Origin of the sequence: Aeromonas sp. MR7, from assembly GCF_963899385.1 — a bacterium.
Lineage (GTDB): Bacteria > Pseudomonadota > Gammaproteobacteria > Enterobacterales > Aeromonadaceae > Aeromonas > Aeromonas bestiarum.
The window spans coordinates 1-57,671 of sequence record NZ_CAWQXH010000010.1; the positions used below are offsets into that span (position 1 = coordinate 1).

Annotated in this window: 46 protein-coding genes (1 of these 46 running past the window's edge); 28 read left to right on the forward strand and 18 right to left on the reverse strand. The window is 59.2% G+C overall.

The features are described 5' to 3' along the window. Positions 1-305 precede the first annotated feature (305 nt). From AACW87_RS04690 to AACW87_RS04705, 4 genes are all read right to left on the reverse strand, one after another. The gene (locus AACW87_RS04690) at positions 306-785 is read right to left on the reverse strand and encodes a WbuC family cupin fold metalloprotein (RefSeq protein ID WP_241326699.1); all 480 of its coding nucleotides are present in this window, start codon (positions 783-785) and stop codon (positions 306-308) included. Positions 786-924: 139 nt separating this feature from the next. Further along, positions 925-2,196, reverse strand: coding sequence for a glucose-1-phosphate adenylyltransferase (gene glgC, locus AACW87_RS04695; protein ID WP_241326700.1), 1,272 nt, complete (start codon positions 2,194-2,196; stop codon positions 925-927). Positions 2,197-2,470: 274 nt separating this feature from the next. Beyond that, positions 2,471-3,610 (reverse strand): type IVa pilus ATPase TapW, encoded by a 1,140-nt coding sequence (tapW, locus tag AACW87_RS04700; RefSeq protein ID WP_043139208.1) that lies wholly within the window; start codon positions 3,608-3,610, stop codon positions 2,471-2,473. A 59-nt stretch (positions 3,611-3,669) separates the two neighbouring features. After that, entirely contained in the window at positions 3,670-4,026 is a 357-nt protein-coding gene (locus tag AACW87_RS04705; protein WP_042866201.1) for a DMT family protein, read from the reverse strand. Positions 4,027-4,139: 113 nt separating this feature from the next. Here AACW87_RS04705 and AACW87_RS04710 point away from each other — a divergent pair, with 113 nt between their 5' ends. From AACW87_RS04710 to AACW87_RS04720, 3 genes are all read left to right on the forward strand, one after another. Further along, positions 4,140-4,871 (forward strand): substrate-binding periplasmic protein, encoded by a 732-nt coding sequence (locus AACW87_RS04710; protein ID WP_241326701.1) that lies wholly within the window; start codon positions 4,140-4,142, stop codon positions 4,869-4,871. Between the two features lie 103 nt (positions 4,872-4,974). After that, the gene (btuC, locus tag AACW87_RS04715) at positions 4,975-5,982 is read left to right on the forward strand and encodes a vitamin B12 ABC transporter permease BtuC (protein ID WP_098983659.1); all 1,008 of its coding nucleotides are present in this window, start codon (positions 4,975-4,977) and stop codon (positions 5,980-5,982) included. A 59-nt stretch (positions 5,983-6,041) separates the two neighbouring features. After that, positions 6,042-6,851 carry an ATP-binding cassette domain-containing protein gene (locus AACW87_RS04720; protein ID WP_241326702.1) on the forward strand — a complete coding sequence of 270 codons (810 nt, stop codon included), beginning with the start codon at positions 6,042-6,044 and terminating at the stop codon, positions 6,849-6,851. A gap of 22 nt (positions 6,852-6,873) precedes the next feature. Here AACW87_RS04720 and aac(6') read toward each other — a convergent pair whose 3' ends face one another. Both aac(6') and AACW87_RS04730 read right to left on the reverse strand, forming a co-directional pair. Then, complete coding sequence (gene aac(6') / locus AACW87_RS04725; RefSeq protein ID WP_241326703.1) at positions 6,874-7,335, reverse strand: aminoglycoside 6'-N-acetyltransferase; 462 nt, start codon at positions 7,333-7,335, stop codon at positions 6,874-6,876. 10 nt (positions 7,336-7,345) lie between these two features. Then, positions 7,346-8,410: a 3-deoxy-7-phosphoheptulonate synthase gene (locus AACW87_RS04730; RefSeq protein ID WP_241326704.1), complete on the reverse strand. Its 1,065-nt coding sequence runs from the start codon at positions 8,408-8,410 to the stop codon at positions 7,346-7,348. Between the two features lie 153 nt (positions 8,411-8,563). Here AACW87_RS04730 and AACW87_RS04735 point away from each other — a divergent pair, with 153 nt between their 5' ends. Beyond that, positions 8,564-8,944 carry a diacylglycerol kinase gene (locus tag AACW87_RS04735; RefSeq protein ID WP_043139224.1) on the forward strand — a complete coding sequence of 127 codons (381 nt, stop codon included), beginning with the start codon at positions 8,564-8,566 and terminating at the stop codon, positions 8,942-8,944. A gap of 197 nt (positions 8,945-9,141) precedes the next feature. Here AACW87_RS04735 and serA read toward each other — a convergent pair whose 3' ends face one another. From serA to AACW87_RS04760, 5 genes are all read right to left on the reverse strand, one after another. Continuing rightward, positions 9,142-10,374 (reverse strand): phosphoglycerate dehydrogenase, encoded by a 1,233-nt coding sequence (serA, locus tag AACW87_RS04740; protein ID WP_241326705.1) that lies wholly within the window; start codon positions 10,372-10,374, stop codon positions 9,142-9,144. A 321-nt stretch (positions 10,375-10,695) separates the two neighbouring features. Then, on the reverse strand, positions 10,696-11,349 hold the full coding sequence (gene rpiA / locus AACW87_RS04745) for a ribose-5-phosphate isomerase RpiA (RefSeq protein ID WP_043139230.1): 654 nt from the start codon (positions 11,347-11,349) through the stop codon (positions 10,696-10,698). A gap of 240 nt (positions 11,350-11,589) precedes the next feature. Beyond that, positions 11,590-12,189 carry a 5-formyltetrahydrofolate cyclo-ligase gene (locus tag AACW87_RS04750; RefSeq protein WP_241326706.1) on the reverse strand — a complete coding sequence of 200 codons (600 nt, stop codon included), beginning with the start codon at positions 12,187-12,189 and terminating at the stop codon, positions 11,590-11,592. Between the two features lie 156 nt (positions 12,190-12,345). After that, entirely contained in the window at positions 12,346-13,680 is a 1,335-nt protein-coding gene (locus AACW87_RS04755) for a Na+/H+ antiporter NhaC family protein (protein WP_043556539.1), read from the reverse strand. A 417-nt stretch (positions 13,681-14,097) separates the two neighbouring features. Next, the gene (locus tag AACW87_RS04760; RefSeq protein ID WP_241326707.1) at positions 14,098-15,066 is read right to left on the reverse strand and encodes an alpha/beta hydrolase; all 969 of its coding nucleotides are present in this window, start codon (positions 15,064-15,066) and stop codon (positions 14,098-14,100) included. Positions 15,067-15,325: 259 nt separating this feature from the next. On the opposite strand from AACW87_RS04760, the gene dapB reads away from it, so the two are divergent. From dapB to AACW87_RS04785, 5 genes are all read left to right on the forward strand, one after another. Then, complete coding sequence (dapB, locus tag AACW87_RS04765) at positions 15,326-16,138, forward strand: 4-hydroxy-tetrahydrodipicolinate reductase (protein WP_043139237.1); 813 nt, start codon at positions 15,326-15,328, stop codon at positions 16,136-16,138. Between the two features lie 673 nt (positions 16,139-16,811). Beyond that, positions 16,812-17,948 carry a glutamine-hydrolyzing carbamoyl-phosphate synthase small subunit gene (carA, locus tag AACW87_RS04770; RefSeq protein ID WP_241326708.1) on the forward strand — a complete coding sequence of 379 codons (1,137 nt, stop codon included), beginning with the start codon at positions 16,812-16,814 and terminating at the stop codon, positions 17,946-17,948. A gap of 16 nt (positions 17,949-17,964) precedes the next feature. Then, a complete protein-coding gene (carB, locus tag AACW87_RS04775; protein ID WP_042866219.1) occupies positions 17,965-21,189 on the forward strand; it encodes a carbamoyl-phosphate synthase large subunit in 3,225 nt (1,074 codons plus the stop codon). A 552-nt stretch (positions 21,190-21,741) separates the two neighbouring features. Then, positions 21,742-23,400, forward strand: a complete 1,659-nt coding sequence (gene leuA / locus AACW87_RS04780) for a 2-isopropylmalate synthase (protein WP_241326709.1) — start codon at positions 21,742-21,744, stop codon at positions 23,398-23,400. A gap of 229 nt (positions 23,401-23,629) precedes the next feature. Beyond that, positions 23,630-24,817: a DUF1615 domain-containing protein gene (locus AACW87_RS04785; RefSeq protein WP_241326710.1), complete on the forward strand. Its 1,188-nt coding sequence runs from the start codon at positions 23,630-23,632 to the stop codon at positions 24,815-24,817. A gap of 56 nt (positions 24,818-24,873) precedes the next feature. On the opposite strand, the gene AACW87_RS04790 is transcribed toward AACW87_RS04785, so the two are convergent. From AACW87_RS04790 to AACW87_RS04805, 4 genes are all read right to left on the reverse strand, one after another. Beyond that, positions 24,874-27,405 (reverse strand): NACHT domain-containing protein, encoded by a 2,532-nt coding sequence (locus AACW87_RS04790; protein WP_241326711.1) that lies wholly within the window; start codon positions 27,403-27,405, stop codon positions 24,874-24,876. Positions 27,406-27,460: 55 nt separating this feature from the next. Then, positions 27,461-27,670 (reverse strand): hypothetical protein, encoded by a 210-nt coding sequence (locus AACW87_RS04795; protein WP_241326712.1) that lies wholly within the window; start codon positions 27,668-27,670, stop codon positions 27,461-27,463. Further along, positions 27,651-28,031 carry a phospholipase D family protein gene (locus AACW87_RS04800; RefSeq protein ID WP_241326713.1) on the reverse strand — a complete coding sequence of 127 codons (381 nt, stop codon included), beginning with the start codon at positions 28,029-28,031 and terminating at the stop codon, positions 27,651-27,653. The genes AACW87_RS04795 and AACW87_RS04800 overlap by 20 nt, the downstream gene beginning before the upstream one ends. 322 nt (positions 28,032-28,353) lie before the next feature. Next, positions 28,354-29,307, reverse strand: a complete 954-nt coding sequence (locus AACW87_RS04805) for a hypothetical protein (protein WP_445206846.1) — start codon at positions 29,305-29,307, stop codon at positions 28,354-28,356. A 338-nt stretch (positions 29,308-29,645) separates the two neighbouring features. Here AACW87_RS04805 and AACW87_RS04810 point away from each other — a divergent pair, with 338 nt between their 5' ends. The 7 genes from AACW87_RS04810 to AACW87_RS04840 all read left to right on the forward strand — a co-directional run bounded on the left by AACW87_RS04810 (position 29,646) and on the right by AACW87_RS04840 (position 36,936). Next, positions 29,646-31,229 carry a CHASE4 domain-containing protein gene (locus AACW87_RS04810; RefSeq protein ID WP_098983667.1) on the forward strand — a complete coding sequence of 528 codons (1,584 nt, stop codon included), beginning with the start codon at positions 29,646-29,648 and terminating at the stop codon, positions 31,227-31,229. A gap of 228 nt (positions 31,230-31,457) precedes the next feature. Next, the gene (locus AACW87_RS04815; protein WP_241326714.1) at positions 31,458-32,108 is read left to right on the forward strand and encodes a DedA family protein; all 651 of its coding nucleotides are present in this window, start codon (positions 31,458-31,460) and stop codon (positions 32,106-32,108) included. 111 nt (positions 32,109-32,219) lie between these two features. Next, positions 32,220-32,753, forward strand: a complete 534-nt coding sequence (speG, locus tag AACW87_RS04820) for a spermidine N1-acetyltransferase (RefSeq protein ID WP_241280947.1) — start codon at positions 32,220-32,222, stop codon at positions 32,751-32,753. A gap of 274 nt (positions 32,754-33,027) precedes the next feature. Continuing rightward, the gene (locus tag AACW87_RS04825) at positions 33,028-34,323 is read left to right on the forward strand and encodes a DEAD/DEAH box helicase (RefSeq protein ID WP_042866233.1); all 1,296 of its coding nucleotides are present in this window, start codon (positions 33,028-33,030) and stop codon (positions 34,321-34,323) included. A gap of 137 nt (positions 34,324-34,460) precedes the next feature. Continuing rightward, the gene (locus AACW87_RS04830) at positions 34,461-35,105 is read left to right on the forward strand and encodes a DUF2913 family protein (RefSeq protein ID WP_241280946.1); all 645 of its coding nucleotides are present in this window, start codon (positions 34,461-34,463) and stop codon (positions 35,103-35,105) included. A 305-nt stretch (positions 35,106-35,410) separates the two neighbouring features. Next, a complete protein-coding gene (locus AACW87_RS04835) occupies positions 35,411-36,451 on the forward strand; it encodes a M35 family metallo-endopeptidase (RefSeq protein WP_241280945.1) in 1,041 nt (346 codons plus the stop codon). Positions 36,452-36,501: 50 nt separating this feature from the next. After that, on the forward strand, positions 36,502-36,936 hold the full coding sequence (locus AACW87_RS04840; RefSeq protein WP_043139280.1) for a hypothetical protein: 435 nt from the start codon (positions 36,502-36,504) through the stop codon (positions 36,934-36,936). Here the strand turns inward: AACW87_RS04840 and AACW87_RS04845 are convergent. Beyond that, positions 36,914-37,918: a questin oxidase family protein gene (locus AACW87_RS04845; RefSeq protein WP_241280944.1), complete on the reverse strand. Its 1,005-nt coding sequence runs from the start codon at positions 37,916-37,918 to the stop codon at positions 36,914-36,916. The genes AACW87_RS04840 and AACW87_RS04845 overlap by 23 nt on opposite strands. A 66-nt stretch (positions 37,919-37,984) precedes the next feature. Here AACW87_RS04845 and soxR point away from each other — a divergent pair, with 66 nt between their 5' ends. From soxR to AACW87_RS04875, 6 genes are all read left to right on the forward strand, one after another. Further along, a complete protein-coding gene (gene soxR / locus AACW87_RS04850; protein WP_098983670.1) occupies positions 37,985-38,449 on the forward strand; it encodes a redox-sensitive transcriptional activator SoxR in 465 nt (154 codons plus the stop codon). Positions 38,450-38,528: 79 nt separating this feature from the next. Further along, positions 38,529-39,107 (forward strand): O-methyltransferase, encoded by a 579-nt coding sequence (locus AACW87_RS04855; protein WP_241326715.1) that lies wholly within the window; start codon positions 38,529-38,531, stop codon positions 39,105-39,107. Between the two features lie 11 nt (positions 39,108-39,118). After that, the gene (locus AACW87_RS04860; RefSeq protein WP_103472859.1) at positions 39,119-39,529 is read left to right on the forward strand and encodes a nuclear transport factor 2 family protein; all 411 of its coding nucleotides are present in this window, start codon (positions 39,119-39,121) and stop codon (positions 39,527-39,529) included. 291 nt (positions 39,530-39,820) lie between these two features. Beyond that, positions 39,821-40,594 (forward strand): amino acid ABC transporter substrate-binding protein, encoded by a 774-nt coding sequence (locus AACW87_RS04865; protein ID WP_241326716.1) that lies wholly within the window; start codon positions 39,821-39,823, stop codon positions 40,592-40,594. 58 nt (positions 40,595-40,652) lie between these two features. Beyond that, entirely contained in the window at positions 40,653-41,309 is a 657-nt protein-coding gene (locus AACW87_RS04870; protein ID WP_241326717.1) for an amino acid ABC transporter permease, read from the forward strand. After that, positions 41,306-42,067 (forward strand): amino acid ABC transporter ATP-binding protein, encoded by a 762-nt coding sequence (locus tag AACW87_RS04875; protein ID WP_241326718.1) that lies wholly within the window; start codon positions 41,306-41,308, stop codon positions 42,065-42,067. Before AACW87_RS04870 ends, AACW87_RS04875 begins: the two co-directional genes overlap by 4 nt. Before the next feature lie 88 nt (positions 42,068-42,155). Here AACW87_RS04875 and AACW87_RS04880 read toward each other — a convergent pair whose 3' ends face one another. Both AACW87_RS04880 and gltB read right to left on the reverse strand, forming a co-directional pair. Then, on the reverse strand, positions 42,156-43,571 hold the full coding sequence (locus tag AACW87_RS04880) for an FAD-dependent oxidoreductase (protein WP_241326719.1): 1,416 nt from the start codon (positions 43,569-43,571) through the stop codon (positions 42,156-42,158). Between the two features lie 12 nt (positions 43,572-43,583). Further along, positions 43,584-48,041, reverse strand: a complete 4,458-nt coding sequence (gene gltB / locus AACW87_RS04885) for a glutamate synthase large subunit (protein ID WP_241326720.1) — start codon at positions 48,039-48,041, stop codon at positions 43,584-43,586. Positions 48,042-48,641: 600 nt separating this feature from the next. Between gltB and AACW87_RS04890 the strand changes: the two genes are divergently transcribed. From AACW87_RS04890 to AACW87_RS04915, 6 genes are all read left to right on the forward strand, one after another. Continuing rightward, positions 48,642-49,577, forward strand: coding sequence for a TIGR01212 family radical SAM protein (locus AACW87_RS04890; RefSeq protein WP_241326721.1), 936 nt, complete (start codon positions 48,642-48,644; stop codon positions 49,575-49,577). A 388-nt stretch (positions 49,578-49,965) separates the two neighbouring features. Further along, positions 49,966-52,110, forward strand: coding sequence for a type I secretion system permease/ATPase (locus tag AACW87_RS04895; protein ID WP_241326722.1), 2,145 nt, complete (start codon positions 49,966-49,968; stop codon positions 52,108-52,110). Next, positions 52,103-53,521 (forward strand): HlyD family type I secretion periplasmic adaptor subunit, encoded by a 1,419-nt coding sequence (locus AACW87_RS04900; RefSeq protein WP_241326723.1) that lies wholly within the window; start codon positions 52,103-52,105, stop codon positions 53,519-53,521. Before AACW87_RS04895 ends, AACW87_RS04900 begins: the two co-directional genes overlap by 8 nt. A 35-nt stretch (positions 53,522-53,556) precedes the next feature. After that, on the forward strand, positions 53,557-54,885 hold the full coding sequence (locus AACW87_RS04905) for a TolC family outer membrane protein (RefSeq protein WP_241326724.1): 1,329 nt from the start codon (positions 53,557-53,559) through the stop codon (positions 54,883-54,885). 118 nt (positions 54,886-55,003) lie between these two features. Further along, positions 55,004-55,765 (forward strand): transglutaminase-like cysteine peptidase, encoded by a 762-nt coding sequence (locus tag AACW87_RS04910; RefSeq protein ID WP_241326725.1) that lies wholly within the window; start codon positions 55,004-55,006, stop codon positions 55,763-55,765. A gap of 3 nt (positions 55,766-55,768) precedes the next feature. Then, positions 55,769-57,671, forward strand: the 5' portion of a protein-coding gene (locus AACW87_RS04915) for a bifunctional diguanylate cyclase/phosphodiesterase (protein WP_241326726.1). 23 nt of this gene lie beyond the right edge of the window; 1,903 of the gene's 1,926 nt are visible here — the first part of the coding sequence; the start codon lies at positions 55,769-55,771; the stop codon falls past the right edge of the window.

A 57,671-nucleotide genomic window follows, 5' to 3' on the forward strand; every position in this document is an offset into this window, starting at 1 on the left:
TTCTTCCCCCCCTTCTTTTCTTCTTCTCTTTTCTCCTTTTTTTTTCTCCTTCTGCTTTCCCTTTTCCTTTCTTTCTTTTTTTTTTATTTCCTTTTTTTTTTTTTTTAAGTCACAGCGCCCACCACAACCTCCTCCATTCTCCTCTCGGGCGGCGGGTTAAGTGGTAAAAAAGAAAGAGAATGTTTTGGGAAAAAAGGGGCAACCCCGGCGGTTTCCTCCTTTTCATCGGAAAAAAAAAAAAGCCCCGCCACTGGCGGGTCTTTTTTATGGCTGGCAGCGATGGGGCTGCCTGGCGGAGGAGGGGCTCAGCGCCCCGGCCAGCGCTGACCCACCTCGGCGTGGCGATACCAGGCCATCAGGGCCTGCTGGCCCTCGATGTCATCCACGGCCGGTGACCAAGGGGCGAAGTCCTCTTCCCGAAAGGGGGCGTAGGGGCCGTGTTTCACCTCGAAGATGACGGCGCCGGGATCCAGAGATAGCACCGCATGCCAGGTGGCGACCGGGGTCTCCAGCACCGAGGTCTCTTCCCCTAGCAGGGCGCGGGCAATGACGGTGCCCTCGTCATCGAAGTTGAGCACCACGAAGCGCCCGCACAGGGCGGTGAGCAGCTCCCAGGTCTGCAGGTGGCGATGGGGGCGTATGTAGGTCTTTGGCTCCATGGCGATGGCGAGGCGCTGGATGGGGTCGGCCAGCTCGTCGTGCAGATTGTGGTTCATGCGCTGGCGCGGGGAGTGGGCGGCCTCGTCGGCGAGGCTGGCAAGACGGGCAACATCCAGTTTTTTCATATGCAGTTCCATGATGAGACGAAGGCAGGCTTGGGTCGGCAGAGTAGCATGCCCGCGTGCCTGCCAGGCAAGGGGCGAGCGGTAAGCAAATGTAAAAAGGGAGCCGGTCGGGCTCCCTTTTGGCATCCGAAGCTGGCGCTCACAGCTTGGCCAGCATCTCCTTGGTGACCAGCACTATGCCCTGCTCGGAGCGGTGGAAGCGGCGAGCGTCTTCGCAGGCGTTCTCCCCCACCACCAGGCCTTCCGGCAGTTTGCAGCCCTTGTCGACCACGACCCGGCGCAACCGGCAGCCGGCCCCTATCTCGACCCCGGGGAAGATCACCGCCTGATCCAGAGTACAGAAGGAGTCGACCCGCACATTGGTGAACAACACAGAGCTCACGATGAAGGAGCCGCTGACGATGGTGCCGCCGGAAAACATGGAGTTGATGGTCATGCCGTGCTGACTGTTTCTGTCCTGCACGAACTTGGCGGGGGGCGTCATGTTCTGGCTGGTCCAGATGGGCCACTCCTGATCATAGATGTCGAGTTCGGGCGTCACAGAGGCGAGATCCATGTTGGCTTCCCAGAACGAATCCACAGTCCCCACATCGCGCCAGTAAGGGCGCTTTTGCGGGCAGCAGCCGACGCAGGACATGCTGAACGGATGGGCGTAGGCGGTGCCCTCCTTGACCACTCGCGGGATCACGTCCATGCCAAAATCGTGGTGGGATTCCTGGTTGGCCAGATCCTCTTCCAGCAACTGGTAGAGATACTCGGCCTCGAAGATATAGACCCCCATGGAGGCCAGTGCCATATCGGCCTTGCCCGGCATGGCCGGCGGATTGGCCGGTTTTTCGACGAAGGCGTTGATCTTGCGATCATCATCCACCGCCATCACGCCAAAGGCGCTCGCTTCGGTACGTGGTACCTCGATGCAGGCCACCGTGACTTTGGCGCCCATGTTGACGTGGTCAAGCAGCATGGCGGCGTAATCCATCTTGTAGATGTGATCCCCCGCCAGCACCACCACATATTTGGGGCCGTGATCGCGAATGATATCCAGGTTCTGATAGACGGCATCGGCAGTGCCGCGATACCAGTTGACCTCGTCCACCCGTTGCTGGGCTGGCAGCAAGTCGATGAACTCGTTCATCTGGTAGCGAAGGAATGACCAGCCCGATTGCAGGTGGCGCAGCAGGCTGTGAGACTTGTATTGGGTGACCACGCCGACCCGGCGGATCCCCGAGTTGATGCAATTGGAGAGTACGAAGTCGATGATGCGGAACTTGCCGCCGAAATGCACTGCCGGTTTCGCCCTGTTGTCCGTCAACTGCTTGAGGCGACTGCCCCGCCCTCCTGCGAGAACCAAGGCCATGGTCTCGTTCAGCAACTGTCTGGATTTTGCTGTATTGGCAGGTTGTAACAACATTGAATACCCCTTTATTGATACATCCCCTTGATAGTGCCTCCTTTGAAGCTGGTTTGAAAGTGCTTTCAGTCACACTTCGCACAGGGTTTTTGGGCGAAGTGATGATTTTGTCATTTGTGGTGACAGAAACTGTCGCAGGCAGCGCGATAGTTCACCAGATGTCAGGTTGTCAACGGGTTGAGAGGGCGAAGATGATATTGAATAAACAGCACTTTTTTTAAACAGACACCCGCGGAAGCGGGTGTCTGTTTAACGGGGGAGGGGGTGACTCGCACTAGAAGAGTTCGTCTTTCTCATCCTTGGTGGGCTCCAGACTCCAACCCGTGGCATCGCTGCTGCTGGCTATCTGGCCCTTCTCCTTCCACAGCTTGATCTTGAGGCGCAGGTTGTTGGCCGAGTCGGCGTTTTTCACCGCCTCTTCCTCCTCGATCACTCCTTCCACCACCAGATCGAACAGGGCGCTGTCGAAGGTGACCATGCCGAGGGCCTTGGACTTCTCCATCACCTCCTTGAGGCCGCCAAACTCGCCGCGCTTGATCATGTCGCGGATGGTGTGGGTGCCCAGCATGATCTCCACCGCCGCCCGGCGGCCGCCGTCCGTGGTTTTGACCAGCCGCTGGGAGACAAAGGCCTTGAGGTTGTTGCCCAGATCGTTGAGCAGCTGCGGGCGGCGCTCCTCCGGGAAGAAGTTGATGATGCGATCCAGCGCCTGGTTGGCGTTGTTGGCGTGCAGGGTGGAGATGGCGAGGTGACCGGTTTCGGAGAAGGCCAGCGCATGCTCCATGGTTTCGCGGTCGCGAATTTCGCCGATGAGGATCACGTCCGGCGCCTGGCGCAGGGTATTCTTGAGCGCGGCGTGGAAGCTGCGGGTATCCACCCCCACCTCCCGCTGGTTGATGATGCTCTTGCGGTGGCGGTGAACGAACTCCACCGGATCCTCTATGGTGATGATGTGGCCGCCGCTGTTGCGGTTGCGATGGTCGATGAGAGCCGCCAGCGAGGTGGACTTGCCCGAGCCGGTACCCCCGACGAACAGCACCAGGCCGCGTTTCTCCATGATGGTGTCGAGCAGCACGGGGGGGAGTTTCAGATCCTCGAAGCGGGGGATCTCGGTCTTGATGTTGCGGGCCACCAGGGAGACTTCGTTGCGCTGCTTGAAGATGTTGATCCGAAAGCGCCCTATCTGGGGCAAGGAGATGGCGAGGTTCATCTCCAGCTCCCGTTCGAACTGCAGCTTCTGCTCGCCGTCCATGATGTCGGCGGCAATCTTCGCCACCTCGCCCGGCTCGAGCGGCGTCTCCAGCAGGGGACGCAATCCGCCATTGAACTTGGCGCAGGGGGGGGCGCCGGTCGACAGATAGAGGTCGGAGCCGTCCTGCTGGGCCAGGATCTGTAGCATGTCTCGCAATTCCATGGTTTTGCCTCGTCTATCAAGCAGATGCCATTACATTGAATGTCATAGAGTGTACAGCCTCAGGCGCCGGTAAGTTTCTCGCGAAACACAAAAAACACAGCGCCCATGATGCACAGGCCGGCCCAGAGGTAATCCCACTTCAGATCCTCTTTCAGATAGAAGACCGAGAAGGGGACGAACACGGTCAGGGTGATCACCTCCTGCAATATCTTGAGCTGACCGACCGAGAGTACCGTATGGCCGATGCGGTTGGCGGGCACCTGCAACAGGTATTCGAACAGAGCTATGCCCCAGCTCACCAGGGCGGCGATGATCCAGGGTTTGTGGTTCATGCTCTTGAGATGGGCATACCAGGCGAAGGTCATGAAGACGTTGCTGCACACCAACAGACCGATACTGGCAATGATAGGGTTCATTAGGTTCTCCTTTAAAATCAATCGCATTTTATCTCTGAACCACGGGTTTCCATAAGTGGGGCAGCAGGGTATTTTTAACCCATCAAGGATGGGGTAACACGAGGTTCAACGGGATGGGCAAGACAAGCTGGGGTGTGCTTGGTCTGCTGTTTGCCTGCCTGGCGCACGGGGCGCCGACCCTGACGGTGGCCACCGATGTCTGGCCACCCTTTCGGATCTCGCAACCGGACGGTCAGTTCCGGGGGCTGGACATGGACATTCTGCAACGGCTGCAACGCCGCAGTGGCATACCGTTCGAGGTGAAACGCGTGCCCTGGGGACGGGCGCTCAAGCAGATGCAGACCGGTCAGGTCGACCTCATGATAGGCCTGGCCATGACGCCGGAGCGGGCACAGTTCATCGATTATCTGCAACCGGCCTATTACCAGTGCCGGCCTGCGTTTTATGGCAAGGCTGCGGCGGTATCGACCCTGCGCACCTACGCCGATCTGCGGGAGCAGAAGGTGGGTTATGTGCTCAATTCCGTCTATTTTGAACCGTTTGATACCGACAACCGGCTCGACAAGCACGGCGTGCCCACCGAGGATCAACTGCTGCGCATGGTGCAGCGGGGCCACCTGCCGCTGATGATAGGCACAGACTGCCAGGTGGATTATGCCCTGAGCCTGCACAACGAGGCCGGCCTCATCAAGGCGGCCTACCAGCCGCCCCAGCCAGTGGTGCTCTATCTGGGCATGAGCAAGCACTCACCCCATCAGGCGCTCAGACAGCCGTTGGCGCTGGCGCTGCAGGAGCTGGTGGCCAGCGGCGAAATCCAGGCCCTGGCCAAGCCTTACCAGCCTTGACCTCGGGTGGTAACACGCTGTTATCATGCGTTTTTCATCCTTGTGCGCCGGGCTGGTCAATCCCGCATCGGCGCCGGGCCTTGTTCACGTTCGGGGATCCTCTGTGTATCTCTCTCTGCTCGCCCGCCAGCGCCGCTGGCAGCGGGGCTGGTTGCTCGGCCTGGCGCTGCTGACCCTCACGCTGTTTCTCTTCTCCCTCGCCTGGGGCGAATTCGTGCTGCTGCCCTGGCAACCCATGGGAGAGCTAGAGCAGCGCATCCTGCTGGAGCTGCGGCTGCCGCGCGCCCTGCTGGCCCTGCTGGCCGGGGCCGCGCTCGCCTGTGGCGGCGCCGTGCTGCAGGTGATGCTGCACAACCCTGTGGCCGAACCCGGCCTGCTCGGCGTCTCGAGCGGGGCGGGATTGGCTGCCATGGTGGCGATGGCGGTGGCCAAATCCCTCGGCGTCTATCTGCCGGGCTGGGGGCTGTCGCTGGCGGCTTTCGGTGGCGCCCTGCTGGTTACCATGCTGCTCATACGGCTGGCACGCCGGGCCCGGCTCGGCCATGCCCGCCTGCTGCTGTTCGGGGTGGCCATCGGCATCCTCACCAACGCGGCCATGACCTGGTTGATGTACTTTGCCGACGACGGCTCCCTGCGCGAATACATGTTCTGGATGATGGGCAGCCTCGCTTACGGCAGTCAGCAGCTCGGCTGGTGGTGGCTGGCGCTGCCGCTCACCCTGGGCTGGCTCTGCTGGCAGGGCAAGGCCTTGCAGCAACTGCTGCTGGGGGAGACCCAGGCCCGCCTGATGGGACTGGACGTGGACAGGATGCGGGTGCGGCTGGTGCTGGCGGTCTGTCTGCTCACCGGCCTGGCGGTATCCCTGTGCGGTGTCATCGGCTTCGTCGGGCTGGTGGTGCCCCATCTGCTGCGCTTGTGCGGCGGCAGCGATCAGCGCTTTTTGCTGCCCGCCTCGGCGCTGGGAGGCGGCGCCCTGCTGCTCGGTGCCGATCTGGTGGCGCGCTCGGCCTTGAGTGCAGGCGAGCTGCCCATCGGTGTCATCACCGCCTCCGTGGGGGCGCCGCTCTTCATTTACCTGCTGCTGAGACAAGATGCCCATGCCACCGCATAAATACCGGCCCGAATGCCGACGTGCACAAGCTGTCTACCCGCTGCTGAGGCAAGGTGCTTATGCTGCCCGCTGATCCCTCTGCGCTTGAACCGGCTCCCCTGATCGAGGCGCACGCCCTCGCCATCCCCGAGCGATTGGCCCCGCTCGATCTGTGCTGGCAGGGGGGCCAGCTGGTGGCCCTGCTCGGTCCCAACGGCAGCGGCAAATCCACCCTGCTCGGTGCCCTGGCCGGCATTCTGCCCGCAACGGGCAGGGTGCGGCTCTGCGGGGAGGCGGTCAGCGAGCTGAGCTGGCCCGAGCTGGCCCGGCGCCGCGCCATGCTGCCCCAGCGCCAGCCCCAGCTGTTTCATATTCCGGTGTTTCAGGTGCTGGCCATAGGGCTGGACGACGGGGTGGAGGCCGGCACGCAGCGCGATGTGAAGCAGGCCCAGAGCGAGGCCATCGACGCCCTGTGTGATGCACTGGAGCTGAGCACGCTGCTGGCGCGCGATTTCAGCAGGCTCTCCGGCGGGGAGCAGCAGCGGGTGCTGATTGCTCGCACCCTGCTGCAGCTGTGGCCCAGCCTCAATCCGGCAGGCCGGGTACTGCTGCTGGACGAGCCGCTGGCGGGGCTGGATCTGCACCATCAGCTGGCGCTGTTGCGGCTGCTGAAGACGCTGGCCCGGCAGGGACTGCTGGTGGTACTCGCCATCCACGACATCAACCTGGCCATCGACTGGGCGGATCGGATCCTCTGTCTGCAACAGGGGCGGGTGGTGAGCGAGGGGGGAACAGCGCTTATCGACGAAGCCTTGCTGGAGCGGGTGTTCCAGATAAAGACGGATCGTATCGAGGCGGCCGGCCGGGTCTGGTTTATGCCGAGCTTGTGAGAAACAGGAAAGGCCCCTGGCGTCAGCCAAGGGCCTTTTTGAAGAAAACCACCCGCTCGGTTTCGCTGAAACCCAGCTGCTGGTGCATCTGTTGTGAGGCGAGGTTCTCGATGGCGGTATCGGAGGCGAGCTCATGACAGCCATGCTCGATACCCCAGCGCTCCACATGGGAGATCAGGGCCCGGGCCACGCCCAGGCGGCGCTGCTGTGGTTGCACATAAATCCCCTCGAGATAGACCACGGGGCTGCTCTCGCAGCCGTTCACGTAATCCAGGCGCAGGGCTGCGTCGGCAAAGCCCACCGCTTGTCCATGCTCATCGAGGGCAAGGAAGGCACTCTGGCGTGCATTGGCCAGCATAGCGATACCATCCTGCAGGTGAGCCGAGGCGTCATGATTGGGCCACAACAGCTGGCGCAGGGCTGCCCATTGCGCCAGTCGTGCCTGGCTCAGCGGCACTATCTGAAAGACGGCGGTGTGAGCCATTGTCACCGATTCAGACCGCGCAGCGTTGCAGACGCGCCTGAGCGGCTTCTGCCAGCATGGCCAGCAGGGTCTCGGTGTCGTTCCAGGACAGGCAGGCATCCGTGATGCTCTGGCCGAAGGTGGCGGCGCAGCCGTTCTCCACGTCCTGACGTCCTTCCACCAGGAAGCTCTCGGCCATGATGCCGGCGATGCCGGTGCGGCCGCGGCGCAGCTGATCGCAGATGTCTTGTGCCACCAGCAGCTGACGACGGTGATCCTTCATGCTGTTGCCGTGGCTGAAGTCCACCACCAGCCGCTCGGGCAGACCCACGTCAGCCAGGGCCTCGCATGCCTCGTCGACACTGGCGGTGTCGTAGTTGGGTCTGTGGCCGCCACGCAGGATCACGTGGCCGTAGGGGTTGCCGGCGGTGCGGTAGATGGTCATCTTGCCGTCCTTGTCCGGGGAGTAGAAGATGTGGCTGTGACGGGCGGCGCGCACCGCATCGATGGCGATGCGGGTGTTGCCGTCGGTGCCGTTCTTGAAGCCGACGGGGCAGGAGAGGGCGGAGGCCATCTCGCGGTGCACCTGGGATTCGGTGGTGCGCGCCCCTATGGCGCCCCAGGTGATGAGGTCGCTGATGTACTGGCCGGTCACCATGTCGAGGAACTCGGTGGCGGTGGGCATGCCGATCTCGTTGATGTCGACCAGCAGCTTGCGGGCCAGTTTCAGCCCTTCGTTGACGTCGAAGCTGCCATCGAGGCGCGGATCATTGATGAGCCCCTTCCAGCCGACTATGGTGCGCGGCTTCTCGAAGTAGGTGCGCATGACGATGCAGAGGCTCTCTTTGTACTGCTCGCGCAGGACATTTAGGCGGCGGGCGTACTCGTGAGCGGCGGCCGGATCATGGATGGAGCAGGGACCGACGATGACCAGCAGGCGCTGATCCTCACCGGCCAGAATGGCTTCCACTTCGCGGCGGGCATCCAGCAGATTCTGGGCAATGGTGTCGTTGATAGGGAAGGCGTGCGCGAGCTCGCTCGGAGTGATCAGGGACTCCAGGCGACGGGTGCGCAATTCATCGGTGTGAATGGACATACGACTCAATTCTCGAGTGGGTGGCGTGGGCTGTTGCTCGACGGCGTGCCGAAAATGCAAGGGGATAAAATAAAGCAAAAACCCCCTGATTGAAACCTTGAGGGGCTCTGATAGGATGTGAGCCCCAAAACGATTCCAAATGAGGTAGATAGCGTGGCAAAGCCAGGGGCAACCGGGGTCACCCGCATCATCAACGCAACCGGTTACAGCATGAAGGGGCTCAAGTCAGCCTGGATCAACGAGGCGGCCTTCCGGCAGGAGCTGGTGCTGATCCTGTTGCTGATGCCGCTGGCCTTCTGGCTCGGGGATTCCCTCAATCAGATCCTGCTGCTCATCGTTATCAGCTGGCTGGTGGTGATCGTCGAGGTGCTCAACTCCGCCATCGAGGCCGTGGTGGACAGGGTGGGCTCGGAGCATCACGAGCTGTCGGGCCGCGCCAAGGATCTCGGCTCCGCCGCCGTCTTTATCGCGCTGGCCCTCAACGCCCTGGTGTGGGGCGCCCTGGTGGGACGCAATCTGCTGGGCTGGTGGTAGTGCTTTCGGTACCAAGAAAATCCCGGTGGGGCATAACCCTGCTGGGCTGGTGGTAGCACTTTCGGTACCAAGAAAAGCCCGGTGGGGCATAACCCAGCTGGGCTGGTGGTAGCTTGCGAGAGCAAGCTTCTTTATTGGCATAAAAAAGCCCGTCATCTGACGGGCTTTTTGTTGGCCGAGCGCCGGGGCTCAGGGCATCAGTGCAGGATCCGGGCACGTATGGTGCCGTTGATCTCCTTGAGCTTGGAGAGGGCCTTCTCGCTGTGCTCCGTCTCCACGTCGATCACCACGTAACCAATATGGCTGCTGGTCTGCAGATATTGACCGGCGATGTTGATCCCCTCTTCGGCGAAGATCTGGTTGATCTGGTTCATCACGCCCGGCTGGTTGCGGTGAATGTGCAGCAGGCGGCTGGAACCCTTGTGGCCCGGCAGTGAGACTTCCGGGAAGTTGACGGCGGAGAGGGTGGAGCCGTTGTCGGAATACTTGACCAGCTTGTTGGCCACTTCCAACCCTATGTTCTCCTGGGCTTCCTGGGTGGAGCCACCTATGTGCGGGGTCAGGAGCACGTTGTCCAGGCCGCGCAGCGGGGTCAGGAACTCCTCGTCGTTGGACTTGGGCTCGCTCGGGAAGACATCGATGGCGGCGCCCGAGAGGTGGCCGCTCTTGATGACGTCGGCCAGCGCATCTATGTCCACCACGGTACCGCGGGAGGCGTTGATGAAGATGGCGCCCGGCTTCATCATGCGCAGCTGCTCGGCACCGATCAGATCCTTGGTGGAGGCGGTTTCGGGGACGTGCAGGCTGATGATGTCAGACATGTTGAGCAGCTCGACCATGCTCGGCACCTGGATGGCGTTGCCGAGGGAGAGCTTGTTCTCGATGTCGTAGTAGTAGACCTTGAGGCCTATGCTCTCGGCTATGATGCCGAGCTGGGTGCCGATGTGGCCGTAGCCTATGATGCCAAGCTTTTTGCCACGGGCTTCGACCGAGCGGTTGGCCAGTTTTTCCCACACGCCGCGATGGCACTTGGCGTTCTTCTCCGGGATGCCGCGCAGCAGCAGCAGTATCTCGCCCAGTACCAGCTCGGCCACCGAGCGGGTGTTGGAGAAGGGGGCGTTGAACACAGGGATGCCACGCAGGTGGGCGGCATCGAGGTCGACCTGGTTGGTGCCGATGCAGAAGCAGCCGATGGCGACCAGCTTGCCGGCGGCATCCAGCACCTTCTCGGTGAGCTGGGTACGGGAGCGCAGGCCCACGAAATGCACGTCACGAATGCGTTCGATCAGATCCTCTTCCGACAGGGAGGTCTTGAGGTACTCCACGCTGGTGTAACCGGCGGCACGAAAGGTTTCCACCGTGTTGGGATGGACTCCCTCCAGCAGCAGCACCTTGATCTTATCCTTGTCCAGCGAAAACTTGGCAGTCATGACGATCCCTCTATGTATGCAAAGAATGAGTGCAGATATGGTGTGTGAAGAAAACCGTAAAGTAACAAAAACGGTTGGGAGAGGGAATATTTGTGACGAAAGTCAAATTCTTTGAAGTTTTCAACGATAGTTGTAAACCACAGTTTGCAACTCATTGAGGGATAAATGAAAACGGCGCCATCAGGCGCCGTCTTTCATTCAGGGGGCAATCTTGGGGCATAAGCCTGCGGTGGCTGCCGAACTGAGCTGCCCCCATCCAGCGGTGTTACTGGATAACCACGCCGACCATGATGCCGTTGAGCTGCTGCTTGGCAGACAACCTTATTGGGTGATGACACCATCCGGTGTGCCGATCAGCACAACGTCAGCACCGCGGTGGGCGAACAAGCCATTGGTGACCACGCCGACGATGGCGTTGAGCTGCACTTCCAGCCCTTTGGCATCCTCGATGGCCATCCCCTTGACGTCCAGTATGATGTTGCCGTTGTCGGTGACCACACCTTCACGCCAGACTGGATTGCCGCCCAGCTTCTTGATCTCGCGGGCCACGTATTCGCGGGCCATGGGGATCACTTCCACCGGCAGCGGGAACTGACCCAGCACGTCCACGGTTTTGGTGTTGTCTATGATGCAGATGAACTTGTCGGCCACGGCGGCGACTATCTTCTCGCGGGTCAGGGCGGCGCCACCGCCCTTGATCATGTCGCGGCTGGCGTTGATCTCGTCGGCACCATCCACATAGACGGAGAGGGCATCGATGTCGTTGAGGTCAAACACCTGGATGCCAAGGCCCTTGAGGCGCTCGGTGGAGGCCACTGAGCTGGATACGGCCCCCTTGATCTCGTCCTTCATGGTCGCCAGCGCGTCGATGAAGTGGTTGACGGTAGAGCCTGTGCCTACCCCGACTATGGTGCCGGGAACCACGTACTTGAGCGCAGCCCAACCGGCCGCTTTCTTCATTTCATCTTGAGTCATGATGGATCCTTTGGGAAAAAGCGGGCGCATTATATCCAAGCATCCCCCTCAGGGCGACCACAGCGCTCACGTTCCGGCCCAAAAATCCCCAAGATGTAAATCGTTTGCCTGTTTATTGAGCCCTGTCGCCCGGACGGGGCAGAGGTGTGTGAAAAAGTGGCGGTATCGCACGCAAAACGGAGCAGGCCAAGCCCAAGACAGAGAGGGGCAGGCAGTCAGTGCGGGCCGACTGCCTGATGGTCATGGAAATTGCCAGCAGCGGCTGGGGGTGATGATCTGCGGCAGCGGCACGTCCCACTCCTCCTGCGGCACCGCCTCCACCTGCTGGCAGTCGTGGGCGAGCCCCAGCGGTTTGGGGCCCAGCCTGTGTTCATGCCAGCAGGCGAGGGTGCGATCGTAATAGCCGCCGCCCATGCCGAGCCGGTTGCCCTCGGCATCGAACGCCACCAGCGGGGTGCAAATAAGGTCGAGCGTGCTGTGAGGCACCACCTGGGACATGTCCAGCTCAGGCTCGGCGATGCCGTAGCGATTGCGGGTCATGGGGCTGGTGGCGGTATAGCGCAAGAAGAGCAGATGACCCGGGGTGAAGGGGTGCAGCACCGGCAGGTAGACCTCCTTTTGCTGGGCCCAGAGCCAGTGGATGGCGGGCAGGGGATTGAGTTCGCCGTCGTTGGCCAGATAGAGGGCGATGCGTCTTGCCGCCAGTATCTCCGGATGTTGCTTGAACTGGGCAACCAGCTGCTGGGCGGCTTCCTGCTGCTCGGCTTGGCTCAGGCTCTTTCTGCGCTGGCGGATGAGCTGGCGCAGGGATTGTCTTTCAGGCTGGGTATCATCCGGCATGGGGGCTCCTCTGGTGTGCACCCGTGTGGTGCAGATGGGTTGCCGCAACGGGCTGGGGTTACCTTAACAAGGCTGGCGGGGGATGAACAGCGTGACCAGCCCTGCTTGAATGGGCCGCCGGACAGGACTCAATGCCCCGTCCGGCAGTGGATTGGGTTACTTGTCAGCAGTCTTGCCCATCTGATGCTTGACGAACACGGCCACCAGCGCCGCCAGCGCCAGGGCCATGGGATAGAAGCTCATGCTCACCACCGCCAGCGGGGAGAGGGCGAAGATGGAGCCCAGCAGCAGCGCCTGGGCGCCCCAGGGGATGAGGCCCTGCACCACGCAGGAGAAGATATCCAGCATGGAGGCGGCGCGGCGCGGGGTGACGCCGTGATGCTCCGCCAGCTCCCGTGCTACCTTGCTGGCGACGATAATGGCCACCGTATTGTTGGCGGTGCAGAGGTTGGTCAGCCCCACCACGCCGGCGATGCCGAGCTCGGCCGCCTTCTCGTTCTGTTCGCCATCGTGCTGGCGGGTGAAGCGGGCGATCAGGGCGCTGATCCGCTCGCTGATCCAGGCCAGCCCGCCCTGGCGTTCCATCAGGGCGCCGAGACCGCCGATCAGCATGGAGAGCAGGAAGATCTCCTGCATGCCGGTGAAGCCCTGATAGATGTCCTTGCTGAACTGGCCCAGCGGATAATCGCTGACCATGCCCACGGCGCCGGCGGCCAGTATGCCAATGCCCAGCACCATGAAGACGTTCATGCCGGACAGAGCCAGCACCAGGATCAGCAGGTAGGGCATCACCTTGAACAGATCCGCATGGGCTGTCGTGGCGGGGGCTTCCCCCACGGACCCCAGGGTCAGATAGAGCAGGATCACCCCGATGGCGGCAGGGGCGGCAATCTTGAAGTTCTCGCGAAACTTGTCCTTCATCTCGCAGCCCTGGCTGCGGGTCGCGGCGATGGTGGTGTCGGAGATGATGGAGAGGTTGTCGCCGAACATGGCGCCGGAGAGAATGGTGCCGGCCATCAGTACCGGATCTATGCCGGCGGCCTGGGCCACGCCAAGGGCCACGGGGGCCACGGCACCGATCGTGCCCATGGAGGTGCCCATGGCGGTGGCAATAAAGGCAGAAATGAGGAACAGCCCCGGCAACAGGAACCAGCCCGGGATCAGCGACAGGCCCATGGCGACTGTGGCATCCACCCCGCCGGTGGCCTTGGCCACGGTGGCAAAGGCGCCCGCCAGCAGGTAGATGAGGCACATGGCCATTATGTTGCTGTCACCGACCCCCTTGAAGAAGGTCTCCAGGTTCTTGTTGAACCCCTCTTTCCCCAGCATCAGCGCCAGCATGACGGCGGGCAGGGCGGCCACGGGGGCGGGCAGCTGATAGAAGGCGAACTCGACTCCCTGCAGGGTGAGCCAGGTGCCGGTACCGATAAAGAGAGCGAGAAAGACCAGAAGAGGCAGCAGGGCTCTGGCACTGGGTTGGGTCTGGATCATGTGTTCCTCTGTGGTTGAACATGACCTCCCTGTCGCAGCCAGCCCTGATATGGGGGTGAACCTGGCGGGCATCCTGCCGCTATGGGGCGCCTACAGTAGTGAGTCGGGGCCATTCGGTCAAGATAGACGTCCAGATGGATAGGTGTTTTTATCTTTCAATTCTGTATCTGTAAAAATATCAAAAGTATATTCGGAAAAATTAATAAACTCTGTTAATTGTTCCGTGTCGTGCCCTGGGTTTTCTGGGTGTTTTTCACAGACATGGAGTGTGGCTGACGGAGAATTTGGTGGTACTGAATATCCGGGCGCTTTGCGTGTGGGATTAAGGCATCAATGCCGCCATACCGAGCATGACGAAAGCCGTACTGGCATCCGCAGGTCACAAGGCGGTGTTGATATTCGGTCAGGGTGGCGCTGTTACTGCGTCATTTTCTCTACAGCCTTAACGGCTGTAGCCAGGGCGCGTTTATCGAGGGTCAGGAGAATGTGGCCTATATCTGGCACCAGGGTGAGGGGCCATTGAATGCCCAGCGCTCTTAACTCGGGTTCCAGTTGGTCGGTTTTAAATGCCTCATCATCGGTGCCCGCAATCACGGCGCAGGGGCGTTTTACATTGCGCAAATTCTGCTGGTAGTCGCGCTCTGGCTGGAAGTTCGAGGCGAGGTTGAATGAGTAGGAGGGGGTCAGAAGAGTTTTCGCTTCTTCATTGAGCGCAAAGTTAAGCACAGTCAGATGGTTCAGTGCAGAGACATGCAGCCCGTTGAGGATGCTCAATGCGATCAGGCGAGGAAGGCCGACGCGCACCCAACCCCCGCTGTTGGGCCTGTAGTTGGCGGCCGTGGGGCCAAGATAGGGGGAGAGGAGTAGATAATTATCGAACAGGGTTTGTCGCGAACTGCCGGCAACGCGCAGCACGAAGCCACCCCCTGACGAGAAGCCGATGAGAGTGGCTGGTTTGCTGGGGGCCACCGCCTTAATGAAATCTTCCAGGTCGTCTTCGAGCTGACCGATGTAGGCAATGGTGCCTTTGCTGCCAGATTCGCCATGGCCGCGAATATCGAGGGCGTAGGCATCGAATCCCGCTTGTGAGAAGGCATTTGCCATCTTGTGCATGCTCTGGCTGCTGGCAGAAGAGCCGTGAACCAGCACCACGCTGCCCCTGACCTTATCGCCCGTTGCACCATATTGCCGGTAGGCCAACTGCTTGCCGTCACGCGCCGGGTACCTTGAGAGGGGCGGCATGCCGCTCCAGTCATGCCCTTTGAAAGGGTTATTGATGCTGGCCATCGCTGGTGCAGGGCTCGGCCCGCCAAACCGCAGCGCAGCCACAAGCGCGATAAGGCCGAGCAACATAAGGCCCAGTACACACAGCAATCCCGCATCCATATGTTTATCTCCTGGTTTATCTCCTGGTGAAAAAAGGTGTCGACTGGGTCTTTTTGGTTGGCGGAAATCTATCATATGGCGCTGTATCTAGCAAACCCCAAACCGTCAGTCTGCGAGGAGAAGTGGCAAGCCTGTGCATCAGCCATTTTGAGCGGTTCACTGTCGAGCCCGAACCGAAGAGGGTGTCTCACGGCTTTTCAAAGGGGGCGCGGGCTGGTAAAACGGTCTCTTTCCATAATAAACAGATGAGAGGGTGGAGATGGACAATCCGATCCGTGTGGCCGTGATGGGCTGTAATGGTCGTATGGGCAAGGTGCTGCTGGAAGCCATCACCAACGCCGAGGGCGTGGTGGTCGGGGCGGCGCTGGAGCGGCCCGGCTCTGCCGTGATAGGCCTGGATGCCGGTGAGCTTAACGGGTTGGGCAAGCTTGGGGTGAGCATCAGCGACAGCCTGGACAAGGTGCGCGATGAGTTTGATCTCATCATCGACTTCACCCGTCCCGAGGTGACCCTGGCCAACCTGGCGTTTGCGCTGGCTCATCAGAAGCAGATGGTGATCGGTACCACCGGCTTTGACGATGCAGGCAAGGCCGCCCTGAAAGAGGCTGGCAAGCAGATCGGCATCGTCTTCGCCTCCAACTACTCGGTCGGCGTCAACCTAGTGTTCAAGCTGCTGGAGCAGGCCGCCAAGGTGATGGGGGATTACACCGACATCGAGATCATCGAAGGGCATCATCGCCACAAGGTGGATGCACCGTCCGGCACTGCGCTCTCCATGGGGGAAGTGGTGGCCAGGACGCTCGGACGTGACCTGAAAGAGTGCGCCGTCTACGGCCGTGAGGGGATCACAGGTGAGCGGGATCGCAACACCATCGGCTTTGCCACCATTCGCGCCGGCGATCTGGTGGGGGAGCACACAGTCATGTTTGCCGACATCGGCGAGCGGGTGGAGATCAGCCACAAGGCCTCCAGCCGTCTCACCTTCGCCAATGGCGCCGTGCGGGCGGGCAAGTGGCTTGGCCGCCAGAGTGCCGGTCTCTACGACATGCAGGATGTGCTCGACCTCAAGTGAGCGGCCAAGGTGGCGGCAGGCGGGCCGCAATGAGCCCACTCCTGACAGTGTTGCCAAACCCCGGTTCGCCGGGGTTTTTCATATCTTTTTGTATAAATGGCACTTACACCCTGTTTTTTATGTGAAATGGCCTAAACCTCTTCTTTGTTCAATTCATCCCATCCACCCATGGCTCAAATGTCATCAAAGGGTAACGGGATTGAGCCTCAATGCCCCCTGCACCCGCATTTTTTTACATGACATGAAAAAGACTAAAAATTCAAAATGAGAAAAACGTTTTCTATTTTTAATCAGCACTCATCTGTCAATAAAATGCTCGTTTAAGCCTTTGTGAATTTTATTTGTAAATTTTAATTTGTTGTTTTTTAAGGTTTAAATGTCTATTTTTGTGAGTTGCGCGGCATGGGGCATCTCTTTTGTGTCGGGTTTTGGCTTTTCTTTTGACGGTGGGGGTTGCAAAGCGATTGAGTGCATAGATAATGGGTAATGTTGCTTTTTTATTGAATTTAGATGCATTTAAAACGAGAAAAGACGTTGAAATGCGATCGTTTTTAAGTAGAATGCGCCCAATTTGCCAGAAATCTGCCGGGTTTGAGCCCTGTTTCAAACAGCGTCCGGACCCGCAACACCCAGGTAAATTGCTGAATTTAAAGCTAAATAACTGGAGGTTGTCTTGAATCACACTGCATTGCTAGTGCTGGAAGATGGAACTGTGTTCAAAGGCGTGTCGATAGGCGCCGAGGGATGTTCCGTTGGTGAAGTGGTTTTCAATACGTCGATGACGGGCTATCAGGAAATCCTCACCGATCCCTCTTATTCCCGTCAGATAGTCACCCTCACTTACCCTCATATAGGCAACACCGGCACCAACAGCGAAGATGAAGAGTCCAGTCAAATCCACGCTCAGGGATTGATCATCCGGGACCTTCCGATACTTGCCTCCAATTTCCGCAATCAGCAATCCCTCTCCGATTACCTCAAGTCTCACAACATAGTTGGCATCGCCGACATCGACACCCGCAAACTGACCCGCATCCTGCGCGAGAAAGGCGCTCAGGCCGGTTGCATCCTGGCGGGCAAGCAAGTCGATGAGGCATATGCCCTCGAGCAGGCGCGCGCCTTCCCCGGTTTGAAGGGAATGGACTTGGCCAAAGAGGTCACGGTTGGCGAGGCGTACAACTGGACCGAAGGCAGCTGGCAGCTCGGCAAGGGGCATGTCACCCCGGCGGCAGATGAACTCAAATACCACGTGGTGGCCTACGACTTTGGCGTCAAGCGCAACATTCTGCGCATGCTGGTGGACCGTGGCTGCCGCCTGACAGTGGTGCCGGCCAAGACTCCGGCCGCCGAGGTGCTGGCGATGAATCCCGATGGCATCTTCCTCTCCAACGGCCCGGGTGACCCCGAGCCCTGCGACTACGCCATCGAGGCCATCAAGGCCTTCCTCAATACCAACACCCCTGTGTTCGGTATCTGCCTGGGTCACCAGCTGCTGGGTCTGGCCTCGGGTGCCAAGACGATGAAGATGAAGTTCGGCCACCACGGTGCCAACCACCCGGTGAAGAGTCTCGATGACAATACCGTCATGATCACCGCCCAGAACCACGGTTTCGCGGTCGATGAGCACAACCTGCCGGCTTGCCTGCGCGCCACCCACGTCTCCCTGTTTGACGGTTCTCTGCAAGGCATCCACCGCACCGACCGTCCGGCCTTCAGCTTCCAGGGTCACCCCGAGGCGAGCCCGGGCCCGCACGACTGTGCCGGTCTGTTCGACCACTTTATTGAATTGATCAAGCAGTATCGCGCTTAAGAGGAAAAGAGAAGCCATGCCAAAACGTAACGACCTACAGAGCATCCTGATCCTCGGCGCCGGCCCCATCGTCATCGGTCAGGCCTGCGAATTTGACTACTCCGGCGCCCAGGCCTGCAAGGCCCTGCGCGAGGAGGGATACCGCGTCATCCTGGTGAACTCCAACCCGGCCACCATAATGACGGACCCCGAGATGGCCGATGCCACCTACATAGAGCCCATCACATGGGAAGTGGTGCGCGAGATCATCAAGAAGGAGCGCCCGGATGCGGTGCTGCCCACCATGGGCGGCCAGACTGCGCTGAACTGTGCGCTGGATCTGGAAAAACACGGCGTGCTGGCCGAGTTCGGGGTCGAGATGATAGGCGCCACCGCCGACGCCATCGACAAGGCCGAAGATCGCCGCCGCTTCGACATCGCCATGAAGAGCATCGGCCTGGAGTGCCCGCGCGCCGGCATCGCCCACAACATGGAAGAGGCGTGGGGCGTGCAGCAGATGGTCGGTTTCCCCTGCATCATACGTCCCTCCTTTACCATGGGTGGCTCGGGCGGCGGCATCGCCTACAACACCGAAGAGTTCGTCGAGATCTGCGAGCGTGGTCTGGATCTCTCGCCGACCAAGGAGCTGCTCATCGATGAGTCGCTGATCGGCTGGAAAGAGTACGAGATGGAAGTGGTGCGGGATCGCAACGACAACTGCATCATCGTCTGCACCATCGAAAACTTCGACCCCATGGGCATACACACGGGTGACTCCATCACGGTCGCGCCAGCCCAGACGCTGACCGACAAGGAGTTCCAGATCATGCGCAACGCCTCCATGGCGATACTGCGCGAGATCGGGGTCGAAACCGGTGGCTCCAACGTCCAGTTCGGCATCAACCCGAAAGATGGCCGCATGGTCATCATAGAGATGAACCCGCGGGTGTCCCGCTCCTCCGCGCTGGCCTCCAAGGCGACCGGTTTCCCCATCGCCAAGATCGCCGCCAAGCTCGCCATCGGTTACACCCTGGACGAGCTGATGAATGACATCACAGGCGGTCGTACTCCGGCCTCCTTCGAGCCGGCCATCGACTACGTGGTCACCAAGGTGCCACGCTTCAACTTCGAAAAATTTGCCGGTGCCAACGACCGTCTCACCACCCAGATGAAGTCGGTCGGTGAAGTGATGGCGATTGGCCGCAACTTCCAGGAGTCCCTGCACAAGGCGCTGCGTAGCCTCGAGACCGGCAAGACCGGCTTCGACCCCATGGTTGACCTCAATGCCCCTGACTCCCTGACCCGCATCCGCCACGAGCTGCAAGACGCTGGCTGCGATCGGATCTGGTACATCGCCGATGCGTTTCGCGCCGGTCTCTCCATGGACGGCATCTTCAAGCTGACCAAGATTGACCCCTGGTTCCTGGTGCAGATAGAAGATCTCATCAAGCTGGAAGAGCAGGTGAAAGAGCGCGGCATGGCCGGTCTCGATGCCGACTTCCTGCGCGCCCTCAAGCGCAAAGGCTTCGCCGACGCACGCCTGGCCAAGATCCTCGGCGTGGCCGAGGGCGAGGTGCGCAAGTTGCGTGCCCGCCACAACATATTCCCAATCTACAAGCGGGTCGATACCTGCGCGGCCGAGTTCGCCACCAACACCGCCTACATGTATTCGAGCTATGACGAAGAGTGCGAGGCCAACCCGACTAATCGTGACAAGATCATGATCATCGGCGGTGGCCCGAACCGTATCGGCCAGGGCATCGAGTTTGACTACTGCTGCGTCCATGCGGCACTGGCCCTACGCGAAGACGGTTACGAGACCATCATGGTCAACTGCAACCCGGAAACCGTCTCCACCGATTACGACACCTCGGATCGCCTCTACTTCGAGCCGGTGACCCTGGAAGACGTGCTGGAAATCGTGCGCATCGAGAAACCCAAGGGCGTCATAGTGCAGTACGGCGGCCAGACCCCGCTCAAGCTTGCACGGGCATTGGAAGCGAACGGCGTGCCGATCATCGGTACCAGCCCGGATGCCATCGACCGCGCCGAAGACCGCGAGCGCTTCCAGTCCGCCGTCGAGCGTCTGGGCCTCAAGCAGCCGGAAAACGGCACAGTCACCGCGTTGGAGCAGGCAGTGCTGACCGCCGAGCGGATCACCTACCCGCTGGTGGTGCGCCCCTCCTACGTGCTGGGTGGCCGCGCCATGGAGATCGTCTATGACGAGACCGACCTGCGTCGCTACTTCGCCGAGGCGGTGAGCGTCTCCAACGAATCGCCGGTACTGCTTGACCGCTTCCTCGATGACGCTACCGAGCTGGACGTGGATGCCATCTGCGACGGCACCGATGTGGTCATCGGCGGCATCATGGAGCATATCGAGCAGGCCGGTATCCACTCCGGTGACTCCGGCTGCTCCCTGCCACCTTATACCTTGTCCAAGAAAATTCAGGACGAGATCCGCGAGCAGGTACGGAAATTGGCGCTGGAACTCGGTGTGGTCGGCCTGATGAACGTGCAGTTTGCGGTCAAGGGCGATGACATCTACCTCATCGAGGTGAACCCCCGTGCTGCCCGTACCGTGCCCTTCGTCTCCAAGGCGACCGGTGCGCCGCTGGCCAAGATTGCCGCCCGCGTCATGGCCGGTCAGAGCCTGAAAGATCAGGGCTTTACCACCGAAATCATCCCGCCTTACTACTCGGTGAAAGAGGTGGTACTGCCGTTCGCCAAGTTCCCGGGCGTGGATCCGCTGCTGGGGCCAGAGATGCGCTCTACCGGTGAAGTAATGGGGGTGGGCAGCAGCTTTGCCGAGGCCTATGCCAAGGCCCAGCTGGGTGCCAGCCATGCGGTGCCGAAAGAGGGTCGCGCGCTCTTGTCGGTGCGTCACAGCGACAAGGCGCTGGTGGTGGATTTGGCCGCCAAGCTGCTGGAGCTGGGCTACGAGTTGGATGCCACTCACGGCACCGCAGTGGCGCTGGGTGAAGCGAGCATCAACCCGCGCCTGGTCAACAAGGTGCACGAGGGTCGCCCGCACATCCTGGATCGCATCAAGAACGGCGAGTACACCTACATCGTCAACACCGCCGAAGGGCGAGTGGCGATTCAGGACTCCAAGCAGTTGCGCCGCGCCGCCTTGCAGCACAAGGTGGCTTATACCACCACCATGAATGAGGCGTTTGCCACCTGCATGGCCATCAGCATGGATGCCACCGCCAACGTCAACTCGGTGCAGGAGCTGCACCAGAAAGTGAAAAACCGCTAAGCATTGCGTAACAAGGGCAGGGGAGTCTTTCTTTCCTTCTTTGCACAATACTTGCGAACCCTGAAAAACCCCGCCAGCGATGGCGGGTTTTTTGTTTTTTGGCGGATCCGGCCAGCCTCTGTCATGGGAGTGAGGTGCGCAGGGGAGAGAGAATAGGGTCAGGATTGGGCGATATAATCCCTTTTAGTGGCGTAAAGGTGACAATGATTGCGCCTTGGTGGCTTTTATTCGCAATCTTTGCACTCACTCACCCGAGCCGCCTCTATATACTGGTTTCTCATCACATAAGGTCGTCTGCGCCCGCAACAGCGGGGTGCGAGGATCAGGGCCAGTTGCTTATCCGGCAGCGAAGGCCGTCCCCTTTTACCCAGAGGGGCCACAGGAAACCGGTTGTGGGGTTACCACCCGCGCAACCGTCAGGGCCAGCGTTACCGCGCCAGCCTGCTTCCCCCTCCTTACCCCGTCTGCTTGCCTGCCCAGTCGCGTCGTTGCTCATCTTCATAGCCCGCAACGGCGCCGCACCTCAAGGACATCAGCCAAGGGAATCTGAATATGAGCTTCGATCATCGCAAATACCGCCCCGCCCCCGTCATCGCATTGACGGATCGCCAATGGCCCAACCGGGTGCTGGAGCGCGCGCCGCTCTGGTGCGCCGTGGACTTGCGCGACGGCAACCAGGCGCTGGTCGAGCCTATGACGGTGGCCCAGAAGCTGCAGATGTGGGCACTGATGCTCCATGTCGGCTTCAAGCATATCGAGGTGGGCTTCCCGGCCGCCTCCCAGCCCGATTTTGACTTCGTGCGTGAGCTTATTGAGCGCAATCTCATTCCCGATGGCGTCACCATACAGGTGCTGGTGCAGGCCCGCGAAGATCTCATCATCCGCACCTTTGAATCCCTCAAGGGGGCCAAGCGCGCCATCGTTCACGTCTACAACTCGGTCAACCCGACCCAGCGCAACTATGTGTTCAACTCAGGGAAGGAGGGGGTCAAGGCCATCGCCGTGCAGGGGGCGCGCTGGGTACGCGAGCATGCGGCAAGGAACCCGGGCACAGAGTGGAGTTTCCAATATTCCCCCGAGAGCTTCAGCAGCACAGAGGTGGAGTTCGCGGTGGAGGTGTGTGACGCCGTGATCGACGAGTGGCGCCCCGCCGCCCGCCCCATGATCCTGAACCTCCCGGCCACGGTCGAGGTGAGCACCCCCAACGTGTTTGCGGATCAGGTGGAGTGGTTCTGCCGCCACCTCAAGGCGCGCCCCGAGGTGAGCATCTCCATTCACACCCACAACGACAGAGGCTGCGGTGTGGCTGCCGCCGAACTGGCTGTGCTGGCGGGGGCCGATCGCATCGAGGGCACCCTGCTTGGCAATGGCGAGCGCACCGGCAACATGGACATAGTCACCATGGCCATGAACCTCTACAGCCAGGGCATAGATCCCGAGCTGGACTTGTCGGACATGGATGCCATAGTCGCGACCGTGGGCGCCTGCACCCAGATAGCCCTGCACCCGCGTCACCCCTATGCCGGCGAGCTGGTCTACACGGCGTTTTCCGGCAGCCACCAAGACGCCATCCGCAAGTCCCTGGCGGCCGAGAAGCCCGACGCCTATTGGGATGTAGCCTACCTGCCCATAGATCCGGCCGATCTCGGTCGCAGCTACGAGGCGGTGATCCGTATCAACAGCCAGTCCGGCAAGGGGGGCGTCACCTATCTGCTGGAGCGCGATCTTGGCCTGCAACTGCCGCGCTGGCTGCAGATCGACTTCAGCCGTCGGGTCCAGGCCCAGGCCGAGGCGAGCAGCAGCGAGATAAACCCGGCGCAGATCCGCGCCCTGTTTGAGCAACATTATCTTGAGCCGGTGCACGGCTATCGCATCGGCCGCTTCCAGCTCGGTCACGACGGCCAGGAGAGCCTGCACCTCGAGCTGCAGACCCCAGATGGCTCGCTGCAATTGCGGGGCGAGGGGGAGGGGGCCATCACGGCGCTGGTCAACGGCTGGGAGCGCCAGACCGGCATGCACATAGACGTGCTCGACTACTCGGAGCATGCCCTGAGCGCGGGCACCGAGTCTCGCGCCGCCGCCTATGTGCTGCTGAGCGTCGATGGCCAGCGCATGTGCGGGGTCGCCATCGGTCGCGACGTGGTCAACGCCTCCTTGCAGGCGGTGATCAATGGCGCCGCCCAGATCCAGGCCCTGCGCCAAACGGCCTGATCCGCCCCCAGCTCATCGGCCGGGTACTGTCTTTGCCCCTGGCCATGACCCGATACATCTGCAAGGCCCCCGTCCAACCGGCGGGGCCTTGTCGTGTCAGCGGCTGCCGCTCGCGGGCTGGCCATGCTCATGCCTTCTGATCCCCCGATCAATCCTCTACAATGCCCTGGCTGCCGGGGCCGGACTTGTCTGGCCAAGCCAGCGGCGCCTCATCCATCGGGAAGCTTTCATGCATCATCTCATTCGTTATCGTCATCATGTCGCGCCTCTGCTGGCCGCCTTGCTGCTGGCTGCCTGTGCCAGCGAACCGGCCAGCCAGGGCGATACCCGCCAACCTGGCAGTGCGGCCATCACGGGGCCGGCCATCACCAAACCCGCGCCCCTGCCCAAGGCCCAGGTCCCCAGAGCCCCGGCCAGCATGCAGTCGCGCATAGTGCGGCTGTTGCCGGCCCGTACCGTGGATCGCAACGGCTGGGCGCAGGACATAGTCACGGCCCTCGCCAAACAGGAGCTGGCCGTGACCGACGAGAACGTCTGCTCCGTGTTGGCGGTGGCCGAGCAGGAGTCCACCTTTCAGGCAGACCCCGTGGTGCCTGGCCTTGGCAAGATCGCCTGGCAGGAGATCAACGCCCGCGCCGGCAAGCTGCTGATCCCCGAGTTCGTGGTGCGTACGGCGCTCAGCATCAATTCCCCCACCGGCAAGAGCTATGCCGAGCGCATCGACAAGTTGCGCACCGAGCGGGAGATGAGCGAGATCTTCGAGGACATGATAGGGGAGGTGCCCATGGGCAAGACCCTGTTTGGCAACATGAACCCGGTGCGTACCGGTGGCCCCATGCAGGTCAGCATCGCCTTCGCCGAGGCCAACGCCCGTGGCTACCCTTATCCCGTCAAGGATTCCATCCGCCACGAAGTCTTTAGCCGCCGTGGCGGCATCTGGTTTGGCACCCGTCATCTGCTCAACTACCCGGCCCAGTATCCGGATCACCTCTACCGTTACGCCGACTTCAACGCCGGCTGGTATGCCAGTCGCAACGCCGCATTCCAGGCGGCGGTCAGCCGCGTGAGCGGCAAGCCGCTGGCACTGGATGGGGATCTCATTCGCTACGACTCAGATCTGCCGGGCAAGACAGAGCTTGCTGTTCATGCCATCGCCGGCCGCCTCAGCATGAGCAAGCAGGCCATTCACCAGAGCCTGAAACTCGGCGACACCAGCGATTTTGCCCAAAGCGATCTCTACCACAGGGTCTTTACCCTGGCCGACAAGCAGGCCGGCAAGCGGCAACCCCGCGCCGTGCTGCCGGGCATCTCCCTGAAGAGCCCCAAGATCACCCGCAACCTCACCACCGCCTGGTTTGCCAAACGGGTGGATGGCAGGGCACAGCGCTGCATACGGCAGATGGCGACTATTCGCTGATAGTCAGAGACAACAAGGGCGGTCAATGGGCCGCCCTTGTTGTTATTCTTGAGCATCTATATATCTAGGGATTCATATATATATTGGGTTGAGTCTACGTCATTACTCATCTCATCAGAGAATGAAATTTCTAAGCGATTTAATAACTCAGCTGTTCTGTCATTTGTCATTGATGAATTATTGATCATCGACTTTAGTAATTTATAGGCTTTAAGAGTACATCCTTCACTGCATGAATAGTCTATTATCCATCCTATATCGTAAGCATGCTGTGAATATAAAATAAAGACGTCATTCCACCATGAATCTAAAAGCATATCTTTGAATTTTAGCTTGCGCATGTGAACAAGTTGCTCAGAAGCTAAAAACTCTTGGAATCTAAGATGACCAAAACTAAACCCCCCATCGTTGTTTAATAATAGTATTTCTGATGGAGATATTAGTTCTTTAACGATCTCCTCTGCATATTCAATTGAAGTTTCTTGAGATTCGGTAACTAGCTTACGATGAAAAAAAGCTATGATATTATCTTTTGATACCGAACGCTTTTTATTTTCGTGCATTTTGAAAGCCAAAAGTCTTGCTGCAGAAAGTAAGGTTTCTGGCTGGGTGGTCATTCTATTTATACCTTTAAATTTATCAAAATGGCCACTCAACAACTCAAATCTTTTCTTATATAATGATGCTTCACTCTTGGGGAGCGGGATCTTGTTTTCTTGTAAAACAGCCATGATTGTTGCTGATAATGGGTTGGTTACTATTTTATCCAATTCACTATTTTCGTTTAAATGATTAATGATTGAGACTGCTTTATCTGGTGAGTTTATGAACCATTTCTCAAAGAATGCCATTTTTTGTTCTTTATTAAATGGTAATAGTGAAATGCATGAAAAGCCAAGATCTGAAATTTCGGAAACGGTATATCGAGAAGATGTTATTATTTGGCATTTTGGGTGTTCGAGAGAGAAATCCTTTAATTTTGAAATAATCCAGCCATATTGAGATATAGCTTCATCAACACTATCCAAAATTATCTTATTTCTTTCGGTTGTTAAAATATGTTTTATCTGAGGTTCAGAGTATGTATTTAAACCTATTTTGTGGAGAAATCGTTTAATCCCTAGAATAATACTATTGCTGTCTTCTCCAATAGATAGTTCAGCAAGTTCATTTAGTGTCATGTATATGACGAGACCATCACTGGAGTGATTGTTGTATAGTTTTTTTGCATGGTATTGTAGATTTGTTGTTTTACCAGACCCAGCTTCACCTAAAACAACAATATTGATACCAGTGTCAAATGCATCGCTAATTGAAATGTTTAAAGTTGGGATTGGGGTTTCTTCATGGGAAAAAAATTTATTATATATGTCTAATATAATGTGACACTGCTCTATTTTTGATGAAAGGCTTAAGTAGTCCTTAATGTTAGCAGCGTTGATGCTAGTGTAGAGTTTCATTTTTTCTAGAATAGCATCTAGAGAACTAATTACCTTAACGCTATTTAATCTAATTTTGAAAGTTGATGGAATACTACTCTTCAACCCTCTTTTTATTGAATTCTCTTTAATTAACGAGTCTTTCTTATCTATCAAAGCATCTATAGATAATACTTCTCTTATAAAGAGATTTTTGTTTTCCATTATACTTAATTGTGTGAAGCCATGCTTGATGAAATTAAGGAATTCAATGCTGCCTGCAGTAGGATATATGTTAAAAAATGAACTGTTAGATACGACGTGATTTATTTCTATATCAATTTTTTTAATTTCATTAGCTATCTTTATTATTGAGTTTTCAAGTTCTAGATTGGAATCATAATTTTTCTCCAAATGCAAGAAGTCGATATCGTTGAATAAGCCTACATCTAAAACCTCACGTACTTTATAATGATTTTCTCTAATGATAGGGTATTCAACTAACTTTATATCAATATCGTTAGCGTAATGTTTGAACGTCTTAATAAAACCTGGTTTATTATTGTTTTTATTTCCTGCAACTAGGCTTGTTTCACAGTAAATGTCACAAAGCTGTCTTGTGTTGTGAAGGTTTAAAGCCTTCATTAATATCTTATTGGATAATTCTGAATTTATTACGTCACCGATGTATGTTGTATCACCCACAATTTCTCTCGCTAATGTAGGCATGTGCTTTGATAATAGAGATATGAGTTCATTTCCATCGATTATTTTGACACCATCCTTTATTATTTGTTGGTAAGCGCCTTGATGTGAATCGTAAGCTTTATCTGATATAGGATAAGGCGTAATAAATATTCTTTTTTTAAATAATGTTTTTTCTCCAGAGCTCGGATCAACAACCCCCTCATGTTTCATTTGAGATAGTTGATTAAGAAGTTGTTGAAAACTCTCAATAGATGAGTTTGGCGTTAATTTTTGTTTTTTTACTTGAATGCCAATATATTCGTTGTCACCTAGCTCGTCCTTTTTATAGATAATTATATCTCTACCTTTTTCAATACCTCCACCAGAAAACTCTACACGCGTGGAATAAATTTTTTGAAATAACGGTACAATTACCTTTTTACTAAGTTCGTTCTCTGCCATGGAGATTATTTTATCAATCATAAAGCTCTCTCTATTACTTATCTTGATAATAATGTGTATTTTACTACAGTTATTATCATAAGGCCGTGGCGCTTGGGATATCCGGGGCGACCCCAAAATAAGTTCCCTTTGGTATCACCTCGTTTGCTTGTTCGCAGCAGACAGTTGTGGTTGCTTCGCGTTCGTCACTGTCATTGGCAATCCTTTCCAACGTGATGCGTACCTCTTCACTGACCCTGATGATCCGCTGCGCTTCGTCGTAGGCATCACGATAGATGCTCGCCATCTTCTGAACGCTGGGTCAATACCCCCATCTCGTTGTTGTTCACCTGGCTGAATTCGTAGAGGTTCAGGCTGGTGACAATGCACATCTCTTCATTGAGATAGCATTTGGCATGTAGGTTCTTACAAAAGCTGGTGCGTATATAAGTGAGTTCCTTGAGCCAGCTGATCTCTTCCGGTTGCAGTTCGCTTTTGCCATAGACAATCCGCACATCGATCTTGAGGCGGTTCTTGTCGGTGAGCAGCTCCTTGATCCTGTCATTAAGCTTGAGAAAGGGGCTGATGAGGATCAGCCGTTCCTTGGCATCCTTTATCAGTTCTTCAAGAAAATAGTTGGTCGCACTGGTATTCAAAAACTTGGCCATAGCAAAAATCTCCATTCCTCTTGCGCACCTGAGTTTTGCGATGCCATTAACCGGATTGCAGGGCGAACTGGATTGGACATATGACAGGCTCCATATGAACAGTTCGGGGCCGAAAAAAGCTACTGTAGCGATTTAATCAGGACAAATGTGTGACCGTCTCCACTAACTGTGTGACTCATCAGTGTTTTTTAGCCGGTGGTGGCGCTGGCAGCTAGAGGGCGGTGGCTGGGGGTTAGGCGTTGCTGTCGGAGGGTCTTATGAGAAGAGAAGGCAAGAGGAATCCCGCAACAGAGGTTGGGCGGCTCTGTTCCGTGGGCGGAGCTTAGAAACTCATCGCCAGCCCGACGCCGTAGCCGCTGGTGTTGTGGCTGAACATATAGCGGGCCACCAGCCGGGTGCGGGTCACTATGATGTCGTACTTGCTGCTGTCGAGCTCGATCCCGAGCCCCAGCGAGTTGAGGGAGTTGAAACCGAGCAGGCCTCGTTGCTCGCCGAGGTATTCGGTGCGAGCCCCTTCCATCACGTAGCGCAGCGGCCGACTCAGCAGCGTGAGATCGCCGATGGGGGCACGGCGGCGCAGATAGAGGCCGAGGTTCTCCGCATTGGCCTGGCCGGTCACGCTGGCCGAGGTGCCGCCAAAGCTCTGCAGATGCTGGTAGGAGTAGCGCAGCTCGGCGTCTATATCCTGAGTCGGGGAGAAGAGTTCATAGTCGAGCATCAGGGCGCCGCCCAGGCCGTAGACATCGAGCCTGCCGCCATCGAGAAAGTCGAGGTTCTTGCCGGTGTACTGGCCCAGCAGCCAGTTGCCGATGCGCAGATCGCTGGCCACTGTGCCCAAGGTGACGTTGCCGAGGGGACGCAGCACCCAGTTGCCGCCGTGTCTGTCCCGGTGCAGTCCTATGTCCCAGCCAATCCCGCCGGTGGCCGTCAGACTGTTCCATTTGGTGGGAATGGTGCGGGTCTCGCTGCCGTTGCTCACCACGAACTGGGGATCGTAGCGGCTAAAGCCCAGGGTCCCCTCCAGATAGATGGGCACACTCTCGCTCATGGTGGCGCCGCCGCCGACCTGGGTCATGTTGAGCGCCGCCGCCTGGTTGGTGCCGCTGCCGATATTGATGTTGCTGGCGGTGATGTCGGGCACGACTGTGAAGGTCATCAGCGACACCACAGCGTTGGCGCGCTGCTGTACCAGCGAGTCGTCGTCGGCCATGGCATTGGTGCCGAGCAGCAGGCTGATCAGCAGGGGCAGGCTGGTGTGAGAGGTGTATGAGGGCATGCCGGGTTCCCGTGAAGCCTCGTTGGCTGAGGCACGATTACACTGTAGCGATTTTTTATCGGCTTGGCAGCCCGGATAATGAGCCGGATGGCACTCTTCTGGCGTACGCGATCCCCAGATCTGGGGCCGGCTTGCTGGCGATGCAACGGGCGGGGGCTGGCGGCGTTCTCTGCGCCTCTCCTGGTTGTGCCGCTTGTGTGCTCGCGGGGCGCGAGTGGATGCCACCGCTTGTCGATGCGGGCCACGGACGGCCGGGTCAGGTTTTTCGCACTGCGTCCGGGCGGATAATAAAAATCCATTAAACTCAATGGGTCACTTGTTCGGGAGTGTGAGTGGAGATGAAGATCAGCCGCAAGATTACGCTGACCATAGTGCTGACGCTGCTGCTGTTGCAGGGGGTTGGCTACGTCGGCCTGCATTATGTGGTGAGCAACAAGTTTGGCGAGCTGGAGCGCATGAGCGTGGAGCGCAACCGCGAGCGGGTCAGGGCCGTGGTGCAGGCCGAGCTGGGCCAGCTGACCATGCTGGGGCAGGATTGGTCCGAATGGGACGAGACCTATGCCTTCATGGCTCGTCGGGATCAGGCCTACCTGGATGCCAACTTCAACGTGCGCACCTTCGAGACCCTGGGGATCGATCTGCTGGCGCTCTACGACAGGGAGAAGCAGCCGCAGGTGGCCTTTGCCTACCAGGCCGGCAAGCTGGTCTCGCAAACGCCGGCCCAGCTGGGGGCCTTGACCGATTACCTGATGCGCTACGGCACCCTCAAGCCCAACGCCGGCATCTGGTTCGACGGCGAGCGCTATTACTTGATGGCCGCCACCCAGATCCTGAGCAGCGAGGGGGAGGGGCCGAGTCGCGGCACCCTGTTGCTGTTCAAGGCTTTTACCCCGAAATTCATCCGCCAGCTGCAAAAACGCACCGCCCTGTCGCTCACCTTCCTGAGCCCGGATCAGCTCGCCGCCAGCCTGGGGGCGCCGACCCTGACCCGACTCATGGCCAGCGACAGCCTGATCCTGCCGCAAGAGGATCGTCTGCTCACCCTGGCCCAGATCGATACCTTGCAGGAGACGTCACCCCTCATCTTTCGCTTCACCCTGCCACGGGATCTGATGCTGGAGGGCAAGGCCATCGAGCAGCGCATCTTCTGGTTGCTGAGTCTGGGCACCCTGCTGTTTGCCGCCCTGGTGTTGCTGATCCTCAACGGCTACATAGCCGCCCGCCTGCAGCGGCTGAGTGCCAATCTGCGTCTCATCGCTGACGATGGCGCCGTGCGTCGGCTGCTGGTGGAGGGCAAGGACGAGATCTCCCAGGTCGCCATCGACTGCAATCGCATGCTCGATCATCTGGACAGCCTGCGTCAGCAGCAGGCCGACAGCGGGACCCGGCAACAGTTGCAGCACGGGGCCCTGATCCACCTGGCCAAGAGCGATCTGCTGACCGGCGAGGATCCGGGGCAGGCCGCCCGTCATATCAACGAGGCGGTGTGCGCTGGCACCGGGGCCGCCCGCGCCAGCGTCTGGTTCTGCGCCGAGGACAAGCAATCCATGTTCTGCCAGGATCTCTTCTTCCTGCCCAAGCGCCATCATCAGCAGGGTTTTCACCTGCCATATGCCTTGATCCAGGGCCGCTACGAGGTCTCCAAGCCCGAGCATGCCCCCTGCCTCATCATCCGCGAGCGCTATGATCTGTCACGGTTTGGCGCCATGCTGGCCCAGCTCGGGCTCGATGCCCTCTCGGGCGCGATACTGATGGCACCCCTCAAGCAGGGGGATGAGCTGCTCGGTTTCATCATCGCCGAACGAGCCAGTCTGAAGGAGGAGTGGCACCCGGACGAGACGGCCTTCGTGCTCTCGGTATGCGATCTCTCCGCCCAGACCCTGCTCACCCTCACCAAATTGCAGCAACTCAAGCGCAACTGAGGGCCGCCTCGCCAGGTGCCCTCCCTTGCGCTCAAGGCGTAACTTTCGTCGCGCCAGAGCGATTATCTCCACTATCCGTGACCTGCATTAATTTCTTGTTCACTTGGCAGGGTGTATAACGGGCCTCCCTCATGGAGAGAAGGGGCATGGCGACAGGGAGGGTCTGCCGCACCGGTGGCCCTCGGGTCACCCACTATGGATGCTCACTATGTTGATGGGAGTCACCAGATGCAGGAGATGCTGCTTGCCATATGGCAACAGGACTTTAACCAATTGATCCAGATGCAGGCGGTGGGCCTGCTCGTCACCTGTCTGGTGGTGATCCTTTTTCTCGAATCGAGCTTCGTCTTTTTGCCCCTGCCCGGTGACAGTCTGGTGCTGCTGGCCGGTGGCCTGGTGGGAATGGGGGTGCTAGGCCCCGAAGTCACACTGATTTACATGCCGCTTGCTGCCGGGCTTGGCAGCCTGATCGCCTATCTGCAGGGCCATGCGCTGCACGGCACCGCCTTCATGGGCCATGTGGAGCGGATGATCCCGGACGGCAGCCTGCCACGGGCCTCGCGTCTGCTGCACAGCTACGGCTTCTGGGCCATGTTCTCCTCCCGCTTCGTGCCCTTCGTCAGGGTACTGACGCCCATGCTGATGGGGGTCTCGCGCCTGCATCTGCCGCGGGTGATGATGGCAAGCTTTGCCAGCGCCTTCCTCTGGGCCCTGCTGCTGAGTCTGGTGGGCAAGTTCGTGATGGCGGCCCCCGTGTTTGCCCAGTATCACGAGCTGATGACCAAGTGTCTGCTGGTGACCTCCCTCGGCCTGTTCGTCATCGCCATGGCGGCCATCGCCATCCGGCTGCTCAAGCGCCCGACCAACCGCATCCGCTGATCGGCTGCAGGCGGTCATCGCCCCGCGTATTTCTTGTGAATATACACCTGACCCAGGCGCGACCCCGAGCGGGCCGCCAGGGTCGCCCCTCAACCTTCAAGCAGGTACCTTATGTCATGTCATGACACCCTGAGCCTTCGTCCCCTCGAGCGAGAGGATCTGAAATTTGTGCATCAGCTCAACAACAACGCCAGCATAATGCGCTACTGGTTCGAGGAGCCTTACGAGGCTTACATGGAGCTGGCCCAGCTCTATGACAAGCACATCCACGATCAGCACGAGCGCCGCTTCATCCTGGAGGTGGCCGGCACCCAGGTCGGGCTGGTGGAGCTGGTGGACATTCGCAGCATTCATCGCCGCGCCGAATTCCAGATCATCATAGCCCCCGCCTATCAGGGGTTGGGGTATGCCAGGACGGCGACCCTGAAGGGGATGAAGTACGCCTTCAACGTGCTGAACCTGCACAAGTTGTACCTCATCGTCGATCGGGACAACGCCAAGGCGATCCATGTCTATCAGGGGTTGGGGTTCGAGCCGGAGGGGGAGCTGAAAGAGGAGTTCTTCATCGATGGCAAATATCGCACCGCCATTCGCATGTGCCTGTTTCAGCGTGATTTCAAGGCAGATGATGTAAACCGGAACTAAGGTTGCCTGACGCCTGAGTGCCCAGGGGGGAGGGCGGCGCCGGCCTGTGTCAGCCTGGCCTCTCCCCCGGTCGGCGCGTTTTGGCCGCAGGATAAAAACTCAGGTCATTTGAGGCAGAATTTGTGATGCCTATCTGTTACACTTCGCGCCCGCCATTTTCCGGCTCACTTTCTGACTTGATGTCGGACGCAGCCACCGGTGGTATCAACCTCCGCCTCGCCTACGCCGAGCCGCAAGCCAAATACAGCCCAGCTGGAACACAGGAACCCAATTTATGAGATTTGAATCGTTCGATTTTGCCCCCGAGATTTTGCGTGCCGTCTCAGATTGCGGTTATCAGGAGATGACCCCTGTGCAGCGCCAGGCGATCCCGACCATACGTCGCGGTCTCGATGTGCTGGCCAGTGCCCAGACCGGGACCGGCAAGACTGCCGCCTTCGCCCTGCCGATACTGCAGCGCCTGGTGGACAAGCCGGCCGAGCTGCAACCGTCCAACGCCCGTGTGCTGATCCTGACCCCGACCCGCGAGCTGGCGGCCCAGGTGGCGAGCAACATCAATGACTTCGCCAAGTACCTGGATGTTACCGTGCTGACGCTCGTTGGCGGCGGCAAGCAGGATGTGCAGGCCAAGAAGCTGAAAGCGGGTGCTCACATCATAGTGGCGACCCCGGGTCGTCTGCTGGAGCACCTGACCGCCTGCAACCTCAGCCTCTCCGGTGTCGAGTGTCTGGTGCTGGACGAAGCGGATCGCATCCTCGACATGGGCTTTAGCGCCGATGTGCAGCAGATCCTGCAAGCGGTCAACAAGGAGCGCCAGAACCTGCTGTTCTCCGCCACTTTCTCCGACGGGGTGAAGAAGCTGGCCAACGTCATGCTGGACAAGCCGCAGATCATCAGCGTCAACAAGCAGAACTCCACCGCCGATACCGTCACCCACACCGTCTATCCGGTGGAGCAGAAGCGCAAGCGCGAGCTGCTCTCCGAGCTCATCGGCAAGCAGAACTGGCCGCAGGTGCTGGTGTTTGCCAGTACCCGTGAAAGCTGTGACGAGCTGGTAGCCGAGCTGAACCTGGATGGCATCAAGTCCGCCGTGGTGCATGGCGACAAGGCCCAGGGCAGCCGTCGCCGCGCCCTGCGCGAATTCACCGAAGGCAAGGTGCGGGTGCTGGTCGCCACCGAAGTGGCCGCCCGTGGTCTGGACATCCCGGATCTGCAGTACGTGGTCAACTATGATCTGCCGTTCTTGGCCGAAGACTACGTGCACCGCATCGGTCGTACCGGCCGCGCCGGCAAGAGCGGCATGGCCATCTCCTTCGTCAGCCGCGAGGAAGAGCGCACCCTGCTCGAGATCGAGGCGCTGATCGGCCAGAAGATCCGCCGCGTCATGGTGCCGGGCTACCAGGTGGGCAACCGTGACGAGCTGATCAAGCAGTTGCAGGAGCGTCGTCGCTTCGGCAAGCGTCCCCAGCGCGATGACAACGCCGCCGCCCAGGCCATGGCCGAGGCCAAGCTGCAAGGCCAGCGTCTCAAGCGTCTGGCGGCAATGAAGAAGCCGCGTCAGCCGAAGTAAGCGCGCCCAACCCCGCCCCGGCCTTCCCCTTGTCAGGGCAGGCCGGGAGGGGGGATTTAGTACATAAAGGCGCCAGTGGCGCCTTTATGCTGTTGATGACCCGGCCTCTGGCCCGCCCGTCTCTCTGAGGACTCGTGATGACACCTCCCAACTACAATCAGGCCCTGCTCGACATGGCCACCCAGAGCCTTGCCGAGCTGGCGCGTACCGCCGAGCAGAAGACGGGCAAGCGCACCCCGGCCCAGGAGAGCCATTTTCTCTGTACCTGGATGGCGGACTCCCTCAAGGAGAAGCGCTTCTCCCGGCTGGTGATGGAGGATCTGAAAGGCTGGATCCAGCAGGGCCGCACCCTGGGAGCCGGCGCCGACCTCAAGGGCTTGCTGGAGCGCATCGCCTTCCAGTACGCCCGCGTGCAGGCCGACTCCCAGCAGCTCGGCACCAGGCTGGCCGCCATGCTGGCCGAGCTGGAAAGCGCGGGTTGGTTAGTGTTTACCGACAGCGAGGTGAGCGCCAAGCTGCGCCTGCAGGGGCAGGGCCAATCCAGCCTGGTGATCTCCAGCCGCGAATACGGCGAGCACCTGGTCCAGGGGGAGCTTGTCAAGCCGCTGACCCTCTATGCGCGCTGTGACGAAACCCAGCTGGCCGAGGCGGCCTTTCGCCATGGTCTGCTGCTGAGCCAGGGCAACAAGAAGACCACGCTGGTCAAACACCACAAGGCGTATTGTCTGGTGCCGGCCAACCTGCAGCCCGCGCTGGCGCTGCTGGCCGAGGCGAAAGCCTGACGGCGAGCCTTTTCCTCTGTCCTTCCCAAACCCCGGCCTGGCGCCGGGGTTTTTTATGCGCGGCGAGCGGCGATGGGAACGCCGGGGAGGCGAGGAGAGCCAGGGGCAAGTGGGATGGCGAGCCCCGTTTTTGTCGCGGATGGTTTGTCGCATAGAGCTATTTCCTCCTCTTTCCCCCTCTGATGGGGGGCGTCCCCCATATGGTGGGATGGTGGCGGAAAATTTCTGCTCTAGGGTGGGTTGGCCCCAAAGAGGGCCTTAAGGAAGCAAACCGCCTGATGGCGATACTCAATGAATGAGGAAACATGATGAAAGCGACTCCCATTGCCCTGCTGCTGGCCGGTGTGCTGGCCTCTCCGCTCTGCGCCGCAGGGCTCGATGCCCAACTTACCCTGGTGGATGGCAGCACAGACGATGTGCGCGTCAACCTGACGCTGACCAACACGGGCGACAAGCCGATCCGCCTGCTCAAGTGGCAACTGCCGGGCAGCGAAGATGCCCCCCTGTTCCTGGTGGAACGGGATGGTCAGCCGGTCAGCTACGAGGGGGCCCTGATCAAGCGGGCGGCGCCGACCGACAAGGACTTCCAGCTGCTCAAGGCCGGCCAGAGCCTGACGGTGCAGGCGGAGGTGTCGGGTCTCTATGACATGAGCGCCCAGGGTCAATACAGCATCCGTTATCAGCTGCCGACCCTGCCGCAGGAGGCGAAGGCCGCCAAGGCCAAACAGGCCCAGGCGAGCGAGTCCAACGCCATCACCCTGTGGGTGGAGGGGGTGAACGATGAGCGAGTTCAGGCCAAGGTGGCCGCCGCCGACCCTCAGGCCGTCACCGCCTCGGTCAGCTTCAGCGGCCGCTGCAGCAACACCCAGAAGAGCGATATTCTGGCCGCGCTCGATGCCGCCAGCGGCATCAGCAACAACTCCAGCAGCTATCTGGCGGTGGACAAGCCCGATGGCCAGCGTTATCGCAGCTGGTTTGGCGCCTATGACGCCTCCCGCTGGGATCAGGCCGAGGGGCACTTCAGCAAGATCAAGGATGCCATCGACAACAAGCCGCTCACCTTCGACTGCGGCTGCAAGCAGAGCTACTTTGCCTACGTCTACCCGGATCAGCCCTACAAGGTCTATCTGTGCAAGAGCTTCTGGACCGCGCCCGTCACCGGGACCGACTCCCGTGCCGGCACCATAGTCCATGAGCTGAGCCACTTCACCGTGGTGGCAGGCACCGATGATCTGGGTTACGGTCAGGCCAATGCCCGCAATCTGGCGAAGACGGAGCCGGTCAAGGCGCTCAACAACGCCGACAACCATGAATACTTCGCCGAAAATACCCCGAGCGAAAATTGATCCGCTGACAGGGGCCGCCAGGCCCCTTTTTTGATGTTGAAGGAGGCGCCATGATGACACTCTTGCTCACGACCCTCGCACTCGCCCCCCTGCAGTGCGAGCTGTCGGTCAAGGCACAAAGCCGGGTGGACGAGCCCTTGCCCCTGGTGATGACCTTGACCAACAAGGGGGAGGGGCCGCTCGAGGTGCTGAGCTGGTTCACCCCGTTCGAGGGCTGGTTTGCCGATGCCATCGAACTCACCCTGGATAACCAGCCGCTGGCCTACAAGGGGCCGCTCGCCAAGCGTGGTGCTCCCGCGGCCGAGGATTTCTTCATACTGGGACCGGGCCAGCAGAGCCAGGCGGATGCGGATCTGACCCAGGTCTACGATTTGTCGCGCCCAGGCCTCTATCACCTCAGTTATCGCGCCCAGCCCTTGACCCTGACCCAGGGGGTTGCCCCGCGTTGCCCCGCCATCAGCTTCAATCGCCTGGCTGCGCCCTAGGCGGGCTGACTCGCGCCTTGCCGCTGCTCGCATCCAGCAGCCCTACAGCGCGCGCCGCCACCGCCAGATAACGAGGCGATGCGTCCCGCTCCCGCCAGCAGCAGTGCACCAGCTTGATCACATGATCGTCCAGGCTGGCCAGCGCCAGTGGCAACACCCTCTGCCAATCCAGCCCTGTGGCGTCCGGCCAGCGCTGGGAACGCAACGCGGGCGCCCCGACCGTGATATAAGCCGCCGCCACCGCCTGCCACATCAGGGTTTGCCACGGCGCTTGCCACTCGCCGGGCAACTGCTGCGCGACCAAGGCGGCGGCTCGGCTGCCGGTCACCATGTGCAACACGGTGAAATTGCCGGTCTGCCAATAGAGCTGCAGGGCGATCTCGGCCAGCTGGGTGAATACTGCCGATGACTCGGCGAGTGAGCATGGCAGTGTGCCCGGCCAGCGCGGCGCCTCTGCCACCTGCTGCAATCGCTCCGTGATCCACTCGCCCTGCCAGCTCGCACCCTCCCACTGTGCGGAAAGCCCGGCCAGCAGGCTGGCGACATCCCGGCTGGGGGCGGCCTCTCCGGCAGGCAGTATCAGGGGGCGGCACTGCCAGGCGGCCAGCGCCGCGGCCTGCTCCCCCAGATGGCCATTTTCCAGGGCGCAGGCGAAGCGGATCAGGGGGTGAAAGGCCCCTCCCGCCGGTGAGAGTCGGCGTGCCAGCAGTGTCTCAAAGGTGGGCTGCCAGCCTTGGGTAGCGAGCCGGTTTGCCAGCTGCTGACGCAGCCGAACGAAGCTGATTTCATCCTCCCCCTGACTTGGTTCCCCGCTCGGCAGCGCATGGGTTGCCTGCCAGTGATCGAAGAAATGCTGCAGCTGGCGGGGGCTGGCTCCCATCTCGTGCAGGGCATGCAGCGCCATCGGGCAGTGGTTGGTGGTGCCCCGGCCATTGAGGGCAAAAGCACGGTTGGCATCGAGCAGGCGATGAAGATGATGCATAATCGTTTGACTCCTTTCATTAAGGGAGACAGGATTGTGCAAGTTAAAGCTAACTTGAGGTCAAGGATGGATACGGATCGCAAGTGGTTAGCCATAGGCCAGATAGCCAGGCGCTCCGGCGTCAACGCCAGTGCCTTGCGTTTTTACGAGCAGAAGGGGCTGCTTCGCAGCGTGCGCAGCCATGGAGGTCAGCGCCTCTATCCGCAGGATGCGCTGCGCCGGATCGCCTTCATCCGGGTGGCGCAGGGGATGGGGTTGAGCCTTGGCGACATTGCCGATGCCCTCGCCGGTTTGCCCGATGGCCGCACACCGGATCGTCGCGACTGGGAGCAGATTGCCAGCCAGTGGCAGGGGCTGCTCGATCAGCGCATCGAGGCTCTGCTGCAGCTCAAGGGCAAGCTCACCTCCTGCATCGGCTGCGGTTGCCTGTCGCTCGAGCACTGCGCCCTTTACAACCCGGATGATCAGGCTGCAAGACAGGGCGCCGGCCCCCGCTATCTGCTGGGGGATGCGCCGCCGTCCGACGAGTGATCAGCAACATGATGAACATGAGTGTCGACCCAGCCATGCCATGCACAGGGCCGACTCGTTTAACCTTCAAGGAGGAGACATGGCACTGGAACAGCTTAAACGGGAATTGGAGCAGTTTGGCGAATACAACGACAGCCAGCAGCAGACCCGTGGCAGCAAGATGCTCAACATCACCCGCGATACCGGCGAGCTGCTGGCGGTGCTGGTGCAGACCAGGGGGGCAGACGCCGTGCTGGAGATAGGCACCTCCAACGGTTACTCCACCCTCTGGCTGGCCGAGGCGGTACGCAGGCTAGATGGCCGGGTCACCACCATAGAACTGGATGAGGGCAAACGGGTTATGGCCGCGGCCAACTTCCAGCGCGCCGGCCTAGGCCCCTGGATCAGCCAGCTGGCGGGCGAGGCGGGGGCCCTGCTGGCCGAGCTGCCGACGGAAGGTTATCAGCTGATCTTCCTGGATTCAGATCGTCAGCACTATCGGACCTGGTGGCCGCAGATCCGGCGCCTGCTGGCCCCTCGCGGCCTGCTGGTGGTGGACAACGCCATCTCCCATCGGGACGAGATGGTCGAGTGGATGAGTGAGGTGCAGCGCGATCCGGCCTTCCAGAGCACGCTGGTGCCGGTGGGCAAGGGGGAGTGGCTGGTGGTGCGTCTGTAGGGAGAGTGAGCATGGAATTCAAGACCATGGAACCAAGAGCTGTGGTAGAGGCCTATTGGCAGGCCATGCAGAGCAACGATTTTGCCAAGGCGGCCAGGTGGCTGTGCGAGGATTATGTCTGTGACTGGCCGCAGTCGGGCGAGCGGATCGCGGGGCGCTGCAACTTCATCGAGATCAACCGCCGCTATCCGGCTGCGGGCCCCTGGAATTTTGAGGTGGTCCGGCTGCTGGAGCAGGGGCGGGAGGTGGTGACAGAGGTGTTGATCACCGATGGCCAGGTGCAGGCCCGCGCCATCACCTTTCACACTGTGCGCGGGGACGCCATCCTGCACCAGACCGAGTTCTGGCCCGATCTCTACGAGGCCCCCCACTGGCGTCGACCCTGGGTGACCCCGATCCCCCGGGAGTCGCAACTCGCCTGATCCCGGCCCCCAGGGTGAGCCATGTCACCCTGGGGGAATGCTTATGTTGTTTACCTTATCCTCGTTATCCATTATTTCGCTAAATATCCCCACATTTCATTGTTTGGCAATGGAATGGCCCGCGTTATGTTTTGTCCATGCCGATAGTCAGCCGGATTAATCTGTGATGTTGCAGCGAATGATATCAATCGGCCCGCTACGAATTCAGGTTCGGAAAATAATAATTGCATGGCGCCAATACATTTTATTTGGCAAGCGTTCTGGGTATTTATAAATATAACGAGGTGATTCATGAAAAAAATACGTTCCCTGTTTTTGCTGGCGGCGCTTCCGCTGGCTCTGATGACATCGGCCGAGGCCCAATCCAGCCTCGCCGCCATTCAGAGTGCCGGGGTGATCAAGATAGGCACTGAAGGGGCCTATCCCCCGTTTACCTACCACGACAAGAGCGGCAAGCTGGTGGGTTTTGACGTTGAGATTGGCGAGCTGATCGCTCGCGGTCTCGGGGTGAAACCCGAGTTCGTCGAAGGCAAGTGGGATGGGCTCATCGCCGGGGTGGATGCCAAGCGCTACGATCTGGTGCTCAACGAAGTGGCCATCACCCCTGAGCGGCTGAAGAAGTACGACTTTTCAGACCCCTACATCACCTCCAAGGCGGTGGTGGTTGTACACAGCGACAACGGCACCATCAAGAGCTTCGCGGATCTGAAGGGCAAGAAGTCCTCTCAGTCCCTGACCAGCAACTTTGCCCAGCTGGCCAAAAAATCGGGGGCCGAGGTGGTGGCCACCGAGGGCTTCAACCAGTCCCTTGAGCTGGTGCTGACCGGGCGGGTGGATGCCACCATCAACGACAGCCTCTCCTACCTGGACTTCAAGAAGCAGAAGCCGGATGCCAAGTTGAAGGTGGCGGCGACCGAGCCGAAGGGGGATCAATCGGCCGCCCTGCTCGCCAAGGGACAACCGGAATTGCTAGCCGCCATCAATCAGACGCTGCGCACCGCCAAGCAAGACGGTGCCTATCAGAAGATATCGCTGAAATATTTTGGCACTGACGTCTCGAATTAATAATTCGGCCGAATAATAACAATAAAGGGGAATTAACGTGCCAGCCTGGTTGCAGTTAATGATCGACTCTTTTTGGCCCCTGCTCAGTGCGGGGCTTATTTTTACGGTGCCCTTGACCCTGATCACCTTCGTGCTCGGCATATTGCTCGGTTTTCTGGTGGCGCTGGCGCGATTGTATGGCCCGGCACCGCTGGTGGCACTGGTTCGCTTATATGTCTGGCTTATTCGGGGCACGCCGCTGCTGGTGCAGCTCTTTCTCATCTTCTACGGCTTGCCGAGCGCAGGCATAGTGCTGGATGCCTTTACCGCCGCCGTCATCGGTTTCACCCTCAACATCGGCGCCTACAGCTCGGAGATCATCCGCGCCACCCTGGCGGCGATCCCGAAAGGGCAGTGGGAGGCGGCCTATTCCATCGGCATGAACTGGCCCCAGGTGATGTGGCGGGTGATCCTGCCACAGGCGGCGCGTATCGCTGTGCCACCTCTCTCCAACACCTTCATCTCCCTGGTCAAGGACTCCTCGCTGGCGGCGGCGGTGACCGTGCCGGAGCTGTTTCAGGCGGCCCAGCGACTCGCTTCCGTCACCTATGAGCCGCTCATCCTCTACATAGAGACGGCCATCATCTACCTGATGTTCAGCTCTGTGCTCTCCGCCCTGCAAGACAGGCTGGAGCGCAAGTTGACCCACAAAGAGACCCGGGAGCTTGTCCTATGATCCGGTTGAGCGGCATCGAGAAGCAGTTTGGTGCTCAGAAGGTGCTGAAGGGAGTGGATCTGGCCATGGCGGCGGGCAGCGTCACCGCCCTGATCGGCCCCTCCGGCAGCGGCAAGAGCACCTTGTTGCGCTGTGTGAACCTGCAGGAGAGGCCGGATGCGGGGCTGCTGGTGCTGGGGGGGAGCGAGCTCGATTTCTCGCGCCACCTGTCGCGCCAGAGCGTGCTGAGCCTGCGCCAGCAAACCGGCATGGTGTTCCAGAACTTCCAGTTGTTTCCGCACATGACGGTGCTGGAGAATGTGATCGAAGGCCTGGTGACAGTGCTGAAGTGGCCAAAAGAGAAGGCACTAGCCCGTGGCTTGGCGCTGCTCGACAAGGTGGGGCTCACCCACAAGGCCGAGGCAATCCCCGCGACCCTCTCCGGCGGTCAGCAGCAGCGGGTCGCCATCGCCAGGGCCCTGGCGCCGGCCCCCAAGGTATTGTTGTGCGACGAGCCGACCTCGGCGCTGGATCCCGAGCTCGCCCTCGAGGTGGTGGCCGTGCTGCGCCAGCTGGCGCGGGAAGGCACCACCATGCTGATCGCCACCCACGACTTGCGGCTGGCGTCCCAGATAGCGCAACAGGTGATCTTTCTGGAATCCGGCGAGGTGGTGGAGGCGGGCAGCGCGCGCCAGATGTTCACCGCACCCAAGCGGGCGCGCACCTTCGAGTACATCTCCACTCTGACCGAACGGTTGCCGGAGAGCTGGAGCATCTAGCGGCGCTAACCTAGGTGACTGTCACATAAAGAAACAGCCCCGCAGATGCGGGGCTGTTTGCTTGGCGAGAGCTGCGTCGAGCGGCAGATCAGACGGCTAGGTAGTCCATGATCCCTTCGGCGGCCTTGCGGCCCTCGTAGATGGCGGTCACCACCAGATCCGAGCCACGCACGGCGTCGCCACCGGCGAACACCTTGGGGTTGCTGGTCTGGAAGGCATGTACGGCCTGCTCGGGGGCCTTGATCCTATCCCGGCTGTCGAGCTCGATGCCGTACTCCGCCATCCAGGGCTGGGGGTTGGGCTGGAAGCCGAACGCCATCACCACGGCATCGGCGGCCAGCACCTGCTCGGAGCCTTCGATCACCACAGGATTGCGGCGGCCGTTGGCATCGGGCGCACTGAGCTCGGTGCTCACCACCTTGATGCCGCAGGTACGGCCATGGGCATCGAGTTCGACGCCGACCGGCTGCAGGTTGAACATGAATTCCACCCCTTCCTCCTGGGCGTTCTTCACCTCCCGCTTGGAGCCCGGCATGTTCTCGGCATCGCGACGGTAGGCGCAGATCACCTTGTCGGCGCCCTGACGGATGGCGGTACGGACGCAGTCCATGGCGGTATCGCCGCCGCCGAGCACCACCACCTGCTTGCCGGCGAAGTCGATGTAATCGGCCTGCGCCTTCTCAAAGCCCAGCAGCCGGTTGGCGTTGGAGATGAGGTAGGGCAGGGCGTCGTACACCCCGGGGGCCGTCTCGTTGTCGAAGCCGCCCTTCATGTACTTGTAGGTGCCGACCCCGAGGAAGACGGCATCGAACTCGCCGAGCAGGTCGGCGAAGGTGACATCCTTGCCCACTTCGGTCTCGAGGCGGAACTCGATCCCCATGCCCTCGAAGATCTCGCGCCGACGCTGCATCACCTCTTTTTCCAGCTTGAAGGAGGGAATGCCGAAGGTGAGCAGGCCACCGATCTCTGGATACTTGTCAAACACCACGGCGCTGACACCGCTGCGCGCCAGCACGTCGGCGCAGGCGAGCCCGGCCGGGCCCGCACCTATGACGGCGACCCGTTTGTCTGTCTTGATCACCTTGGAGAGATCCGGGCGCCAGCCCATCTCGAACGCCTTGTCGGTGATGTATTTCTCTATGTTGCCTATGGTGACGGCGCCGAAGCGATCATTCAGGGTGCAGGCACCCTCGCACAGTCTGTCTTGCGGGCAGACCCGGCCGCACACTTCCGGCAGGCTGTTGGTCTGGTGGGAGAGCTCCACCGCCTCCAGGATGCGCCCCTCGTTGGCCAGTTTCAGCCAGTTGGGGATGTAGTTGTGCACCGGGCACTTCCACTCGCAATAGGGGTTGCCGCAGTCGAGGCAGCGATCCGCCTGCATGCCGACCTGGGCCTGGTTGAAGGGCTCGTAGATCTCCACAAACTGGATCTTGCGGATCTTGAGCGGCTTCTTGGGCGGGTCGACCCGCTGGACATCGATAAACTGGAATACGTTCTGGCTCATAGGGTTCCCTCCTTATTGCGCCTGGATTCTGAGTTCTGCACTGGAACGGCTGGTGTGGCCAAGCAGGGACTTGACGTCGCTGGACTTGGGTTTGATCAGCCTGAACTTGGGCACATAGGCGTCGAAATGGGCCAGGATCTCCTCGGCGCGCGAGCTGCCGGTCTCATTGAGGTGCGCCGTTATGATACCGCGCAGGTGCTCCTGATGGATGGCGAGATCCGCCACGTCCAGCAGTTCTACCAGCTCGGGGTTGGTGCGCTTGGCAAAGTTGCCGCACTCATCCAGCACGTAGGCGAAGCCGCCCGTCATGCCTGCCGCGAAGTTGACGCCCGTGGTGCCGAGTATGGTGACGATACCGCCTGTCATGTATTCACAGCCGTTGTCGCCAATCCCCTCGACCACCGCCAGGGCGCCGGAGTTGCGCACCGCGAAGCGCTCGCCCGCCGTGCCTGCCGCGTAGAGCTTGCCGCCGGTGGCGCCATAGAGGCAGGTGTTGCCTATGATGGCCGCCTCGTGGGATTTGAACGCCACGCCGACGTGGGGTTTGACCACCAGCTTGCCGCCTGTCATGCCCTTGCCCACGTAGTCGTTGGCGTCACCCGTGAGTATCATCTCGAGGCCACCCGCATTCCAGACACCGAAGCTCTGGCCTGCGGTGCCGTTGAAGTGAACCTTCACCGGATCGGCCGCCATGCCCTGGTTGCCGTGGCGTTTGACTATCTCGCCGGAGAGACGGGCACCCACGGAGCGATCCGTGTTGCGGATGTCATAGCGGAATTCGCCGCCAGACTTGTGCTCGACCGCCTCCAGCAGGTCTTCCACCATCTTGAGGTTGAGCGGACCCTTGTCGAAGGTCGGGTTGTGCTGCTGGCTGAACAGGCTGGAGCCTGCCGGTGCCACCGGGCTCGCCAAGAGGCCGGACAAGTCCAGCTTGGCCTGACGAGCGGTGAGGCCGGGCAGGGCCTCAAGCAAATCGGTGCGACCGATCAGATCCGTCAGCTGGGTCACCCCGAGCTCGGCCATCAGCTCGCGTGTCTCCTCGGCGATGAACTGGAAGTAGTTCATCACCATCTCCGGCAGGCCGGTGAAGTGCTCGCGGCGCAGCTTCTCATCCTGAGTGGCGACGCCGGTGGCGCAGTTGTTCAGGTGACAGATGCGCAGGTATTTGCAACCGAGCGCCACCATGGGGCCTGTGCCGAAGCCGAAGCTCTCGGCGCCGAGGATGGCCGCCTTGATGATGTCCAGACCCGTTTTGAGGCCGCCATCCACCTGCAACCGCACCTTGTGGCGCAGGCCGTTGGCTACCAGCGCCTGCTGGGTCTCGGCCAGGCCCAGCTCCCAGGGGGAGCCGGCATATTTGACCGAACTCAGCGGGCTGGCGCCTGTGCCGCCGTCATAACCCGAGACTGTGATGAAGTCGGCATAGGCCTTGGCCACGCCGCAGGCGATGGTGCCGACGCCGGGCTCGGAGACCAGTTTGACCGACACCAGGCAGTCCGGGTTGATCTGCTTGATGTCGAAGATGAGCTGGGCCAGGTCCTCGATGGAGTAGATGTCGTGGTGCGGCGGTGGCGAGATCAGGGTCACGCCGGGCACGGAATAACGCAGTTTGGCTATCTGGGCCGTGACCTTGTCACCGGGCAGCTGGCCGCCCTCACCGGGCTTGGCGCCCTGAGCCACCTTGATCTGCACCACGTCGGCGTTCATCAGGTAGTGGGGGGTGACGCCGAAGCGCCCCGAGGCCACCTGCTTGATGCGCGAATTCTTCTCGGTACCGAAACGCTTGGGATCTTCGCCACCCTCGCCCGAGTTGCTCTTGCCGCCGAGCCGGTTCATGGCCACCGCCAGCGCTTCGTGGGCCTCAGGGCCCAGCGCGCCTATGGACATGGCGGCGGAGTCGAAGCGGGGGAACAGCTTGGCCGCAGGCTCGACTTGCTCCAGCGCCACCGGGTTGTCGACCTTCTTCAGGGCGAGCAGATCGCGCAGGGTGGAGACAGGGCGCTCGTTCACCAGACGGGCATATTCCTTGTAATCTGCGTAGTCGCCGGAGCGCACCGCGGTTTGCAGGGTCTGCACCACGTCCGGGTTGTAGGTGTGGTACTCGCCACCGTGGACAAACTTGAGCAGGCCGCCCTGGGTGAGGGTCTTGCGCGCCAACCAGGCCTGGCGGGCCAGATTGAGCTGATCCTGCTGGATGTCGGCAAAATCGGCGCCCTGGATGCGGCTGGAGACGCCGCGGAAGCACATGGCGACCACGGCGCTGGAGAGGCCCACGGCTTCGAACAGCTGGGAGCAGCGGTAGCTGGCGACCGTGCTGATGCCCATCTTGGACATCACCTTGTAGAGCCCCTTGTTGATGCCATTGCGGTAGTTGAGCATGGCCTGGCGCAGGCTCATCTTGAGCACGCCTTCCTCGACCTGTTTGGCCAGGGTTTCATAGGCCAGATAGGGGTAGATGGCGGTGGCGCCAAAGCCCAGCAGCACGGAGAAGTGGTGCGGATCGCGCACACTCGCGGTCTCCACCAAAATGTTGGCGTCGCAGCGCAGGTTGTTGTCCACCAGGGTGCGTTGCACTGCGCCCACCGCCATGGCGGCCGGAATGGGCAGGGTATCGGCGCTGACGTCCCGATCCGACAGGATCAGCAGCACGGTACCGCCGCGCGCCTTGTCGGCGGCGTCCTTGCACAGCCGCTCCAGCGCCGCCTGCAGCCCCTCTTCGGGCTGGTAGTTCAGGCTCAGCACCGCATGACGATAGTGTTCCCCTTCCAGCGCCAGCAGCTGGTGGAAGTCGGAGTAGAGCAGGATAGGCGACTGGAACAGCACCCGGTGGGCGTGGCCGAAGGTCTCGTTGAAGACGTTTTGCTCGCGGCCGATACAGGTGGCCAGCGACATCACGTGGTTTTCCCGCAGCGGATCTATGGGCGGGTTGGTCACCTGGGCGAACATCTGGCGGAAGTAGTCATACAGGGTGCGCTGGCTGGAGGAGAGCACCGCCATCGGGGTGTCATCCCCCATGGAGCCCACTGCCTCCTGGCCGTTCTCGCCGAGCACGCGGATGATCTGGTCCAGCTCCTCGTAGGAGTAGCCAAACAGCTTCTGATAAGTCTTGAGCTGGTCGTCCGAGAACTCGCGGGCACCTGTGCTGGCGTCATCCATCAGCTCGAACGGCACCAGCCGTTTGCAATGCTTGTCCATCCACTGCTTGTAGGTGTGACGGCTCTTGAGATCGTCATCGATCTCGAAGCTGGTCCACACCTTGCCGTTGCGGGTATCCACCACGAACAGCTCGCCCGGGCCGACCCGGCCCTTCTCCAGCACCTCGTCCGGGGTGTAGTCCCAGGTGCCGACCTCAGACGCGAGCGTGATGAACTTGTCCTTGGTGATGACATAGCGTGCCGGGCGCAGGCCGTTGCGGTCCAGCGCGCAGGTGGCGTAACGGCCATCTGTCATGACGATACCGGCCGGGCCATCCCAGGGCTCCATGTGCATGGAGTTGAAGTCATAGAAGGCGCGCAGGTCGTCATCCATGTTCGGGTGTTTTTGCCATGCCGGCGGGATCAGCAGGCGCATGGCGCGGAACAGGTCCATGCCACCGGCCAGGAAGAGATCCAGCATGTTGTCCAGGCTGGAGGAATCCGACCCCGTGGTGTTGACGAAGGGGGCGGCCTCTTGCAGATCCGGGATGAGCGGGGTGGCGAACTTGTAGCTGCGCGCCTTGGCCCACTGGCGGTTGCCGGCTATGGTGTTGATTTCGCCGTTGTGGGCCAGGTAGCGGAACGGCTGCGCCAACGGCCAGCGCGGGCTGGTGTTGGTGGAGAAGCGCTGGTGGAACACGCAGATGGCGGCCTGCATGCGGATGTCGGCGAGATCCAGATAGAAGCGCGGCAAGTCCACCGGCATGCACAGTCCTTTGTAGACTGTGACCAGATTGGAGAGGCTGACGACGTAGAAGTAGTCGTCGCTGATGCGCTTCTCGATGCGGCGACGCACTATATAGAGGCGGCGCTCGAGATCCTTGTCGACCCAGCCGGGTGGCGCGTTGACAAAGACCTGTTCGATGCTGGGCAGGGAGGCTTTGGCGATGGGACCGAGCACATTGGTATCGATGGGCACCTTGCGCCAACCGACCAGACTCAAGGTCTCTCTTTCCAGCTCCTCGTCTATGATGTCGCGGGTCTGCTGGGCCAACAGGGGGTCCGGATTCAGGAACAGCATGCCGACCGCATAGTTGCGGCCCAGGTGCCATCCTTTCTCTTCGGCGATCGCGCGATAGAAGCTGTCCGGTTTTTGCAGCAGCAGACCGCAGCCATCGCCGGTCTTGCCGTCGGCGGAGATGCCGCCGCGGTGCTGCATGCGAGCCAATGCTGACATCGCGAGACGGACAAGCTTGTGGCTGGCTTCACCTTCCATGTGGGCCAACAGGCCGAAGCCACAGTTATCCCTCTCCAGCTTTGGATCATATAGTGACATTGCATTTCTCCCTTGCTCGGCCTTGCATCGCAAACTGCATAAATTGCGATTGGCTCTTGTGGTTCCGTCCGCCTGACGTGGCGAATCTCCAAACTAATGGGATTTTTCGGCAAGGTCAATTGGACATCCCGGCTGTTTTCATTATTACAAAGTCATAACAAAATGTCGGGGTGCGGGTGTATATGGGGCTTGAATTGGCTATTGCTCTGGCTGTTTTTATTTTTGCAGGATTTAATACTGATATCCTGGGTTTTGTTGGTTGACTCAGTGGGGACGGTGATTTGTAGTAATTTTACCAATCAATCCGGCCAGTAAGAGGTGGCGATCACAATTACACACCCTATGTCTTGCATTTGTCGCCAATGGGGCTATGAGGAAAATTTCATTGCTCAACAGGTGGTTAGCTAGCCGTTATTCGGTTGTGGCCTGGGCGTTGTTTTTAGCTGACGGGTTTCGAAAGCGTCAATAACTACCCACTTGCAGATATTTATCCAAATATTGATGAATATTTATATGTTTTCTGACCCTCACCTCCCTTGATCCAGCTCAGCGCCCTGTTTGTGCAAGCTCGTACAATGTCGCTCCTTTAGCGGAGGTGTCATGCAGTTACACGAACTCGTCAATACATTCGGTCAGGATCTCAAGCAACGCCACGGCCAGAAGATCCACAAACTCTCCATTCACGGCGCTTTCACCTGCCCCAATAGGGACGGCACCCTGGGCCGCGGTGGCTGCACCTTCTGCAATGTCTCCTCTTTTGCCGACGAATCGGCTCAGCAGCTCTCCGTGGTGCAACAACTGCTGGCGCGCCGGGATGAAGTGACCCGTGCCAAGCGCTACCTCGCCTACTTTCAGGCTTACACCAGCACCTATGCCGAGGTGGAATATCTGCAGCGCATGTATGAAGAGGCGCTGTCGGTCAGCGACATGGTGGGTTTGTGTGTCGGCACTCGCCCCGATTGCGTGCCGGATGCTGTGCTGGACTTGCTGGCCGGCTATCAGGCCCGTGGCTATGAGGTATGGCTGGAGCTGGGGCTGCAGAGCGCCAATGACAAGACGCTGCAGCGTATCAACCGCGGGCACGGCTACGCGGCCTATGCCGATGCGGTCGAGCGGGCCCATCGGCGTGGCATCAAGGTCTGCGCCCACCTGATCGTCGGCCTGCCCGGTGAAGTGCCCATGGACAGCCTGAATACGTTGCACCGCATAGTGGAGACGGGCGTGGAGGGGATCAAGCTGCACCCGCTGCACGTGGTGGAGGGGAGCACCCTCGGCAAGGCCTGGCAGGCGGGTCGGCTGGAGGTGCTGACCCTGGAACAATACGTGGAGGCGGCGGTGGCCATGATCCAGCACACGCCTCCCGAGGTGGTCTATCATCGCATCTCAGCCTCGGCTCGCCGTCCGACCCTGTTGGCGCCGGTCTGGTGCGAGAATCGCTGGACAGCCATGGCCGATATTGCTAGTGAACTGGCTCGCTCCGGCGCTCAGGGACACAGCCTGGGGCGACCTTTATCCCTCGCAGAATGTATTGAGTGAACAATCAAATTTCGTCAAAAAAACAGAGGGTTATTAGATGAAATTCAGTCTTTGCAGTATAGTTTCGGTAAAATTGTCTTGATATAATAGTGGGCTTGAAAAAGATATCATTATCAATAAGCTTGTGTTATTTCCAATTTAGGTGGGATATATCGGACATGGCGCCATCTTGTGTCGCTATCGAGTGCCGATCATGCCGTACCGCCTTTGGGCGTAATGCCTCTCAGGTCTGACGATGACATCCAGTGTCATTTACCTGTGCTTTAACGTTAATCAGGCTGTTGATCTCTTGCCGTGGAGTCCGGGTTATTTATTCCACGAGATCGCGTTCGCCGGACAGCGATGTGTGACCACCACAGTCGGCCTAATCATGCAGTGACAGGATGCTATGCAAGCAGAAACTAACCGTATTGATGAGTTGTTGGAGTGCCTGGTCTTCCTGACCCGCTTTTATGGCGTACCCAACAGCAGGGATGCCCTGACCACTGGATTGCCGCTGGTGTCCGGCCTGCTGACCCCGAACCTGTTCAGTCGCGCCGCCGAGCGAGGAGGGCTGTCTGCACGGGAAGTGATCCAGCCCCTTGCCGATATCTCCTCCCTGTTGTTGCCTTGCGTGCTGCAGATGCGCAACGGCGGTGCCTGCATACTGCTGGAGTGGAACGAAGACAGAACCCAGGGCAAGGTGATTTTTCCTCAGGCAGGGGATGCGGCCGAGTGGCTTGGCATAGCCCAGCTGGGTGATGAGTATCTGGGCAGGCTCTTCTTCGTCAAAAAACAGTTCAAGTTTGATGATCGTTCCCCCAAGGTGCTGGAGACCCGTGATGGACACTGGTTCTGGAGCACCTTGTTTGAATCTCGTGGCATCTATCGTGATGTGCTGATCGCCTCCATTTTGATCAACCTGTTTGCGGTGGCCAGCCCGCTGTTCACCATGAACGTCTATGACAAGATAGTGCCCAACCTGGCGTTCGAGTCGCTCTGGGTACTGGCGGCGGGCGCCATGGTGGTGTTTACCTTCGATTTCGTGATGCGCCAGTTGCGCAGCTATTTTATCGATATCGCGGGCAAGAAATCGGACGTGCTGCTGTCGGCCAAGATCTTCGCCAAGGTGATGGGCATGCGGATGGAGTCCAGACCGGCCTCTACCGGCGCCTTTGCCAAACACCTGCAGGAATTCGAATCGGTGCGGGAGTTTTTCACTTCCGCGACGGTTTCTACCCTTATCGATCTGCCCTTTGCGGTCTTCTTCCTCTTTATCATCTGGATGTTTGCCGGCGTCATGGTGGTGGTGCCCATCGTTGCCATGCTGATCCTGGTGGTCTACAGCTTCTATATCCAGGCGCCCCTCAAGCAGTCCATTGAAGAGGGCTCGCGGCTCGCTTCCCAGAAAAACGCCAACCTGATCGAGAGTATTTCCGGTCTGGAGACCGTCAAGATCTTCGGCGCCGAGAGCATGTTCCAGCATCGCTGGGAGCAGGCGGTATCCCATATATCGACCTGGGGCGTGCAGACGCGCCGCATTACCAACTCAATGTCGTCCCTGGCCAGCTACATCCAGCAGGTGGTGACAGTGGGTCTGGTGATCGTCGGTGTCTATCAGATATCAGAAGGGCTGGTCACCATGGGCGGCATGATCGCCGCCGTCATGCTGTCGAGCCGTGCCATCGCCCCCATGGTGCAACTCTCTGTGCTCTCCACCCGCTACAACCAGGCCAAATCCGCGCTGGAGATCCTGGAGAAGATCATGATGACGCCGGGCGAGCAGGAGGAGGGCAAGCAGTACATTCATCACCCTGTCATTGCCGGCCGGATCGAATTTGACAATGTGTCGTTCAAGTACCCAGGGATGGAAAGCAGCACACTGCACAACATCAATCTGCGGATCGAGCCGGGTGAGAAGGTGGCCATCATAGGCCGGATCGGAGCGGGCAAGACGACGCTTGAGAAGATCCTGATGGGCCTGTATCGACCGACCGATGGCTCGGTGCGCATCGACGGGTTCGAGCTGGATCAGCTGCCGGCATCCGTGATCCGGCGCAACATAGGCTGTGTGCCGCAAGACGTGACCCTGTTTTTTGGCTCGGTGCGCGACAACATAATGCTCGGCAACCCGCTGGTGGACGATGTGCGGGTCATGCGTGCGGCCAAACGAGCCGGGGTGACCAACTTTACCAACCGGGACCCGAACGGTCTGGACCGCCAGATAGGTGAAGGGGGGCGGCAGCTCTCCGGCGGTCAGCGTCAGGCAATCCTGCTGGCCCGGGCCCTGCTCAACGATCCCCCCATTCTGGTGATGGACGAACCCACTTCCAACATGGATAACCAGTCAGAGATGCAGGTCAAGCATGAGCTGGCACGACTGGGACCGGAGACCACCCTGATCCTCATCACTCACAAGACCTCCATGCTCGATGTCGCATCGCGGGTCATCGTCGTGGAGCAGGGGCAGATAGTGGCCGATGGACCCAAAGAGGTGGTGTTGCAACAGCTGAAGGAAGGCAAGGTGCGAGTGCAGGAGGCGTCCAATGGCTAGATTTGGCCTGTTCAAGAAGTCGTCGTCCGATACTGTGCTGCCTGCCCCCGAGCATCTGGAGTTTGTCGACGATGGCGCCGCCGCCGTCCTGCTGACTACCCCAACCCGGGCAAGAGCCCTGCTGTGGGCCTGCTTCCTGTTTTTCATGAGCGCTATCATCTGGGCAGCCTGGGCTGAGCTGGACGAGGTGACGGTCGGGCAGGGCAAGGTGATCCCGTCCCGTCAGCTGCAGGTGATCCAGAACCTCGAGGGGGGGATCGTCAAGGAGATCTTCGTCAAGGAGGGTGACATAGTCGAGAAGGGGCAGCCGCTGCTGCGCATCGATGACACCCGTTTCCGTTCCGATTTTCGGGAGCGTGAGCAGGAGCTGGTGATCCTCAAGGGCGATATCGCCCGGCTAAGGGCCGAGATCCAGAGTGTGGTGGTCAAGACCGCGCCCAATCTGGGCTGGCGTGAGCAAGTGGCCATCGACAAGCAGCCGATCGATTTTCCTGATGGATTCGAGAATGTGTTTGCCGAGTACGTTGCGCGTGAAAAGTCGGTACAGGATGAGCGGCTCAACAACCTGAACAACCAGCTCTATATACTCGGCCAGCAGATCGAGCAAAAAGAGCAGGAGACCATAGAGCTCAACGCCAAGATCAGAACCGTCGGGCGCAGCGTGGATCTGGCTCGTCAGGAGCTGGATATCAGCCGCCCGCTGGCCAAGGAGGGGATAGTACCTCAGGTCGAGCTCATCAAGCTGGAGCGTCAGGTCAACGAGATGCAGGGGGAGCTGGAGAGCAACCGGCTGCTGATCCCCAAACTCAACTCAGTGCTGCGGGAGACCATCTCCAAGCGCAACGACATAGCGTTGAAGTTTCGGGCCGACTCACAGACCGAGCTCAACGAACGGCAGGGGAAACTGAGCCAGCTCTCCGAGGGGCAGGTAGGGCTGCGGGACAGGGTCGACCGTACCAGCGTGATTGCGCCGCTCAAAGGCACCATCAAGAAGCTCAAGATCAATACCTTGGGGGGGGTGGTGCAACCAGGGATGGATCTGATGGAGATAGTGCCGCTGGAAGACACCCTGCTGGTCGAGGCCAAGGTCTCCCCGAAAGACATTGCATTCTTGCGGCCAGGGCTCGAAGCCGTGGTCAAGATCACTGCCTATGACTTTACTATCTATGGAGGATTACATGGAAAGGTTGAACAGATAAGTGCCGACTCCATCCAGGATGAAGATGGCAATTCCTTCTACCTGGTGCGAGTTCGCACCGAGAAAAGTTACTTGGGCGATGAGCTTAACGCACTTCCCATCATCCCCGGTATGTTAGCCAGTGCAGATATTATTACTGGTAAAAAAAGTGTCCTAGACTATTTGCTTAAGCCGATATTACGGGCTAGGCAGTCGGCACTGAGAGAACGATAAGCCAACAATCTAAAAACAACATGACTGGAGATACCATGAAGAAGACGATTGTTGCCATGTTAGTAAGTGGCGCAGTGCTGTTCCCGGGCCTTACCCAGGCTCAAACGCTGGAACAGTCAGTGGCACAGTCACTGGCTACCCATCCGAAAATCAAGGAAGCTTTTGACCTCTATCAGGCTCGACTGTATCAGCATGATGGCGCCAAAGGCGGTTATTACCCCACCATAGATCTGCGCGGTGGTGTCGGTTATGAAAAGACCGACAGCCCTACTACCCGTGGAGCAGCTGCCAACTCGACCACCATAGATGACTCTATGACCCGCAAAGAGGCCGGGATCAGTCTGCGTCAGATGTTGTTTGACGGTTTTAATGTCAGCAGCAACGTGGCCCGGACCGATGCCGAAGCCAACGCCCAGCGTCTGGCCATGATCTCCGAGGCGGAGAACACGGCGCTGCGTGTGGCCGAGGTTTACCTCAACATGCTGCGCCAGCAGGAGATCCTGGAGCTGTCCAAGCAGAACCTGGAAACCCATGAGCAGATCCGCAGCGACATCAGCAAGCGGACCGACTCGGGCCTGGGCTCTACCGCAGACCAGACCCAGATCGATGGTCGTGTTGCCCGTGCCTATGCCAACCAGGCTGCCGCCGAGAACAACTACCGCGATGCCGAGAGTGAGTTCATTCGTGTCGTCAACGAGATGCCAAAGGATCTGGTACAACCCGTTCCCAATGGAGAACTTGTTCCCGCCAGTCTGGATGCCGCATTGAAAACGGCTACCGAAGTGCACCCGACTCTGCTCTCCTCTCTGCAGGATATCGAAGCGGCCAAGTACCAGCATGAGGGCTCCAAATCCGGTTTCTATCCGAATGTGTCGTTCGAAGTGGATCAGAACTGGAACGAGGATATAGATGCGGTCAAGGGACATAACGACGATCTGACCGCCATGGTGAGGATGCGTTACAACCTGTTCCGTGGTGGATCTGATCTGGCCGAAAGCAAGGCAACCTCGGCCCTTTACTCCCAGGCGAAAGACATTCACATGAATGCTTTCCGTCAGGTTGAAGAGGGAACACGCCTGGCCTGGAACGCCAAGGAGTCGCTGACCAAACAGAAGACCTTCCTGAAAGAGCACGTTGACGCCAGCTATGACACTGTACAGGCGTACAAGAAGCAGTTTGGTCTGGGCCAGCGTACCTTGCTTGACGTGTTGAACACCGAGAACGAACTGTTTGAGGCGCGCCGCAGCTACATCACCGCCGAGTATGACGCTCTGCTGGCTGACTATCGCATCCTCAACGCCACAGGCAGTCTGCTCAACGCGTTTAACGTCCAGCAGCCGGCTGACTGGCAAGCTAAACAGTAATGGAGATCGCATCAGGTTTGATGCGATTGAAAGGGATGGTTGCAGCCGTGCTGCCGCCATCCCTTGTCTCTCACTGTCACCCTAGACCGGGGCAGTGACTGTCATTGGATGCCAGAGGATGAGCGTGACTGTGTGGTGGAAGGCAAGCGGTTGCAGCAGGGTGTCAGCCTCAGGGTTGGGCCGGCGTTTACGCGCTCGCTGGTTGCGTTACTCGCTGTGGTTGCTGCTGGTTTCACTTCCGCTGCTGCTCTGTGCCAGTCAGCCTCTGACACCCGAAGATCTCAAATTGATCCAGCGCGCTCAGGAAACCTATGGGGTCAGGGCGGGTAAGCGTGTGACGACCTGGCGTACGCTGGTCATGCAAAATCGTGCTGCAGGGCTGAACGAGCGCCAGAAGCTGGAGAAGGTAAACCAGTTTTTCAACCAGATGCGTTTCATCGATGACATCAAGTTGTGGCGCAAAAAAGATTACTGGGCCACCCCGCTGGAGTTTTTGGGGGCGGCAGGCGGTGATTGCGAAGACTTCAGCATTTCCAAGTATTTCACCCTGCTGGAGCTTGGCATTCCGGATGAAAAGATGCGGATGGTATATGTCAAGGCATTGGATTATAACCAGTTTCATATGGTTGTTGCCTACTATGACACACCTTCCTCAGTGCCTGTGATTTTGGATAATTTGATCGGTTCGATCCGCCCTGCCAGTCAGCGCAGGGATCTGGTGCCGATATACAGCTTTAACGGTAGTCACTTGTGGTTGATGAAGGCGCGTGGCCAAGGGGAACTGGCCGGGCAGTCGTCACGCTTGGGATTATGGAGTGATTTACGCAATCGCATGACTTCAGGGCGATTGGCTCAGCCTGTGGTGAATTTGGATGATTAACCTATGACGCTCTACAGACAATTATTGGCAACCATGTTGATCCTGTTCGGATTGTTGTTTGCGGCCACTTATTGGGTGCAGTTCAATTCGACTCGAACCTACCTGGCGCAGCAACAGGAAACCACCGTCATCAATACCGCCACTTCGCTGGGGCTGGCACTTACCCCGTATTTGGAAAACGGTGACAAGGTGGGGGCTGAATCAGTGATCCAGGCCATCTTTGATGGTGGTTATTACCGGTTGATCCGGCTGGAACTGCTGGCTTCCAAGGATGTCATCGAGCAGGAGAACACCAATAACATTCAGGGTGTGCCGCAATGGTTCATTGGTCTGGGTCTGTTTCCCGAGGTATCCAACGAGTCAATTCTGACGTCAGGCTGGCTGCAACTGGGCAAATTGAAAGTAGTGGGTCACCCGGGTCAGGCCTATTACGAGCTATGGCGAGGGATGAGTGAACTGGCAAGCTGGTTCCTGATCGGTTTTTTGATCACCACCATTTTGTTGATGAGAGCATTGAACTATCTGCTCAAGCCGCTCAAACAGATCTGTGAGCAGGCGGTGGAGATTGAACTGCACCACTTTGGCCACGCCATTCCAGAACCCAAGACCCATGAGTTGAAACAGGTGGTGCAGGCCATCAACACTCTCTCCAGCAAGCTGGCGCTGCAGTTTAAAGAGCAAGCGGAAGAGGCCGAAAAATTGCGGGAGCGTGTCTATGTGGACGCCGTTTCCGGCTTGGGTAACCGGGCCTATTTTGTCGGTCAGGTCAACGCATGGATTGCCGAAGCGGGGCAAGGTGGTGTCATGCTGGTGGCGGTCGATATGCTGGATGACCTGTACCGTGAAGAGGGCTTTGCCGCGCGGGACAACATGGTCAAGTCGATAGCACAGACCTTGAAAGAGCAGTTGAAGGGGTGGGATGGCTCGGCTTTGGCACGGATCTCCGCCACGGAATATGCGCTGCTGTGTCCTACCGATGATCTGGCTCAGCTGAAGGAGCTGGCCGAAGCCATTAACGCTCGTATTGCCGACCTGGTCGTAAATCCCATGGGAGAAGGGGATGCCCTCTCCGTCATCGGTATTGCGGGACGTGACGGTAATGACGATCTCTCGGCCTTGCTGACCAAGGCCGACAACGCCTTGGGCAAGGCGCGCAATGAGCGCCGTGGTGCCGTGGTGATGGAAGGCGGTACCGATCAGGGCTTGATGGGGCGTCTGGCCTGGCGCGATCTGGTGCAAGATGCCATTGTCCGGCACTTGTGGCGCTTCAAGGCCCAGCTGGCTTGCCGTTTCGACAATGGGGTTCGACTGCATGCCGAGTTGTTTGCCTCTATTTCACGCGACGGTACCGACTATTTTGCCGGCCAATTCTTGCCAGCCATCGAGCAGTTCAAGCTGGGCAGCGAGTTTGATCAGGCAGTACTGGATGCCTGCGTGCCCCTGTTTGAACGGCAATCAGATCTGGTGCTGGCCATCAATATCACGGCAGGCTCTCTCTGTTCTGATGAGTTTCTGACCTGGCTGACGGGGTATCTGTCGACTCACGCCGAATTGAAGGACAGGTTGCTGTTTGAGATACCTGAGGCCGCCATCATGAAGCACAAGGAACATGTGACCGCCTTGGTGAACACCTTGCAGGAGCATGGGTTCGAGTGGGGTGTCGATCATTATGGTCGCCACTTCCAGTCTCTGGGGTATCTGGAGGAGCTGGCACCAGCCTATGTCAAGGTTGACCATGGTTATACCAGTCAGGTCATGGAGCCTGGGGCCGATACCTCCTTCCTGGCCGCAGTGTGCCGCGCCGCTCACAATGCGGGTGTGACTACCATCGCAACCCGTGTTGAGGATCAGCATCAGGTCGAGTTGCTCTCCAAGTTGCATATCGATGGTTATCAGGGCTTCGTAC

Bases quoted from the DNA above. Each gene is read 5' to 3' on its own strand.
- AACW87_RS04730 (WP_241326704.1), bottom strand. From the start codon at position 8,410: ATGTCCATTCACACCGATGAATTGCGCACCCGTCGCCTGGAGTCCCTG.
- AACW87_RS04805 (WP_445206846.1), bottom strand. From the start codon at position 29,307: ATGCCCTCATACACCTCTCACACCAGCCTGCCCCTGCTGATCAGCCTG.
- AACW87_RS04910 (WP_241326725.1), top strand. From the start codon at position 55,004: ATGAGCGTGACTGTGTGGTGGAAGGCAAGCGGTTGCAGCAGGGTGTCA.
- AACW87_RS04875 (WP_241326718.1), top strand. From the start codon at position 41,306: ATGATCCGGTTGAGCGGCATCGAGAAGCAGTTTGGTGCTCAGAAGGTG.
- AACW87_RS04815 (WP_241326714.1), top strand. From the start codon at position 31,458: ATGCAGGAGATGCTGCTTGCCATATGGCAACAGGACTTTAACCAATTG.
- AACW87_RS04890 (WP_241326721.1), top strand. From the start codon at position 48,642: ATGCAGTTACACGAACTCGTCAATACATTCGGTCAGGATCTCAAGCAA.
- AACW87_RS04905 (WP_241326724.1), top strand. From the start codon at position 53,557: ATGAAGAAGACGATTGTTGCCATGTTAGTAAGTGGCGCAGTGCTGTTC.
- soxR (WP_098983670.1), top strand. From the start codon at position 37,985: ATGGATACGGATCGCAAGTGGTTAGCCATAGGCCAGATAGCCAGGCGC.
- speG (WP_241280947.1), top strand. From the start codon at position 32,220: ATGTCATGTCATGACACCCTGAGCCTTCGTCCCCTCGAGCGAGAGGAT.
- carB (WP_042866219.1), top strand. From the start codon at position 17,965: ATGCCAAAACGTAACGACCTACAGAGCATCCTGATCCTCGGCGCCGGC.
- AACW87_RS04870 (WP_241326717.1), top strand. From the start codon at position 40,653: ATGATCGACTCTTTTTGGCCCCTGCTCAGTGCGGGGCTTATTTTTACG.
- AACW87_RS04790 (WP_241326711.1), bottom strand. From the start codon at position 27,405: ATGATTGATAAAATAATCTCCATGGCAGAGAACGAACTTAGTAAAAAG.
- rpiA (WP_043139230.1), bottom strand. From the start codon at position 11,349: ATGACTCAAGATGAAATGAAGAAAGCGGCCGGTTGGGCTGCGCTCAAG.
- leuA (WP_241326709.1), top strand. From the start codon at position 21,742: ATGAGCTTCGATCATCGCAAATACCGCCCCGCCCCCGTCATCGCATTG.
- gltB (WP_241326720.1), bottom strand. From the start codon at position 48,041: ATGTCACTATATGATCCAAAGCTGGAGAGGGATAACTGTGGCTTCGGC.
- AACW87_RS04800 (WP_241326713.1), bottom strand. From the start codon at position 28,031: ATGGCCAAGTTTTTGAATACCAGTGCGACCAACTATTTTCTTGAAGAA.
- AACW87_RS04860 (WP_103472859.1), top strand. From the start codon at position 39,119: ATGGAATTCAAGACCATGGAACCAAGAGCTGTGGTAGAGGCCTATTGG.
- AACW87_RS04835 (WP_241280945.1), top strand. From the start codon at position 35,411: ATGATGAAAGCGACTCCCATTGCCCTGCTGCTGGCCGGTGTGCTGGCC.
- AACW87_RS04785 (WP_241326710.1), top strand. From the start codon at position 23,630: ATGCATCATCTCATTCGTTATCGTCATCATGTCGCGCCTCTGCTGGCC.
- AACW87_RS04755 (WP_043556539.1), bottom strand. From the start codon at position 13,680: ATGATCCAGACCCAACCCAGTGCCAGAGCCCTGCTGCCTCTTCTGGTC.
- AACW87_RS04830 (WP_241280946.1), top strand. From the start codon at position 34,461: ATGACACCTCCCAACTACAATCAGGCCCTGCTCGACATGGCCACCCAG.
- tapW (WP_043139208.1), bottom strand. From the start codon at position 3,610: ATGGAATTGCGAGACATGCTACAGATCCTGGCCCAGCAGGACGGCTCC.
- AACW87_RS04900 (WP_241326723.1), top strand. From the start codon at position 52,103: ATGGCTAGATTTGGCCTGTTCAAGAAGTCGTCGTCCGATACTGTGCTG.
- AACW87_RS04880 (WP_241326719.1), bottom strand. From the start codon at position 43,571: ATGAGCCAGAACGTATTCCAGTTTATCGATGTCCAGCGGGTCGACCCG.
- AACW87_RS04845 (WP_241280944.1), bottom strand. From the start codon at position 37,918: ATGCATCATCTTCATCGCCTGCTCGATGCCAACCGTGCTTTTGCCCTC.
- AACW87_RS04855 (WP_241326715.1), top strand. From the start codon at position 38,529: ATGGCACTGGAACAGCTTAAACGGGAATTGGAGCAGTTTGGCGAATAC.
- AACW87_RS04865 (WP_241326716.1), top strand. From the start codon at position 39,821: ATGAAAAAAATACGTTCCCTGTTTTTGCTGGCGGCGCTTCCGCTGGCT.
- serA (WP_241326705.1), bottom strand. From the start codon at position 10,374: ATGACTGCCAAGTTTTCGCTGGACAAGGATAAGATCAAGGTGCTGCTG.
- AACW87_RS04710 (WP_241326701.1), top strand. From the start codon at position 4,140: ATGGGCAAGACAAGCTGGGGTGTGCTTGGTCTGCTGTTTGCCTGCCTG.
- AACW87_RS04840 (WP_043139280.1), top strand. From the start codon at position 36,502: ATGATGACACTCTTGCTCACGACCCTCGCACTCGCCCCCCTGCAGTGC.
- AACW87_RS04750 (WP_241326706.1), bottom strand. From the start codon at position 12,189: ATGCCGGATGATACCCAGCCTGAAAGACAATCCCTGCGCCAGCTCATC.
- AACW87_RS04825 (WP_042866233.1), top strand. From the start codon at position 33,028: ATGAGATTTGAATCGTTCGATTTTGCCCCCGAGATTTTGCGTGCCGTC.
- AACW87_RS04690 (WP_241326699.1), bottom strand. From the start codon at position 785: ATGAAAAAACTGGATGTTGCCCGTCTTGCCAGCCTCGCCGACGAGGCC.
- glgC (WP_241326700.1), bottom strand. From the start codon at position 2,196: ATGTTGTTACAACCTGCCAATACAGCAAAATCCAGACAGTTGCTGAAC.
- AACW87_RS04795 (WP_241326712.1), bottom strand. From the start codon at position 27,670: ATGGCGAGCATCTATCGTGATGCCTACGACGAAGCGCAGCGGATCATC.
- AACW87_RS04705 (WP_042866201.1), bottom strand. From the start codon at position 4,026: ATGAACCCTATCATTGCCAGTATCGGTCTGTTGGTGTGCAGCAACGTC.
- AACW87_RS04810 (WP_098983667.1), top strand. From the start codon at position 29,646: ATGAAGATCAGCCGCAAGATTACGCTGACCATAGTGCTGACGCTGCTG.
- AACW87_RS04760 (WP_241326707.1), bottom strand. From the start codon at position 15,066: ATGGATGCGGGATTGCTGTGTGTACTGGGCCTTATGTTGCTCGGCCTT.
- AACW87_RS04895 (WP_241326722.1), top strand. From the start codon at position 49,966: ATGCAAGCAGAAACTAACCGTATTGATGAGTTGTTGGAGTGCCTGGTC.
- dapB (WP_043139237.1), top strand. From the start codon at position 15,326: ATGGACAATCCGATCCGTGTGGCCGTGATGGGCTGTAATGGTCGTATG.
- AACW87_RS04720 (WP_241326702.1), top strand. From the start codon at position 6,042: ATGCTGCCCGCTGATCCCTCTGCGCTTGAACCGGCTCCCCTGATCGAG.